Raw genomic sequence first — 56,006 nt, 5'->3', positions numbered from 1 at the left:
CCGGGTAGAGGTCGCGGCCGCGCTCGGTGAGCCGGTACTCGTGCCGCTGCCGCGCGCCCTCCTCCTGGTACGGGACGCGGGCGAGCAGGTCCTGGGCGACCAGGGAGTTGAGCCGGTCGGTGAGCACCGCCTTCGGCGCCCCGAGCGCGCGCTGCAGGTCGGCGAACCGGCGCACGCCGAGGAACGCCTCGCGCAGCACCAGCAGGCTCCACTTCTCCCCCACCACGGCGAGGGTGCCGGCGACCGAGCAGCGCGTCCGGTCGTACCCGTCGGGAGGTGTGTCGGCCGTCACGGGTGCAGCGTAGGTCACGCTGGGTTCGCTTGACGAACCGTGCATCGGCGAGGATGGTTGGAGATGCAGACCCAGCAGGTCGAGACGGCGATCACAGTGACCGACGCCCCACCCGCCCGGGCCCGCCGGTGACGACCGGAAGTGGCCGCCGCCGTGGATCGATCGGCGGCACCCCGCCCGAGGAGAAACCGAGATGACCCGCCTGCGCACCGCCCTGGCCTCCGCTCGCAGCACCCGCGCCCGCCGTCGCGACGAGCGCGAGCTGCAGCGCGCCCTCGCCGCCGCCCCGACCCTCGAGTCGGCGCACGAGATCGCCGCCGTGGCCGCCCGCTTCTGACCGCGGCACCCGCGCCGCCCGCCGGCGCACCCCCGACGACAGCCCCGTGGCCCTCCCGGCCGCGGGGCTGCTCCGTTCCCCGGGTGTGGCCTGCGCTACACCGGCGACGTTAGGGTGGCACTGAGTGCCACCGGGGGTCGGTCCCGGGGACCGACCGGACGGAGACGACATGGCCAACCCCTGGTTCGAGACGGTGGCCGAGGCGCAGCGGCGGGCGGAGCGGCGGCTGCCGAAGGGCGTGTACGGGGCGCTGGTGGCCGGCTCGGAGAAGGGCCTGACCGTCGACGACAACCTGCGCGCCTTCGACGAGCTGGGCTTCGCCCCGCACACCGCCGGCCTGTCCAACAAGCGCGACCTGGCCACCACGGTCATGGGCCAGGACGTCTCGATGCCGGTGCTGATCAGCCCCACCGGCGTGCAGGCGGTGCACCCCGACGGCGAGGTCGCCGTCGCCCGCGCCGCCGCCGCCCGGAACGTGGCGATGGGCCTGTCCTCGATGGCCAGCAAGCCGATGGAGGAGGTCGTCGCCGCCAACCCCAAGACCTTCTTCCAGCTCTACTGGGTCGGCGACCGCGACACCATGGCCGCCAAGGTCGAGCGCGCGAAGCGGGCCGGCGTGGCCGGGCTGATCGCCACCCTGGACTGGTCGTTCTCCTACGGCCGCGACTGGGGCTCCCCGTTCATCCCCGAGAAGATCGACCTCGAGGCCGTCCGCCGCTACGCGCCCCAGGTCGCGCTCAGGCCCCGCTGGCTGTGGCAGTTCGCCAGGACCCGCCGGCTGCCCGACCTCACCGTGCCGAACATGGTCGGCGACCCGGCCGAGACCCCGCCCACGTTCTTCGGCGCCTACGGCGCCTGGATGCAGTCCCCCATGCCGACCTGGGAGGACGTCGCCTGGCTGCGCGAGCTGTGGGGCGACGACCGGCCGTTCATGCTCAAGGGCGTCATGCGCGTCGACGACGCCAAGCGCGCCGTCGACGCCGGCGTCACCGCGATCTCCGTGTCCAACCACGGCGGCAACAACCTCGACGGCACCCCCGCCTCCATCCGCGCGCTGCCCGCGATCGCCGAGGCGGTCGGTGACCAGGTGGAGGTGCTCCTCGACGGAGGCATCCGCCGCGGCTCCGACGTCGCCAAGTCCCTGGCCCTGGGCGCCAAGGCCGTGATGATCGGCCGCGCCTACCTGTGGGGCCTGGCCGCCAACGGGCAGGCCGGGGTGGAGAACGTGCTGGACCTGCTGCGCGACGGCCTGGGCTGCGCGCTGACCGGCCTGGCGCGGGAGTCCGCCGCCGACCTGTCCCGCGACGACCTCGTCGTCCCGCCCGGCTTCGAGCGGCGCCTCGGCGTCGAGGGCGCCGACGCCCCGGTCGAGGCCGTGCCCACCCGCCCCCGCCGCGCCCGCAGCGCCTGACCGCCGGCGGCCGGGGTCCCGCGGAGGGACCCCGGCCGGGGCCGGGGTCAGGCGCCGGCGGCGAGGTCGCGGCGGCGGGTCCAGCGGCGCTGCACCGCCCGCAGCAGCAGCCGCAGCGGCGCGGGCGCGCCGGCGAACAGCCGCGCCCGCTCCTCCGGCGTCCGGCAGGCGTCGACGACCCACGGCAGCACGAAGGCCATGTGCCGCGGGCCGGTGCCCTGGCGGAAGCGGGTCTCCACCCGCGCGAAGTCCCCCGCCGAGACGAACCGGCGCAGGACCGGGAAGACCTCCCGCTCCTCCTCCTCGATGTGCTCGTCGAGCTCGTCGGCGAGCTCGGTGAGCACGGCGGCCAGCGGCCCGGCCTGCGCGGGACCGTCCGCGGCGAACCGGGCGAGCGCGGCCTGCGCGCGGTCGAGCACGCCCTGCAGCGCGGTGTGGTCGTCGGACAGCGGGCCGAGGTCGACGGCGTCCCCTGCCGAGGCGACGATGACCGGCCACAGGACGTCGTCCTCCCGGGAGTGGTGCACGTGCACCTCGTGCAGCACCGCCCCGGCGTGGTGGGCGAGTGCGCGCCGCCGCCCGGGCGGGCACGGCTCGCCGGCGGCGATCCGGGCGGCCGCGTCGGCCACGAGCCGGCAGCCCGACCGCAGCGCGCGGTGCACGAGGGTGAAGCCGAACAGGTCGGGCTCGGGGTCGCCGGGACGGCGCGGGGTGACGGGGAAGGGCAGGGCGGGGGCGGTCGAGGTCATGCCGGGACGGTGACGGCACGCGGTTGGCACCGGCTTGCGGGCCACTGGTCGGGCGCCTCCCGGGGCAGGACGACGCGCGGCGTGACCTGGCCGTGACCGCTTCCGGTGGAACTCCTCACGACCGCTCCGCGATCCGGCGGAACGCGCTTATGCTCGCGCCGCTATGGGGAGCGGGGGTGCCGGAACGGTCGGGTTCCGGGTGCTGGGCGACGTGGGCGCCGTCCGCGACGGCGAGCCCCTCGACCTGGGCGGCCGCCGCCAGCGCTCGGTGGTCGCCCGCCTGCTGGTCGCCGGCGGGCACGTGGTCCCCGCCGAGGTGCTGGTCGCCGACCTGTGGCGCGGCGCCTCCCCCGCCGACGCGCTGGGGACGCTGCAGGCGCACGTCAGCCACCTGCGGCGGGTGCTGGAGCCCGGCCGCGCCCCGCGCACGCCCGCGCGGCTGCTGGTCACCGTGCCGCCGGGCTACGCGCTGCGCCCGGCCGAGGACGCCGTGGACGTGCTCGAGGCGGTGCGGCTGCTCGACGAGGGCGACCGGCTGGCCGCGACCGACCCCGCCGGGGCTCGCAACCGGTACAGCGCCGCGATCGACCTGTGGCGCGGCCCCGCCTACGCCGAGTACCGCGACGAGCCCTGGGCCGGCCCCGAGGCCGCCCGCCTGGACGAGCTGCGGCTGACCGCCGTCGAGCGGCGCGCCGCCGTCGCGCTGGACGCCCCCGGCGGGCGGGACCCGCTCCCGCAGCTGCGCGCGCACGTCGCCGAGCACCCGCTGCGCGAGGAGGGCTGGCGGCTGCTCGCGCTCGGCCTCTACCGGGCCGGGCGGCAGGGCGAGGCGCTCGCCGCCCTGCGCGAGGTGCGGGCCCGGCTGGCCGACGAGCTCGGCGTCGACCCCGGCCCGGAGCTGCGGGCGCTGGAGGAGGCCGTCCTCGCCCAGTCCCCCTCGCTGCTGCCGGCGCGCCGGCCGGCGCCGCCGGTCGGCCGCCCGGCGCCCGCGCCCGTCCCGGCTCCGGCCGCCCCCGCGCCGGACGTGCCCCGGCCGGTCGGCCGCGACGCCGAGCTGGCCGCGCTGGCAGCCGCGGCCGGGCGGGCGGCCGGCGGGCAGGTCGAGGTCGCGCTGCTGGCGGGCGAGGCGGGCGGCGGCAAGACCACGGTGCTCGACCACCTGCGGGCCGAGCACGCGGCCCGCGGCTGGACGACGGTCGCCGTCTGCTGCCCGGAGACCGACGGCGCCCCGCCCGGCTGGCCGTGGGCCGCGGCGCTGCGCGCCCTCGCCGCCGAGGTCCCGCCGGCCGACCCCGCTCCCCTGGCGATGCTGCTCACCGACGACGCGCCGGCCGTGACCGGCGGTGACCCGACCGGCAACCGGTTCCGGCTGCACCAGGCGGTGGCCGGCTGGCTGGCCGCCGTCGCCGCGAGGACGCCGCTGCTGGTGACCGTCGACGACCTGCACCGCGCCGACCGGGAGACGACGGCGCTGCTCCTGGACCTGCTGCCGGCGCTGGCCGGGTCGCCGGTGCTGGTGGTCGCCGCGCACCGCCCCGAGGAGAGCGCCGGCCTGGCCGAGGTCCTCGCCGCGCTGGCCCGCCGCTCCCCCGTGGGCCTCGCGCTGCGCGGCCTCGACGCCGCCGCGGTGGAGGAGCTGGTCGAGGACTGGGCGCTCACCCCGGTCGACGGGCGCACGCGCGCCGCGATCGCCGCCCGCGCCGACGGCAACCCCTTCCACGTCCGCGAGCTGGTCCGGCTGGTGGACACCGGCGAGGACGTCGACGCGGTCCCGGGCACGGTGCGCGACGTCGTCCGGCACCGGCTGGCCGGCCTGCCCGCGCGCACCGGCACGCTGCTGCGCCTGGCCGCCGTCATCGGCCGCGACGTCGACGCCGAGGTGCTGCTCGCCGCGGCGGCCCCGGCCGGCGGCGGCACCGACGAGGACGACGAGTCGCTGGTCGAGGCGCTGGAGACGGCGCTGGTCAGCGGCCTCCTGGTGGAGCCCGGCCCGGGCCGGCTGCGGTTCGTGCACGCGCTGGTCCGGGACACGCTGTACGAGGACCTGTCCTCGCTGCGCCGGACCCGGCTGCACGGCCGGGTGGCCGCGGTCCTGGAGCGGCTGCGGCCCGACGACGTCACCGCCCTGGCGCACCACGCCGCCGCGGCGGGTCCCGGCTCCGCCGCCTCGGCCGCCCGCTGGGCCCGGTCGGCCGCGGAGCTGGCCGAGCGGCACTTCGCCTACGCCGACGCGGCGGTCATGTGGGGGCGGGCGGCCGAGGCCACCGGGAGGACCCGCCCGGACGACGCGGCCGGCCTCGCGCGGCTGCTCGCCGCACAGGCGCACGCCACCGCGCTGGCCGGGGCCATCGGCGAGGCCCGCGCCCTGCGCACCCGCGCGCTGGCCGTGCTGCCGGAGGACGCCCCGGCGGAGCTGACCGCGGCGGTCCTGCTGTCCTCGGACGTGCCGACCCTCTGGAACGCCTGGGTGGACCCGGTCGACGACCGGTTCGTCGCGCGCACCGAGCGCGTGACCACCGCCCTGCGGCCCGGCGACCCGCAGCGCACCCGGCTGCTGGCGATGCTGGCCACCGAGCTCGAGGAGCGGCACGACGATCGGGCCGCCGAGGCCTCCGCCCGGGCGCTGGCCGAGGCCCGGCTCGGCGGGGACCCGCTCGCCCTCGCCCACGCCCTGACCGTCCGGCAGTTCCACGCCGTGCGGGGACGCGACCGCAGCGAGGCCACGGAGCTGGGCACCGAACTGCTCGACCTCGCCCGGCGCGAGGGGTTCGGCGTCTTCGAGGCGGTGGCGCGGCTGGTGCTCCTGCAGGACACCTGCGCCGTGCTCGACCTCGAGGCCGCCGACCGGCACGCCGCGGAGGCCGAGCGCCTGTCCACCGCCTACGGCCTGCCGCTGCTGCGCGGCATCGCCCGCTGCTACGCCGGCCTGCGCGCCGCCGTCGCCGGGCGGGTGGGCGAGGCCCAGGCGGCGTACGACGTGGCCGAGCAGGCCCTGCTCGACGCCGGCTACTACCCCGCGGTGGCCCGGGCGCTGCGGCTGACCACCCAGCTCTCCCTGCGGCTCGCCGACCCCGGCGCCCGGCCGGTCGCCCCCGAGGAGATGGCCGCGCTGGCGCCCATCTCGCCCGAGCTGGCGGTCGAGGCGCAGGCCCTGGCCCTGGTGCTGGCCGGGCGGACGGAGGAGGCGCGGGCGCTGGTCCCGCCGCCCTCCCGGGCGGTGCGGGACCTGTTCGCGCCGTTCGTCCAGTACTGCCGCGGCCTCGTCGGGCTGGCCCTCGGGGACGCGGAGCGGATGGCCGAGGCCGAGGCCGGGCTGCTCCCCTACCGGGACACCGTGTGCGGGACGCACACCGCCCAGATGGCGTTCGGCCCGACGGCGACGGTGCTGGCCCGGCTCGCCGCCGCCCGCGGGGACCGGGCCGCGGCCGAGGCGCACCGGGCGGTCGCCGTCGCCGTCGCCGAGCGCACCGGCAACGCGGCCTGGACCGCGCAGGCCCGCGCGGCGCTGGACTAGCGGCCGGCGACGAGGTCGCGCCGGCGCCGCCAGCCCGGCTCGGCCGCGCGCAGCAGCACCCGCAGCGGCAGCGGCGTCGCGCCGAGCAGCCCGGCGCGCTCGCCCGGGGTGCGGCAGGCGTCGGCGACCCACGGCAGCGCGAACGCCGCGGACCGGGGCCCGGAGCCGCGGGCGCAGACGCCCTCGTAGCGGGCCAGGTCGCGCGCCGACACGCACCGGCGGATCACGGGGAACACCTCGCGCTCCTCCTCCTCGACGTGCTCGTCCAGCGCGTCGGCCAGCTCGGCGAGGACGGCGGCCAGAGGGGCCGCGGCGTCCGGGCCGGCGGCGAACGCGGTCAGCGCCGCGTCGGCGCGGTCCAGCACGGACCGGAGCACGGCGTGGTCCTCGGTGAGCGGCTCGAGGTCGGCGGCGTGCGTCCCGGCGGAGGCGGCGACCACCGGCCACAGGACGGCGTCCTCCCGCCCGGTGTGCGCGCACACCTCCCGCAGCACGCACCGGCCGAAGGCGACGACCGCCCGCCGCCGCTCCGCCGGCCAGACCGCGCCGCCGGCGGCCTCCGCGGCGACGCCGGCCAGCAGCCGGCAGCCGCCGCGCAGCGCGCGGTGCGCCAGCGCCAGGCGGGTCACGTCGGCCTCGGGGTCGCCGGGCCGGCGGGGCGTGACGGGGAACGGCAGCGGTGCGGTCGCGGTCACGGCGCCACCGTCCCCCGGCCCGGTTGCCGGTGACTTGCGTCCGACTACCGCCGCGGCGGAAGCGCCCGGGACCGCCGGGTGTTGCACCGGGCAACGACGACCCGTCCCCAGGAGGACCCCCGTGCGCATCCCGCTGTCCGTGCTCGACCTCGCTCCCGTCGCCCCCGGGGAGACCCACGGCAGCAGCATCGCCGCGAGTGTCGCGCTGGCGCAGCGGGCGGAGGAGGCCGGCTACCGCCGGGTCTGGTACGCCGAGCACCACAACATGCCGGCGATCGCGTCGTCGGCCACCAGCGTGCTGATCGCGCACGTCGGCGCGCACACCTCCACCATCCGGCTCGGCGCCGGCGGCGTCATGCTGCCCAACCACTCGCCGCTCACGATCGCCGAGCAGTTCGGCACGCTCGAGGCGATGTACCCCGGGCGCATCGACCTGGGCCTGGGCCGCGCGCCCGGCTCGGACCAGAACACCACGTACGCCCTGCGCCGCGACCCCGCCTCCGCCGAGCGCTTCCCCCAGGACGTGCTCGAGCTGCAGGGCTACCTGACCGGCGAGTCCCGGGTGCCCGGCGTGCGGGCCGTCCCCGGCCACGGGTCGGAGGTGCCGCTGTACGTCCTCGGCTCGTCGATGTTCGGCGCCGGCCTGGCCGCCGCGCTCGGCCTGCCCTACGCCTTCGCCTCGCACTTCGCCCCCCAGCTGCTCGAGCCCGCGGTGGCCGCCTACCGGCGCGACTTCCGCCCGTCCGCGCAGCTCGACGCCCCGTACGTCATCGCCGGGGTGAACGCCATCGCCGCCGACACCGCCGAGGCGGCGCGGGAGATGCTGCAGGCCACCCGCCGCCGGCTCGCCGTCGGGCTGTTCGGCCAGGGCCGCGACCTCGACGACGACGCCGCCGAGCTGCTGCTGTCCTCGGGCGCGGGCCGGCACGTGGACTCGATGCTCACCCACACCGCCGCCGGCACCCCGGCCGAGGTCCGCGAGCGGCTCACCGAGTTCGCCCGGCTCGCCGACGCCGACGAGCTGATCGTCGCCCACCAGGCGCCCGGCACCGAGGCCCGGCTGCGCTCGGTGACGCTGACCGCCGAGGCGATGGAGTCCGTCGCCGCCGCCTGAGCCGGTCGGGTGGCGGCGACGGCCATCTCCGCCACCCCGGCCACCGGGGCGTCGGGATGAGCGGGGATCGGCGCTCGGGGAGGATGACTCGGTGCACGCCGAGACCGTCATCCTGCTCGTCCTGGCCGCGGTCGCGGTGATCGTGGCGGCCCGCTGGCTGGCCGGCCGCACCGGCATCCCGGCGGCCGCGCTGCTCACCGTGGCCGGGCTGGTGTACGCGCTGCTGCCCGGCCCGAACCTGGGCCTGGACCCGGAGATCGTCCTCAGCGTCCTCATCCCGCCACTGCTCTACAGCGCGGCGCTCGACTCCTCCCTCATCGCCATCCGGGCCAACCTGCGCACCGTCGTCGGGCTGTCGGTGCTGCTCGTGGTGGTCACGGCGCTGGTCATCGGCGTCGGGTTCGCGCTGTGGGTGCCCGGCGCGACGCTCGCCGCCGGGATCGCCCTCGGCGCCGCCGTGGCCCCGCCCGACCCGGTGGCCGCGCTCGCCGTCGGCCGCCGGGTCGGGCTGCCGCCGCGGCTGGTCACCCTCATCCAGGGCGAGGGGCTGCTCAACGACGCGACCGCGCTGACCCTGCTCAGCGTCGCCATCGCGGCCGCGGTGGGCGACGGCTTCTCCACCTGGTCGGCGCTGGGCCAGTTCGCGCTCGCCGCCGCCGGCGGTGTCGCCGCCGGGCTGGCCGTCGCCTACGGCGTCCGGCCGCTGCGCCGGCTCCGCCGGGACCCGCTGTCGTCGAACGCGGTGTCCCTCGCGACGCCGTTCGTCGCCTACCTGCTGGCCGAGTCGGTGCACGTGTCCGGCGTGCTGGCCGTCGTCGTCGCGGGGCTGGTCATCGCGCACAACGCCCCGTACTGGCAGTCGGGCGCCACCCGGCTGCAGACCGACGCGGTGTGGAAGCTGGTCGACTTCCTGCTCGAGGGCGTCGTCTTCCTGCTCATCGGCCAGCAGCTGCCCGCGGTCATCAGCGGCCTCGGCCAGTACGCGCCCTCGACCGTCGTGACCGCCGCCGTGATCACCGTGGGGGCGGTGCTGCTGGTCCGGCCGCTGTGGCTGTGGCTGACCGAGCACGCGCCCCGGGCACTGCACATGCGGCTCAGCGGTGCTCCCGCCGCCGACGAGGACGGCGACCCGGCGACCCCGCCGCGCCAGCTGTCCGGCCGGGAGATCGCCGTGCTGAGCTGGGCCGGCACCCGCGGCGTCATCAGCCTGGCCGCCGTCTTCACCATCCCGCTGGTCACCGACACGGGCGACCCCTTCCCGGACCGCGACCTGCTGCTGTTCTGCGCCTTCCTCGTCGTGCTGGTCACCCTGGTCGGGCAGGGCACCACGTTCGCCCCGCTGGTGCGCCGGCTGCGCCTGCGCGCCGACGCCGCCGACGCCGCCCGGCTGCGCAACCAGGCGCGGACGGCCGCCGTCGAGGCGGGGCTGAACCGGCTCGACGAGCTGCAGGCCGAGCAGCACGACCACGTCGACGACGCCGCCATCGAGTCGATCCGCGCCGCGCTGCGCGCCCGGCTGGACCGCTACCGGCACCGACTGCAGGTGCTCGAGGACGCCGAGGGCGAGGTGCCGATGTCGCCGCAGTACGAGGCGGCGCTGCGGGTGCGCCGGGCGGTGATCGACGCCGAGCGCGAGGAGCTGCTGCGCTGGCGCGACCTCGGCCGGCTGCCCGACGAGGGGCTGCGCACGCTCGAGCGGGAGCTGGACCACCAGGAGCACCTGCTCCCCGCGCGCCCGGCCTAGGGGCGGTACCGCGTCTGGCCGTGCGGCCCGCCGAACAGCAGCACCTTGTCCGGGGGCACCCGGTAGACCCGCGCGCCGCCCCCGGTGGCCCCGCCGGAGGAGCTCAGCTCGACGAACTCGTCCCCGCGCACCGCGAAGTGCCAGTCCTCGCCGTACTTCGCGAACCAGGCGTCGGCCAGCACCTGCAGCTCCCCGGGGTCGGTGACCCGCGCCGCGACCCCCTCGACGACGACGTCGCGCCCGCTGTCCCAGCCGTGCGCGCCGGTGCTGCCGGTGGTCACGGCCACGTGCGGGTTGCCGTCGAGGTTGCGCGCCTTCTGCTCGTCCGCGCCGGTGCAGAAGGCGAACGCGCCGTCGTGCCAGACGCCCACGAGCGGGACGGCGTGCGGCCGGCCGTCCGCGCGGACGGTGGTGATCCAGTACAGCTGGGCGTCGGTGAGCAGCCGCTCGACGTCGGCCCACGGGGGTGCGGTCGCCGTGGCGTCGCCGTACCGGGGGTCGATCTGTCCGGTGGTCATGCCCGTGTAGACCGTCGTGGGGACGGCGGCTCATCGCGGCGCCGCCGCGTCAGCCCCCGGCGCCGTCGGTGCACGCGAAGAGGAAGGCGGGCGGCACGTTCCACGGCGTCACGCGCGTCCGGACGTCGGGGAAGCGGCGGCGCAGCTCGCCGAGCACCAGCGGCGAGTACTGGATCACCACCGCGGTGCCGCGGGGGCGCAGCGCACGGGGCAGCTGGTCGAGCAGCCGGCGGCGCAGGCCCACCTCGAGCGAGGTGAACGGCAGCATCGAGACGACGACGTCGGCTCGCTCGCCGTCGAGGAGGCCGGTGAGGTCCTCCGCGGAGCCGCACACCACCCGCAGCCGGGGGTCGTCGTGGCGCTCGGTGAGCCGGCGGGCCAGCTCCGGGTCGATCTCCAGCGCGAGGAGCCGGGCGTCCGGGCCGAGGCGGGCGAGGATCTCCCGGGTGGCCACCCCGGTCCCGGCACCGAGCTCGACGACCAGGCCGGCGCCCGGGACGTCGGCGAGGTCGAGCAGGGCGCGCACCGCCGTCCGGGACGTCGGCAGCACCGCCCCCACCTGGCGCGGGTTGGTGACGAAGGCGCGCAGCAGCCGCACGCCGTCCGTGAGGGCCTGGGGCACGGGCCTCCCCTCCGCCGCACCCGTGCGGCGCGGCCGCCCCGACCCTGCCACGGATCGCGGCGCCCGACGACCGATCAGGCCGGCCGGTGGGCGTCGAGCCAGGCGACGACGTCGTCGAGGACCTGCTCCTTCTCCGGCTCGTTGTGCGGCTCGTGGAACAGCCCGTCGTAGACCCGGTGCGTGAGGTCGGGCGAGCCCGCGTGCTCGCGGACCACCACGCTGGCCGCCGGCGCCACCAGCCGGTCGGCGCTGCCGTGGACGACCAGCAGCGGGACCCGGAGCCCGGGCAGCCGGCCGGGCATCGCCGCGGCGGTCTGCATGAGCGCCGCGCCGGTGCGGGCGACCATCTTCCCGTTGTGGTTGAGCGGGTCGGCCCGGTAGGCGGCCACCACCTCGGGGTCGCGGCTGACCGTCTCGACGTCGAGGGCGAGCACGCCGAGGCCCGGAGCCAGCCGGGCCAGCACCGGCGCCACCGCCCGCTGCACCGGGGTGGCGGCACTGGTGTCGAGCGCGGGGGCCGAGAGGACCGCACCGACGACCCGCGCGTCCGGCTCGCCGGTCAGGTACTGCAGCGCGATGAGCCCGCCGAGGCTGTGTCCGTAGACGAACAGCGGGACGCCGGGGTGCCGGTCGGCGGCGGCGCGGACGGTCTGCGCCACGCCCTCGACGGTCCCCGCCATGCTCCCGATGTCACCCCGCCGGCCGGGCGACCGGCCGTGGCCGGGGTGGTCGGGCGCGTAGGAGGCGTAGCCGCCGCGGCCGAGCCGATCGGCCACGTGCGCGTAGCGGCCGCCGTGCTCGTGCACGCCGTGCACGAGGACGACGACGCCGGCCGGGCCGGGGACGCTCCAGCCCTGCCAGTACTGCCCCGAGGGCAGCGTGCCCTCCCCGTGCCGCACCGCTGTGGTCACGCGTCCTCCCGATCCGTCGCCCGCGCCCGTCCCGGGCGCCGTCGCGCACCGTAGCCCCCGCGGCCGCGCGGGGGCCGACCGCTAGCGTCCGCCCGGTGACCGCCCGCTCCCGCCGCCTGACGCGCCTCGCCGCGCTCGGCCTCGCCGTCGCCCTCGCCCGCCGCGCCCGCACCGTCGCTGCCGTGCCGCCCGAGCTGCGCCGTCCGGACCTGTGGCTGCCGCTGTCGATCGGCTCGCGGGCCGAGCTGCGGATCGGACGCCGGCTGTTCGGGTCCCGGGTCACCGAGCCGGTGGCCGGGGTGACCGTGACGCGGCACGACGTCCCCGGCGGGCAGGACGTGTTCGTGTACGAGCCGGTGCGGCGCACCGGCGGCGCGCTGCTGTGGGTCCACGGCGGTGACACGGTGATCGGGCAGCCCGAGGGCGACCACGACCTGTGCAGCCGGATGGCCCGCGACCTCGGCGTCGTCGTGGTCAGCGCCCGCTACCGGCTGGCGCCCGAGCACCCGTTCCCCGCGGCGCTCGACGACCTCCTGGCCGCGCTGTGCGAGCTGCACCGGCGGGCCGCGGATCTCGGCGTGGACCCGGCCCGCGTCGCCGTCGGCGGGGCCAGCGCGGGCGGCGGGCTGGCCGCGGCGCTGGCGCAGCGGGCGCACGACGAGGGCGTGCCGGTCGCCTTCCAGCTGCTGGTCTACCCGATGCTCGACGACCGCACGGTGCTGCGCCGGAGCACCGCCGGCCGCGGGAAGCTGGTCTGGACGCCGCGGTCCAACCGCTGGGCGTGGACCGCCTACCTGGGGCACCGGCCGCGGGCCGACGAGCCCCGTCCCCACGCGGCGCCGGCCCGCCGGCTGGACCTCTCCGGCCTGCCGCCGGCGTGGATCGGTGTCGGCGGCCTGGACCTGTTCCACGACGAGGACGTCGCCTACGCCCGGCGCCTGCAGGCGGCCGGCGTGCCGGTGCGGCTGCACGTCGAGCCGGGGATGTACCACGCGGCCGAGCTGGAGCTGCAGACGACGGTCGCGACCATGCGGGCCTTCCAGCAGGCCGCCTTCGACGCCCTCGGCGCCGCGGTCGGCACCGCGTGACGCAGCAGGCCACCACGCCGCACTTCGCGGCGCCCGCGGGGACGTTCACGGCGAGGCGGTCCGACGGCGTCGTGCGGGCCACCGGCATCCGGTACGCCCGGGCGGAGCGGTTCCGCCCGCCGGTGCCCGAGCCGCCCGCGACCGGCGTCGTCGACGCGACGTCGTGGTCGCCCGCGTGCCCGCAGCCGCCGGCGCCGGAGCTCGAGCTGATGGTCACCGACCCGATGGGCGAGCTCGTCGCCGACGAGGACTGCCTGCGGCTGTCGGTGACCGTGCCCGATGACCTCGTCCCCGATGACCTCGTCCCCGATGACCCGGCCCCCGGCGACCGGCTGCCGGTGATGGTGTGGGTGCACGGCGGCTCCTACGTCAGCGGCGCCGGCGACGCCCCCGCCTACGACCCGGCCGCGCTCGTGCGCGAGCAGCGGGTGGTCGTCGTCAGCGTCACCTACCGGCTCGGGCTGCTCGGCTTCCTCGGCGACGGGGACGGGTGGCCGGCGAACCTCGGCCTGCTCGACCTCGTCGAGGCGCTGCGCTGGGTGCGGGCCAACGTCGCGGCCTTCGGCGGCGACCCGGACGCGGTGACGCTGTTCGGCGAGTCCGCCGGCGGCGACGCGATCGCCCACCTCGTGACGGCCGACGGCGCCCGCGGCCTGTTCCGCCGCGCGGTCGTGTCCAGCGCCCCGCTGGGGCTGTCCCGCGGCCGGGCGCGGATGAGCGCCGCGATGGCCGCCGAGGCCCGGTCGCTGGATCCCGCCGCGCCCGTCGAGGAGGTCGTCGACGCGCAGGCGCGGTTGGCCGCGCGCGCCCGGCGGTACGGGCTGGTGGCCGCGATGCCGTTCGGCACCCAGTACGGCCTCCCGCCGCTGCCGGCCGAGGAGGCGGTCGAGGACGCCTGGGCGGAGGCGGCGCCGGAGGTGGACCTGCTGGTCGGCACGAACAGCCGCGAGGTGGCGCTGTTCGCCGCGCTGCTGCCGCCCGCCGCGCGGCTGGCCCGTGTCCCCGTCGTCGGCCGGCCGCTGGTGGAGGCGGTCGTGCGGGTGCTCACCCGCCGCATCTACGCCCGCGACGCCGCCCGGGCCGCCCGCCGGCACCGCGCGGCCGGCGGCCGGGCGGTGCACTACACGCTCGCGTACGGCACCGGCGCGCTGACCGGAGCGCACGCGATCGACCTCCCGCTGCTGTTCCCGCACCGGCACACCTGGGAGGCCTCACCGCTGCTGGCCGGCATCCCGTGGGTCGAGGTCGTCGCGGCCGGCCGGGAGGTCCGCCGGGTGTGGGCGCACTTCGCCCGCACCGGGGACGTGCCCGCCGACCTCCCGTCCTTCCTGTCCGTGGACCGGGGCTGAGCGCTCAGCGCGGCTCGGCGGGGCTGCCCGACGGGCCGGGACCGAGGTCGCGCTGCAGCCAGGTGACGTCGTGCCAGGCGCCGTCCTTCCAGCCGACCCGCCGGTAGGTGCCGACGGGCTCGAAGCCCAGCGCCCGGTGCAGGCCGAGGCTCGCCTCGTTGGGCAGCGCGATCCCGGCCAGCGCGACCCGGTACCCGCGTGCGGCGAGCCGGTCGAGCAGCGCCGTGTACAGCAGCCGGCCCGCGCCGGTGCGCCGCCGGCCGGGCTCGAGGTAGACGCTCACCGTGCACGACCAGCGGTAGGCCTCGCGGGCCATGAAGGGCCCGCCGTACGCATAGCCGCGCACCGCGCCGTCCGCCTCGAGCACCAGCCACGCGTGCCGCTCCTGGGCGTCGGCGATGCGGCGGGCCATCTCCATCGCCGTCGGCGGCTCGGTCTCGAACGACACCGCGGTGCCGGTGACGTAGGGGGCGTAGACGTCCCGGCAGGCGGCGGCGTCGTCCGGGCCGGCGTCGCGGACGGAGGTCACGCCCCCGACGCTACGGCCGCCGGCCCTCAGGCCGGGGCGAGGACCGGCTCCTCGCGCCACAGCACCGGCTCGCCGCGGCGGTCCTGCTTGGAGACGTACATCGCCTGGTCGGCGCGCTTGGTCAGCGCCGCGGCGCCGAGCCCGGGCTCCCCGCAGGCCACGCCCAGGCTGGCCCGCAGCGGCACGGTGCCCGCGGTGATCTCGGCCGGCTCCGACAGCGCCGCCCGGATCCGCGCGCCGAGCGAGGCGGCCGCGACCGGGCCGTCGACCCCGCGGCTGACGACGAGGAACTCGTCGCCGCCGATGCGCCCGACGATGTCGTCCCGGCGCAGCACGCCGGCCAGCCGCGCGGCGGTGGTCACCAGCAGCTCGTCGCCGGCGTCGTGGCCCAGGGTGTCGTTGACCGGCTTGAAGTCGTCGAGGTCGACGAAGACCACCGCCGTCGTCCCGGCGTCCGGCCCGGCCAGCGCGGCCTCCAGGACGGCGATCGTGGAGGCGCGGTTGTGGCAGCCGGTGAGGGCGTCGAAGGTCGCCTTGGCGGTGAGCTCCTCGCGCATGCGGGCGCTGTCGGTGACGTCGGAGACGCACACCAGCGCGCCGGGGGCGCCCTCGCGGTCGCTGAGCGCCACCAGGCTCACCGCGCACACCCGGGCCTCGCCGGCCGGGGTGCGGATGCCGACCTCCACCGCCGCGTCCACGCCGTCGCCGAGCACCTGCGCGAGCGCGGTCTCCAGCGCCGCCCGCCCGGCCTCGTCCGCCCGGGCCGCGACGTCGTCCCAGCCGGTCACCGCGGGCACGCCCAGCAGCACCGGCAGGCGGGAGTTGGTGTGCACGACCTCCCGATCGGAGGTCAGCTGCAGGATGCCCTGCGGCAGCGCCTCGGTCAGCCGCCGCAGCAGCCGCTCCTGCTGCTGCAGGGCCTCGTGCGCGGCCATCTCGTCGGAGACGTCGCTCATCTGCGTCACGACGACGGCGTCGGCGGGGTCGTCGGCCGGCACGTACTGGTTCTCCAGCTCCAGCCACGCCCACGTGCCGTCGGCGCGCCGGTGCCGCAGCCGCACCCGCTGGGCCTCCTGGCGGGAGAGCAGCTCCAGCCAGTTGGCGATCGCCCGCTCCTGGTCGTCGGGGTGGACGAACTCCGAGGAGCGCTGGCCGACCATCTGCGCCGGCGTCCAGCCGAGCATCCGGGTGGTGCGCTCGTCGATCTCGGTGATCACCGCCAGCGACGTCTTGCGGACCGACGCCGTGCGCGGCCGCCGCGACACCTCGAGCCCCGCCAGCGGCGCGGGGCCGCGGTCGCCGGCGGCCGCGTCGAGCACGTCGAGGGCGCCGAGCAGGACGCCGTGCTGCTCGCGGAGGTCGACGAAGGTGAGCGCCAGCGCCACCGCGGGCTCGCGCCGGCCGTGGACGGTGGCCAGGCCGACCCCGTTGGTGCGCGCCCGCTCGAAGGCGGTGACGACGAGCATCGCGTCGGCGGGGACGACGGCGTCGAGGAACGTGGCGCGGTCGGCCGGCGGGGTCATCACCCGCTCCGGCGGGACGCCGAGCGAGGCCGGCATCGGGACGAGTACGCCGTCGGAGGCGATCGCGGCCAGCACGGCGTCGGGCAGCCGGAGCAGGGAGAACAGGACGTCCGCGCGCTCGGCCGGCGTTCTCGGGGTGGCGGTCACGCCCTCCCATCGGCGCAGCCGGGCCGGTCCTTGAGCGGCCGGTGTGGTCAAACTCACCCTCCGGGGTCGGCCCTCGGCGTGTCACCGCACCGGGTGGCAGCATGGTCATCCACGGGGCCCGCCGGTCGAGATGCCGGACGGCGGTGCACGCCGACTCCGGGCTCGCCCGGCTGGAGGTGTCGCGGTGCAGTCTGCGGCCAGTTCCACGACCACGACGAGGACCACGACGACGACTTCCCTGCACGCCCGTCTCGACCTCGCGGGCTGGCTGCTCGGCGCCGTCCGCGGCTGGCACGCCCGCGACGACGCCGGCCCGGCGGCGCGCGCGGTCGCCGACGACCTGGCCGCCGTCCTCCCCGAGGGGTGTGGCGTCGCGGTCACCCTGCTCGGCCCCGGGCGCTCCCCCGCGGCCCCGGTCGGCAGCGCCGGCCCGGCCGCCGGGCTCGACGCCGCCCAGCTCCGCCTGTCCGAGGGCCCGCTGTGCGCCGCGCTCGCCGGGACGCCGGCGGGCAGCGCCGACCTCGGCCGGGACCTGCGCTGGCCCGCGCTCGCCGAGCGGGCCGCCGCCGCCGGCGTGCAGCGCGCCACCTGCCTGCCGCTGGACACCGGCAGCGAGGTCGTCGGGGCGCTCTCGGTGTACGTGCCCGGCCCCGGGCCGGGGCCCGACCGCGCGGCGCTCACCCCGGTGGCCGGGCACGCCGCGCTGGCGCTGCGCACCGTGCGGCGGACCGCGCACCTGACCGTCGCGCTGGACAGCCGGGACGTCATCGGCCAGGCCAAGGGCGTGCTCATGGAGCGCTACCGGATCACCGCCGACGCCGCCTTCGGCATCCTCGTCCGCGCCTCGCGGGACACCGGCCGCACGGTGCGCGACGTCGCCGTGCTGGTCACCGAGACCGGGGAGGCCCCGGCCGTCGTGTCCGCGGACGGCCTGCGGTGACCGGCGGCGCGCACGACTTCGTCGTCCTCGACAGCGAGGAGGCGCACGCGCAGGTCGTCGGCGACTTCGTCGCGGACGGGGTACGCCGTGGCGAGTGCGTCCTGGTCACCGCCCTCGGCGGCCGCGAGGAGCGGCTGTGGGCCCGGCTGCGCCGCGCGGGCGTCGTCGGCGAGAGCTGGGAGCCGACCGCCACGACGGCGGTCCGGCTGGTGCCGCCGGACCCGGCCGAGCTGCCCGCGGCGGTCACCGGGGCGCTGTCCGAGGGGTGGCCCGCCGTCCGGTTCACCGGCGCGATCACCACCCCCGGCGTCAACGCGTTCGAGGCCGTCGTCGGCGAGCTGACCGCCCGGCACCCGCTCACCGTGCTGTGCCCCTACTTCCGCGACCTGCTCGAGCCCGGCCAGCACGCCGACCTCACCGCGCTGCACCGCGCACAGGTCGACGCCACCGCGGAGTACGACGACGGCGTCTTCCGGCTGACCCGGCGCGGCGACCGGCTGCACCTCGCGGGCGAGCTGGACTCGGCCAACGCCGACGCGCTGCGCGCGGTGCTGCAGGCGACGCTGGCCGGGGGCGGCGCGTGGGACCTCAGCGACCTGCGCTTCCTCGACGTGGGCGCGGCCGACTCCCTCGTCGCGGCGGCCGCCGGCCCGCCCGGGCTGACCGTCGTCGGCGCCTCGCGGCTGACCGCCCGGCTGGTCCGCCTGCTGGCCGACCGCTACCCCGATCGCGCGGTGGAGCTGGTGGACGCGACCTCCGAGGGCGCCGGCCGGTGACGGGACCGGACGCCGCACCGGTGCACCGGTGCGCGTTCCACGCGGGACGGGCGGAGGCCGGCGTGATCGCCGCGGACCTGTGCCGCCGCGCGCTGGCGGCCGGGCGGCCCGTGGTCGCCCACGTCGACGACGAGCTCCGGCGGGAGGTGGTGGCGCGGCTGCCCGCCGCCGGAGTCGCGTTCGCGCCGCACCGCGGCCTGGCCGAGCGGTCGCTGGGGTCGCTGCTCGACGACTGGGCCGCGCGGCGGCCGCCCGGCGGGGACGGCCCGGTGACCGTGCTGTGCCAGGAGGCGTTCCCCCTCCTGCCCGACGCCGGGCTGTGGCGGCGCGCCGAGCACGCCACGACCGCGGCGGTCGCCGCACACGGGCTCGCGGTCACCTGCCTGGTCGACACCGCCGGGGGGCCGGCCGAGCGGCTCGCGGTCGCCCGCGCCACGCACCCGGTGCTGTGGTGGGACGGCGCCGACGTCCCCAACCCGGACCTGCGGCCGCCGGCCGGCCCGCCGCCGGGCGACGGCGTCCTCCTCGCCGACCGCCTGGTCGACCCGTCCGCGGGCATGGCCAACCGCCGCTGGTGGGACGCGTGCCTGGCCGCGGCCGGTCTGGCGCGCACGCGCCGCGAGGAGCTCGTGCTCGCGCTGCACGAGGCGGTCGGCACCGCGGCCGTCCTCGACGGCGTCCGGGGTGGCGGGCGGGGCGGTGTCCGGGTCCGCATCACCCGGCACGGCGGCACGCTGACCGCGGAGGTGGGCGTCCGCTCCGGCTGCCCGCCACTGGAGGCGCACGCGGTGCCCGCGGACCACCGGCTGCTCATGCTGTGGCTGGCGGGGAAGGTCTCCCCCGCGGTGTCGCTGGGTGTGCGGCCGGACGGGACCGGCAGCCGCATCGTGGTGTGCGCGCTGGACCCCGACACCGCCTGACCGCTCGTCGGCGTGTCGCGCACCCCGCCGCGGCGGGTCTCGTTGGTCACCGGGGTGGTGGACCGATGACCGACAGCGGGGTGTACGAGGGGGCGGTGGACCCACGCCGGCCCGAGCAGGCGCGGGCGTGGGTGCGCGCGGCCGCCGCGGCGCGCGGGTGGCCGCCGGACGTCGTCGACGAGGTGCTGCTGCTCCTGTCGGAGGTGCTGGTCGCCGACGCGGCGGCCCCCGGTCCGCGGCCGGTGCGGCTGCTCGAGGGCGGGCCCGGCCTGGAGGTGCGGCCGGCCGGTCGGCTGCCCGGGGACGCCGCTCGGCTCGCCCTCGCCGCCTCGGTGGCGACCGCCGTGCGGGTCGAGGCCGGCGACGGGGGCTGGGTGCGCCTGACGGCGGTCCCCGCCGGCCCGGCCCCGGCCTGAGCCGGGGCCGGGCGCGGCCTCAGGACGGGAGCAGCCGCCCCAGGACGCCCCGGACCGTGGAGCCCACCCGGTAGGACTGCACCAGCCAGGCGTTGCAGGTGATCACCGCGCCCGCCAGGGCCGGGACGGCGGCCTGGGTGAACCGCTGCCGGGCCTGCCACTTCCGGATCTCGGGCGGGGTCCCGGCCGAGGGCAGTGTCGCGTCCTTCACCTCGAGCCCGCCCTCGGAGGCGGCCTGCTCGGCCAGTTGCCCGATCCTCCGGCCGGTGTAGGCGGCGTACGCGGTGGCGCCGGCGCCCGCGACGGTGAGCGCGGCCTTGAGCGCACCCACCGTCCCGTAGCCCTGCTGGAGCGCCAGCCGCTGGGTGTTCGACCGGGTCAGCTGCAGCCCCGTCACGAGGGTGGCCGCGATCCCGCCCCACTGCGCGGGCGCGAACCGGCCCCAGGCGGAACTCGCCACCCGGACCTTGTCGATGCCGGCGGTCAGGTCGCTGCCGGACTTGTTCACGCCGGCGATGCCCATCACCGAGCCGCCGAACCACAGGGCGGTGCCGAGGTCGTGCACCGCCTGGGTGAGGTACCGGTTGTCCGTCGTCGTCACGGGTGCTCCCGTCCGGGTGCCGCGCACCCTCTGGACGTCCGCCGGGGTCCCCGCTGCTGAGGTGAGACGGACGTCCGGGTCGGCTACCCGCGCCACGCCGGGGTCACTCCGACGCGCTGGCCGTGTCCCCCTGCGCCTGCTCGCTGCTGGGGGGCCCGATCCACACCGTCTTGGCGTTGGTGAACTCGTACATGCCGAGCTCGGTGAGCTCGCGGCCGTAGCCGCTCTGCTTGACCCCGCCGAAGGGCAGCTCGGGGTAGCTGGTGACCATCCCGTTGACGAACGCCATGCCGCTCTCAACGTCGCGGATGAAGGTGGCCCGCTCCTGCTCGTCCTCGCTCCACAGGTTGGCGCCGAGGCCGTAGGGGTGGCTGTTGGCGATCTCGATGGCCTCCTCGAGGCCGTCGACGGTCCACAGCGCGGCCACCGGGCCGAAGACCTCCTCGGCGTAGAGGTCCATCTCCGGCGTGATGCCGGTGAGCAGCGTCGGCTCGTAGAACCAGCCGGGGCGGTCGGGGCGCTTGCCGCCGACGACGACGGTCGCGCCCTTGTCGACGGCGTCCTGCACGTACCGCTCGACGTCCTCGCGGCCGGACTCGGTGGCCAGCGGGCCGACCTGGGTGCCGTCCTCCATCGGGTCGCCGACGACGAGCGCGCCCATCTTCTCGCCGAACAGCCGGGTGAACTCCTCGGCGACGTCGGCGTGCACGAAGAACCGCTTGGCCGCGATGCAGCTCTGCCCGTTGTTCTGGCAGCGGGCGGTGACCGCGACCTCGGCGGCGCGGTCGAGGTCGGCCGAGGGCATGACGATGAACGGGTCGCTGCCGCCGAGCTCGAGCACCGTCTTCTTGAGCACGTCCCCGGCGATCGCGGCCACCGACTGCCCGGCGGGGGCGCTGCCGGTGAGGGTGGCGGCGGCGACGCGGTCGTCGCGCAGGACCTGCTCGATGGACGAGGAGCCGATCAGCAGGGTCTGGAAGACGTCGGCGGGGAAGCCGGCCTTGCGGAACAGCTCCTCCATGTACAGCGCGGTCTGCGGCACGTTGCTGGCGTGCTTGAGCAGCCCGACGTTGCCGGCCATGAGCGCCGGGGCGGCGAAGCGCATCGCCTGCCAGAGCGGGAAGTTCCACGGCATGATCGCCAGCACGACGCCGATCGGCTGGTGCACCAGGTACGCCTGCTCCGCCCCGACGGCGCCGGCGTCGGCGGGCTCCGGCTCGAGCATCGCCGGGCCGTGCTCGGCGTAGTACCGCAGCGCCTTGGCGCACTTGGCGACCTCCGCCTTCGCCGCGGCCAGCGTCTTGCCCATCTCGGTGACCATGAGCTCGGCGACCTGGTCGGCGTCGCCGTCGAGGACGTCGGCGGCCGCGCGCAGCCAGCCCGCCCGCTCCTCGGGGGCGGTCAGCCGGTAGCTGCGGAAGGCGGCCGCGGCGCGGCCGATCTTCTCGTCGAGGGCCTCGTCCGACAGCGGCTCATAGGTCTTGAGCGTCTCGCCGGTGGCCGGGTTGGTAGTGGCGATGGCCATGTCGGTCCCTCCCTCGTCGGCGCGCGGGGCTGCACGCCGTCCCGGGCAGAGCCCCTACCCGTCCCCGCCCCGCTCACGCTCACCCGACCGGGAGCCCGGCCAGCCCGGCGACCAGGCCCAGCACCGCGCAGACCCCGAGGGTGCGCAGCACCGACCACCGGACGCGGAAGAGCAGCACCGCCGCCACCGCGGCGATCGCCAGCGGGACCCACCGCAGCGTGCCCGGGTCCGGCACTTCGAGCGCCAGCGGCCCGGCGTCGACCTCGTGGGTGCCGGAGAACAGCGTGTGGACGGCGAAGTAGACGCCCAGGTTCGCGATGACCCCGACGACGGCGGCGGTGATGCCGGTGAGCGCGGCCGACAGCGACCGGTTGCCGCGCAGCCGCTCCATGTAGGGGGCGCCGAGCAGCACGAACAGGAAGCTGGGGACGAAGGTCACCCAGGTGACCAGCAGCGAGGCGACGACGGCCGCCACCCACGGGTCCAGGTCCCCGGACGCCCGGTACGCGCCGAGGAACGCGACGAACTGGACCACCATGATCAGCGGCCCGGGTGTGGTCTCGGCCAGCGCCAGCCCGCGCACCATCTCGCGCGGGGTCAGCCAGCCGTAGACCTCGACCGCCTGCTGGGCGACGTAGGCCAGCACCGCGTAGGCGCCGCCGAAGGTGACCACCGCGGCGCCGGAGAAGAACAGGCCCTGCTGGGTGAGGACGCTGCCCCCGCCGGTCAGCACGGCGACCGCCGCGACGGGCAGCCCCCAGACGAGCAGCCCGGTGACGAGCACCCGCACGGTGCGCCGCGCGCTGGGGGCCTCGTGGTGCAGGACGTCGTCCGAGACGACCGGCGGCGGTCCGGCGTCGGGCCCCTCGGCTGCCTTCTCCTGCGGCAGCGCCGACGGCCGCCACCGGCCCAGGGCCCAGCCGGCGACCCCGGCGAGCGCGACCACCGCGGGGAACGGCACGCCGAACAGGGCGAGCGCGAGGAACGCCGCGACCGCCAGGACGACCAGGGCGCGGCTGTCGAGCGCCTTCTTCCCCACGCGGACGACGGCCTGGACGACGATCGCCAGCACCGCCGCCGCCAGGCCGGTGAACAGGGCGGTGATCGCGGTGGTGTCGCCGAAGGCGACGTAGACCGCCGACAGCGCCAGCAGCGCGAGCACGCCGGGCAGCACGAACAGGCCGCCCGCGACCAGGCCGCCGCGGGTGCCGTGCAGCAGCCACCCGACGTAGGTGGCCAGCTGCTGGGCCTCGGGGCCGGGCAGCAGGGTGCAGTAGTTGAGGGCGTGCAGGAACCGGCGCTGGCCGATCCAGCGGCGCTCGTCGACCAGTTCCCGCTGCATGACCGCGATCTGGCCGGCCGGACCGCCGAAGGTCTGCAGCGACACGAGGAACCAGGCGCGCACCGCCTCGCGGAAGGACGGGTACGCCGTGGCGGGGGCCGCCGTCGGCCCGGCGGGGGTCGGCTCGGTCATCGCGGGCTCCGTCGGGTCAGGCCGGTTCACGGCCGAGCAGCAGGCGGCGTCGGGTGTACTCGTAGAGGCCGTCGAACAGCGGGCCGGAGACGGCGAGGGTCCGCTCGTCGTCGCCGGTCATCGACAGCCCGCGCAGCAGGACGTCGAGACCCGGTGCCTCGGGGGCGTCGAAGCGGCCGTCGTCCAGGTCGGCCTCGTGCACGATCTCGCCGATCCGCTCGAGCACGGGGTCGTCGAGGCCGTGGACCCGCAGGATCGTCTCGAACGAGCAGTCGCCGCCGACGTGGCCCAGCGCGACGCCGCGCATGTCGAACGGCGTGGCGTCGGCCGGGACGTCGGCGGGGTCGGCGACGAAGACGAACTCGGCGCCCGGGTCGACGAACCGGCGGATCAGCCAGGCGCAGGCGGCGCGGTCGACGTGGATCCCGGCGCGGGTCGCCCACCTCACGACCGGATCCCCCGCCCGGCCGCCACCGGCTCGCCGGCCGCGGTCGCCAGGGCCCGCAGCGCGGCGCCGGCGGCGTCCCGCTCGGGCGGGGGGAAGAAGTCCCGCCGCCCGACGGCCCGCCACTCCTGCCGCAGCCGCCGCAGCGCCCGGGTGCGCTCGGCCGGCGGTTCCCCGAGCGCCGCGGTGCACTGGGCGGCCAGCTGGCGGTACTCCTCCGCCCGGGCCGCCGCCATGCCGGCCGCGAGCTCGCGCTCCTGTGCGGCGGTCGCCGGGTGGGCGGTCCAGATGCCGGCGCTGCCGCCGGCGGCCAGGACGTCGTCGGCGAGCCACTCGAGCGCCTCCCGGGTGCGGGCGTCGGCCGGCAGGGCCACCACCCCGTCGGCCAGCTGCGCGACACCGAGTCGGCGCAGCCGCCGCCACAGCGTCGTCCGCGGACCCGAGGGCTCTCGCGGGAGGCGGTAGGACAGCAGCACCCACTCGCCGGTCCCCGTCACAGCACTGATGCAACCACGGTTGCACTCCTGCGTCCAGCATCAGGCCGCAGGGGCGAGCAGGGGCCGGCGGATGGTGATCTCGGTGCCGTCCGGACGGTAGGTGCGCCATCGGCCGTCCGGTTGTCGATCCGCGCCACCACGTGCGGCTCGTGCCCGCGCAGCAGCGGCAGCGACCCGGCGGCCAGGGTGTTGTCGGCGACCTGCACCAGCGCATCGCCGAGCCGCTGGGCGCGGGTGCGGTCGTCCCCGGCGGGCCGGTCGGCCTGCACGTGCGCCTCCAGGGCGGTCTGCAGCCTCTCCCCACCGACCGCGTCCAGGTGCCCGCGGATGGTCAGCGAGCCGTCGGCGTGCCTGGCCAGGGTCAGCGACCGCCCCTCGGTCGGGTCCGGCTCGGGACCGTCGGGGTCGAGGTCGTTGCAGTAGTGCTGCACCACCTGGACCAGATCGGCGTGCTCGCGCTCGATCGCGACGCCGGTGAGCACCGCGTCGATCACCGCCAGGTCCACGCCCTGCTCGAGAGCCGAGGCCAGCCGCTCGGGGGTCACGGCGCGGGCGGCCACGGCGACCTGCTCGGCCGACACCAGCCCCGCCTCGTGCGCCTCCGCCAGCGCGGGCAGGTGCTCCAGGGCGTGGCCGTTGCGCACCAGCCGAGCGGCCTCCGCCGTGGACAGCCGGCAGTGCCCGCGCAGCCACGAGGTCATCGACCTCTGCCCGTCGTGCCCGGGCGCCTGCTGGTTCTCCGCGGACCGCACCGCGCGGGCCAGCCGGGCGTCGACCCGGTTGCGCTCGGCGACCAGCGCGGCGACGTCGTCGAGGACGTCCCCGCTGCCCAGCTCCTCCGAACACATGATCGAAGCCTGGCCGATGGAACCCCCCGGCGCGAGCCGAATCTGCAGGGCAGACGCCTGTCCACAGTCCTCGCCGACCCCTTGCGCGGCGGTCGCCGGGCACCTCCGCGATGACTCCCGCGGGGCACACCGGTCACCCCTGCATGACCCTCGTCATCGGCGACATCACCGTCTCCCTCGACGGCTTCGTCAGCGGCTCCGCCGACGGCGTCGAGGCCCTCCACGCCTGGGCGCTGAGCAGCGACCACCCCGTGGACCGCGGCGTCCTGGAGCGGCACGCGGCCGCGAGCGGCGCCGTCGTCATGGGCCGGCGCACCTTCGACGAGGTCGACCGGGGGTGGACCGACGGGATGGGCTACGGCGCCGCCGTCGACGCCCGGCCGCCGTTCTTCGTCGTCACCGGCAGCCCGCCCCGGGAGTACCGGCTCGCGGCCACCCACGACTTCACCTTCGTGACCGCGGGCCCGCAGGCGGCCGTGGAGCAGGCGAGGGAGACCGCCGGCGACCGCGACGTCTTCGTCATGGGCGGCGGCGCGCTGGTCGGCTCCTGCCTCCGCGACGGGCTGCTCGACGAGCTCCGCCTGCACGTGGCGCCCGAGCTGCTCGGCGCGGGCACCCCGCTGTTCGCCGGCGCCGGCCGGCACCGGCTGGAGCAGGCCGCCGTCGAGGTCTCGCCGGTGTGCACGCACGTGACCTACCGCGTGCTCGGCTGACTCAGGGACGGCGGGAGCGGAAGTCACCGCGGCCGGTGTCGCGGCGCCAGTCGTCGAAGGACTCGCCGGTGAGCTCCTCGAGCAGCGCGACGTCGGGCAGCAGCGGCGCCAGGACCTCGCGCCGCACCTCCACCGGCATCGGCGGCCGCGGTGCCCTCTGCGCGTGCAGCGCGGCGAGCAGCGGCCGGGACACCAGCCGCCACACCTGCGGCGGGGCGTACGCCCCGAGCGCCGCACCGGCCCGCGCGACCCGCGACAGCGCCCGGTAGCGGGCGGTGTCGGCCACGAACGGCTTCACGTTCTCCGGGGCCACCGTGTGCGCCACACCCGGCTCGACGCCGAGGAAGGCGCTGACCCGGTCCAGCGTCTCGCGCGGGGAGTCGACCAGCTGCCGGTACCGCAGCAGGAGCACCTGCTCGCGCGGCAGGACGGAGTACAGGTCGCGCAGCTGCTCGCCGTAGCGGCCGAGCCGGCGGTAGTGCCAGAACGGCGCCCAGCCGGCGGCGACGCGGGACTCCTCGCGCTCGACGGCGGTGGCGAAGTCGGCCTCGGGCTCCAGCCCGTCGGCGCGCAGGTGCACCCAGTTCGACCAGGCGCGGTCCACCGGGTCCCGCACGATCGCGACGACGCGGACCCCCGGGACGTCGGCGGCCAGCCGGCGGTGCGCGGCCCGGTCGTACAGGTAGAACGGCGTGCTCTCCCCGCGCACCGTGCCGGGCGGGGCGCCGTCGAACAGCCGCAGGTAGTCCCCCCGGCGCCAGACCCACTCGCGGGCGCTGTGCGCGTCGCCCGGGCCGCGCTGGCCGCTGCGCGCGGGCGGGCCGCCGTCGGTCAGGTAGTACTTCGGCTCCTTGACCGGCGACAGGTAGAGCCCCGGGTGGGTGGCCAGCGCGGCGTGCAGCGCCGTCGTCCCCGCCTTCGGCGCCCCGGCCAGCACGAACTGGGGCAGCCGGTCGGCGTCGGTGCTCATCGGTCCCCTCCCTGCCCCGGGCGTCCCGCGGTGTACACACGGAGAGGCCCGCCCCCTCCCCCGAACGGAGCCGCCGCGTGACCGCGTCCGCGCCCCGCCCTCCGGCGCCCGACCGCTTCTGGTCCGACGCCCAGGTCGTCGTCGAGCCCGAGGACCCGCGCCCGGGCTCGTGGGCCGGTGCCCCGTCGGCCCAGCTCGTCGACGGCACGTGGTGGCTGGCGTACCGGCTGCGCCGCCCGGTCGGCGAGGGCCGCGGCTTCGGCAACGTGGTGGCCCGCTCCGACGACGGCGTGCGCTTCGAGCCGGTCGTCGCGATCGGCAAGGACCGCTTCGGCGCCGAGTCGCTGGAGCGCCCGGCGCTGGTACACACCCCTGAGGGCCGCTGGCGGCTCTACGTCAGCTGCGCCACGCCGGGCAGCAAGCACTGGCGGGTCGACCTGCTGGAGGCGGACACCGTGGAGGGTCTGGCCACCGCCGAGCCGCGCACGGTGCTGCCCGGCGACGCCACCACGGCACCCAAGGACCCGGTGGTCCGCCGGGACGGCGACCGGTGGCACCTGTGGGCGTCGGTGCACCCGCTCGACGACCCCGGCGCCACCGACCGCATGACCACCGAGCACGCCACCAGCCCCGACGGCGTGACCTGGACCTGGCGCGGCACCGCCCTCGCCGGGACCGCGGGCAGCTGGGACGCCCGCGGCGTGCGGTTCACCGCGGTGGTGCTCGACGGCCCGCGCACCTGGGCGCTCTACGACGGCCGGGCCACCGCCGAGGAGAACTGGGAGGAGCGCACGGGTCTGGCCGAGCACGACGGCGAGCTCGGCTTCCGCGCCGCCGCGGGCGGGCCCCACCTGCAGAGCCCGCACACGCCGCACGGGCTGCGCTACGCCGACGTCGTCGCGCTGCCGGGCGGCGGGGCGCGGTGGTTCTACGAGGCCACCCGCGCCGACGGCGCGCACGAGCTGCGCACCGTCGTCCTCCCCGCCTGACCGGTCCGTCCGCGACCTCGACACGCGGTAATCCCTACCAGACCGATGGACTTGACAGGCTTTGGCGGGCGGGGTCGGATGGTCGGCGTGGCACCCGCCCTGACGCTCACCCGCCGGTCCGCCGTGGACCTGGTGCGGGTGGCCAGCGCGCTGTGTCCGGCCGCCTGAGCGCCGACACCCACCTCCCTCCGCGCCGCCCCGACGGGACCGGCGCGCCCTGCTCAGGAGCCCCGCATGACCTCGCTGCTGTCCCCTGCCGCCCAGTCCGCCCGCACTGCCGCCCGCACGACCTCCGCGGCCGCCCTGGCCGCGGCGCTGCTCGCCGTCGCCGACGAGTGGCTGCCCCGCGTCGAGTACCGCGAGGGCAGCCGCTGGACCGGCCTGCTCCCTCCCGGCGACGCCGCCGACCTGGTCGACCCCGCGCTGCACGCCGACCTCACCGACGCCCAGGTGTGGCTGCTGACCTGGTTGCCCGGCCAGGGCACCCCGCTGCACGACCACGGGGGCTCGGCCGGCGCGTTCGCCGTCGTCGGCGGCGTGCTCACCGAGGACGTCGTCGGCGGGCGCCCCGGCGCAGTGCGCGAGGCGCCCACCGAGCTGTGGGCCGGCCGGGTGCGGCCGTTCGGGCCCCACCACGTGCACCGGGTGACCAACCGCGGGACAGTGCCCGCCGTGAGCGTGCACGCGTACACCCCGCGCCTGTCCCTGATGACCAGCTACCGCCTGGAGGCAGGCACCCTGCTGCGCACCGGCACCGAGAAGGCGGGCGTCGACTGGTGACCGGCCGTCCGCCCGGCGCCAGGAGCGTCGACCAGCTGCTGGAGGAGGCGCGCTCGCGGATCACGCGGGTGACGCCGGAGGAGGCCGTGCGGCGGGTCGCCGACGGCGCGGTGCTCGTCGACATCCGCCCGCAGTCGCAGCGCGAGGCCGACGGCGAGGTGCCCGGCGCGCTCGTCGTCGAGCGCAACCACCTGGAGTGGCGGTTCGACCCGGAGAGCGACGCCCGGCTGCCGCAGGCCACCGGGTACGACGTCGACGTCGTCGTGCTGTGCCAGGAGGGCTACACCTCCAGCCTGGCCGCCGACGCGCTGCGCTCGCTCGGCCTGGCGCGGGCGAGCGACGTCGTCGGCGGGCACCGCGCGTGGGTGGCCGCCGGGCTGCCGACCACCGGCGGGACGGCCGCGTAGACCGGTCCGGGGACGGCGGCGCGCGACGGAGGCCACCGCCGTCCCCGGACCACCGGGGTCAGGTCTTGCTCTTCCCCTGGGCGCTGGAGTGCTCGTGCCGGTCGTCGCCCTTCCGGACGTGACTCGTCTGCTTGGAGGCGCCGGTGGTCGCGCCCGCCTCGCTGGGTGAGAGCCCCTCCTTCTTCGCCTCGCGGGCGGCGGCGCGCTGGGCGTCGGGATCGGTCTTCTTGCTCATGGGGGCGGCGGTACCCGGCTCCCCGTCCGCCACGCCGGACAGCACCCGGAAGGTCCGCTCCGCCATGAGGTCGGCACCGAGGTCCCGCTCCGCCCGCGCCCGGGCCCGTGCGCCGAGGTCGGCCCGCAGCGCCGGGTCGGTGAGCAGGCCGCGCAGCGCCGCGGCCAGCGCGCCGGCGTCCCCGACCGGCACGACGGCGACGTCGTCCCGCAGCGCGCGCCGCACCCGGCCGACGTCGGTGCTCACGCACGGCAGCCCCTCGGCCATCGCCTCCAGCAGCACCAGCGGTCCCGCCTCCACCCGGGAGGACACGACGAACAGGTCCAGGCCGGCGAGGAAGGCGCGGTGGTCGTCCACCCAGCCCGGGAACGTGACCGGCAGGCCCTCGGCCGCGGCGCGCAGGGCCTCGCCGTCGCGGCCGGCGCCGCCGACCACCGCCTCGAACGGCACGTCGAGCCGGCGCAGCGCGGCGAGCAGGACGTCGAAGCCCTTCTGCGCGGTCAGCCGGCCGAACGCGCCGATCCGCGGCACCGCGTTGCCGGCCGGGCCGGCGGGGTCCGGCGGGACGTCGACGCCGTGGGGCACGACGTGCGCCCGCGCCGGGTCGACGCCGAGGTCGGCCACCACCTGCAGGCGGCCCTCCTCCGAGGGGCTGACCACCGCGCCCATCCGCCGGTAGAGGGCGGACAGCACGGCGCGCTCCTCCCCGCCGCGGGTGTCGCCGACCAGGTGCAGCACCCCGGCGGTGGGCGCCACCCGCTGCGCGGCGGCCACCGCGGCGGCGTTGGAGGCGGGGTCGACGAGGTTGACCACCACGACGTCGGGGCGCTGGGCGGCCAGCGCCGCCCGGGTGCGCGGCGCCGCGGCGGTGTGCCGGGTCAGCGGGACGACGGCGCGCTCGACGTCGAGGTGCGCGAAGCCGGCCGCTACCGGCTCGGCGCACACCAGCGACGCCGTCCAGCCGTTGTCGGCCGCGCGGCGCAGGTGGTGGGACAGCCACACCTCCGCCCCGCCCCACCCGCTGGAGTCGGCGACGAAGGAGACCCTCACGAGGCGGCCAGCTCGAGCGCGGCACCGGCCACCGCGGACGGCGAGACGGTGGACGCGCAGCGGAACTCGATGGGGCAGGCCAGGTGCGGGCACGGCGCGCACGCCACCGCCGGGGTCAGCGCGCGGTGCCGGGGACCGGGGTGCGCCCACCGGACCGGGTCGCCGGGCAGGAACACGGTGACGCTGCGGGCGCCGACCGCCGCGGCCAGGTGCGCGGAGCCGGTGTCGTTGCCGACCAGCACCGCGCTGTCGCGCAGCAGCGCGGCCAGCCCGCCGAGGCTGGTGGCGCCGGTGAGGTCGACCGCGGGGGCGCGCATCGCCGCGGCCACCCGGGCCGAGATCTCCCGCTCGCCGGCCACCCCGGTGACGACGACGTCGAGCCCCTCGGCGGCCAGCGCGTCCCCGACCGCGGCGTAGCGCTCGACCGGCCAGCGGCGGGTGGGCGCCGACGCCCCCGGGTGCAGGACGGCGTAGCGCCCGGGCTCCAGCCCCGCGGCGGCGAGGGTGGCGGCGTGCTCGGCCTCGTCGTCGGCGGTGACCGGGAAGCCCATGCGGGCGTCCCCGCCGGCCGGCAGCCCGAGGTGCTCGAGCAGCGCGACGTGCCGCGCGGCCTCGTGCAGGTGCAGCGGGTAGCGCAGGTGCAGCGCCTCCGTCCCCGGCGGCGGGTCCCAGCCCGTGGGCGCGAACCCGCCGGTCAGCCGGGCGCCGAGGGCGGCGGTCACCCGGTTGGCCGCCGGCCGGTCGCCGTAGGCCTGCAGCGCGAGGTCGAACCGGTGCTCCCGCGCCGCGGCGGTGAACGCCGCCCACCCCGCGCGGTCGACCGGGCCGTCGGGGACGCCGGGAACGCCGGGGAACGGCAGCAGCGCGACCGGGACGCCGAGGCGCTCGACCACCGGCGCCATGCGGCCGAAGGTCACCAGCGTGACCTCGACGTCGGGCCGGGCGGCGCGCAACCGGCGGAGCGCGGGGACGGTGCACAGCAGGTCGCCCAGGCCCACCCGCAGCCGGACCAGGGCCAGGCGTCGGACGGCGGGGTCGGCGAGGGGCGGGGTCACCAGCGCCCACTGCCCCGGCGACGCAACTCCATAACGCCCAACCGACGGGTGCCGCCGCTTCGTGGTGCACTACGAGTCCTGCCCCCGACGCCGGAGGTCCCTGCGTGTCCCGTCCCGCTGCCGACCTGCACGTGCTGCGCCTGTGCAGCGTGTTCGAACCGCCGGCGGCCCGGCCGGCCACGGCGCCGGGGGCGCTGCCCGGGGAGCTGGACGCCCGCACGGCGCGGTTCGACCCGATCGGCGGGATGCAGAACCACACGGCCACGCTCACCCGCTGCCTCGACGCCGCCGGCGTCGCGCAGACGGTGGTGACCGCGCGGCTGGCCGGCCCGCGCGGGACGACGTCGCTGGGGCGCGGCGCCCGGGTGTCCCGCACCGGGCTGCGGGTGCCGCGGCTGCGGCAGCTGTGGGCGCTGTGCGGGCTGTCGGCGGTGCTGCGCGCCGGCCGCCGGGCGCCGGTTGACGTGGTGCACGCCCACCAGGGCGAGGACCTCGCCACGCTCCCGCTGGCCCGGCTGGCCGCGCGGGTGCACCGGGTCCCGCTGGTGGTCACCGTGCACTGCAGCGTCGGGCACACGCTCACCGGTCGCGGGCCGCGGGTGCGGCTGCTGCGGGCGCTGGGCGGCTGGATCGAGCGCAGCACGTTCCGCCGCGCCGACGCCGTCGTCGTCCTCACCGGGCGGACCGCGGCGGCCCTGCGCGCGGACGGCGTGCCGGCCGACCGGCTGTCCACCATCCCCTCCGGCTTCGACCCGGCGCTGTTCCGCGGCGGCACCCCCGACGTCTTCCCCGGCGTGGCGCGGCCGCGGATCGGCTACGTCGGCCGGCTGGCGCCGCAGAAGGACCCCGCCACGCTGGTGCGCGCGTTCGGCCGGATGCGGGAGCAGGCGTCGCTGGTCGTCGTCGGCGACGGGCCGGACCGGGCGCTGGTGCACCGGCTGGCCGCCGAGAGCCCGGCCGCCGACCGGATCACGCTGGCCGGGTTCGTCGAGCACGCCCGGGTGCCCGGGGTGCTGGCCTCCCTCGACGCGCTGGTGCTGCCCTCGGCCTACGAGGAGATGGGCTCGGTGCTCACCGAGGCGATGGCCGCGGGCCTGCCGGTGGTCGCCAGCGACGTCGGCGGGATCCCCGAGGTGGTCCAGGACGGGCGGACCGGGCTGCTCGTGCCGCCCGGCGACGTCGGCGCGCTGGCCGCCGCGCTGGACCGGGTGGCCGGCGACGAGGTGCTGCGCGCGCGGCTGGCCGCCGGCGCCCGGGCCCGCTCGGCCGGGTACGGGTGGCCGGCGCTGTTGGCGAGGGTGGCCGCGGTCTACGGCCGGGTGCTCGGCGTCGACGCCGACCTCGAGCCTGCCGCGTGACCCCGCGGGTCGCCGTCCTGGTCCCGGTGTACGACCAGGCGGCGTTCCTGCCCCGGGCGCTGGAGTCGCTGCTCGCCCAGGAGGAGACGGCGTGGGAGGCGGTGGTCGTCGACGACGGGTCCCGCGAGCCGGTCGCCGTCCCCGCCGACCCCCGGCTGCGGCTGGTGCGCACCGAGGACAACCGTGGTCTGGGCGCGGCGCTCAACCGGGCGCTGGACGAGACCACCGCACCCGTCGTCGCCTACCTGCCGGCCGACGACGTCTGGTCCCCCGCGCACGCCGCCACCCTGCTCGACGCCCTGGCCGACGATGGCGTGGTGCTGGCCCGCGCCGACCTCGACGAGCCGGCCGACACCCCCTACGCGCAGCTGGTGCAGGTCGCCCACCGGCGCACCGGCGACCGCTGGACCGAGCGCGCCGAGCTGGAGAGCGACGACCTCGACCGGCTGATGTGGTCGCGGGTGGCCGCCCGCGGGACGACGACCGGCACCGGCCGGGTCACCTGCGCGTGGACGCGGCACCCCGGGCAGCGGTCGCGGGCGATCCGCGAGTCCTCCGACGGCGGCCTCAACGTGTTCCGCAGCCGCTACCGGGTGGCCGGGCCGCTGCGGTTCGCCTCCACCGACGGCGGGGAGACCGACGAGGTCGCCCGGTACGCGCGGTTCCGGGAGCGCGCGTACCCGCCGTCGCCGGACGGGCTGCGGGTACTCGTGGTGGGCGAGCTGGCGTTCAACCCCGAGCGGGTGCTGGCGCTGGCCGAGCGCGGCCACTCCCTCACCGGCCTGTGGACCGCCGACGGCCTCGGCGACTCCACCGTCGGGCCGCTGCCGTTCGGGCACGTGCCCGACCTCGACCGCGACCGCTGGCGGGACGGGGTGCGCGCGCTCGCCCCCGACGTCGTGTGGGCGCAGCTGAACTGGCGGGCGGTGCCGTTCGCGCACGCGGTGCGGCAGGCGTTCCCGCACCTGCCGTTCGTGTGGCACTTCAAGGAGGCGCCGCAGCGCAGCGTCGTGCGCGGGGAGTGGCCGCTGCTGGCCGACCTGGTCTGCGGCGCCGACGCCTGCCTGTTCGCCACCGAGGAGGAGCGCGACTGGTTCGCCCTCGCGCTCTCCGGCCGGGTCGACCCCGCACGGCTCGGCGTCCTCGACGGCGACCTGCCCAAGCGCGACTGGCTCGACGCCCCGTTCTCGCCCCGGCTCTCCGACGCCGACGGGCAGCCGCACGCCGTCCTCGCCGGCCGGCCCTCGGGGCTGGACCTGGACTGGGTGCTGGCGCTGGCCGACCGCGGCGTGCACACCCACCTGTACGGGCAGGTCCGGGCGCCGGGGGCGAAGGGGTCGTGGACCGGCTGGCTGGACGAGGCGCTGGCCCGCGCGCCGGGGTTCGTGCACGTGCACCCCGCCGTCGGGCCGGAGGACTGGGTGCGGGAGCTGTCCCGGTACGACGCCGGCTGGCTGCACCGCTTCGACTCGGCCAACGGCGGCGACCTGCGGCGGGCCGGCTGGGACGACCTCAACTCCCCCGCCCGGCTGCCGGTGCTGCTGGCCGCGGGGCTGCCGCTGCTGCAGCAGGCCAACCCCGGCTCCCTGGTCGCGGTGGAGCGAGTGCTGCGCGCCGACGGGACGGGGCTCTTGTACCGCTGCGCCGACGACGTCGCCGCGGCCCTGCACGCCGAGCTCGGGACGCGGGCGGGACACGCCGCCGCCGTGGCCGCGCGGGAGCGGCACGTCTTCGACGCGCACGCCGACCGCCTCGTGGACCTCTTCCGCTCGATCGCCCGCTGACCGAGGGCCGTCGTAGCGCTGTCGGCCCCCGGAACCGTCGGACCCCGCTCCTACCGTCGGCGCCGTGACGGGCGAGCTGCGCTGGGCGGTCACCGACGGGCCGGACGGCACCGCGGCCGTCGAGCTGCCCCGCGACGACGACGACGCGTGGCGCCTCGAGCAGCAGGCCCGCGGCGGCTTCTGGTGCGCGCGCGAGGCCGGCGGCTGCGGCGGCCGGCTGGAGGTCGAACACGGGCCGCGGCCCGCCTTCCGGCACGTGGGGTCCGCGGCGTGCGGGTTCGCCCGGCGCGGCGCCGCGGCCGGCCCCGCCTACGACGCGCTGCGCTACCGCCGCCCCCTGGTCGCGTGGCTCACCGGCCAGGGGCACGAGGCCCGGGTGGTGCGGGCGCCCGACCCCGGCGGCCACCCCGGCCTGCACGTCGTCGTCCCCGGTGCGGGCGTCCTCGAGGTCCAGCTCGCCCCGCTGGCCGACGACGCCTGGCGGGAGCGGGACGACCTGCTGCGGCGCGCGGACGGGCGGGTCACCTGGCTGCACGGCCCGGACGCCGAGGTGGCCGCGGCCGCCGAGGCGCGGGTGCGCGGCGCCGCGCTCGTGGTACGCCGGCACGACCGCAGCCTGATGGTCGGCGTCCGGGACGCCGACGCGGCGGTCCGCTGGGTGCGGCTGGCCGCCTGCCGGCTGACCGCCGACGGGCTGGACGTGCCCGGCCTCGCGGACGCCCGCGCCCGGCACGCGCGGCGCACCGCCGAGCGGGAGGCGGCCGCCCGGCGGGCCGGCCGGGCCGCGCGCCGCGCGCAGCCGCACGGCGCGGCGCCGTGGCTGCCCGGGTTCGAGCAGCTGCCCCTCCCCGCCGCGGGCCGGGAGACGGCGGGCCGGGACGCGCCGGGCCGGGAGACGGCGGGCCGGGACGCGCCGGCCCGGGAGGCCGCCGTCTAGGACGTCTCGGCCCGGGGCGGCTCCTCCGGCTCCCGGTCGGCGCGGTCGCGGCCCGGGAGGCGCAGCACGGGCAGGTGCAGGTGCGGCAGGTGCCGCGGCAGCGGGACGTGCGCGTGCGGCAGCCGGGCCACCAGGGCCGCCGGCAGCCGCACGTGCGGCAGGTGCAGGACGCCGCGGCGCGGCTCCTCGGGCGGCTGCGGCCGCGACCGGCCGAGGGCCGCCCTCCAGGCGCTGCGCGCCGCCGCCGCACGCGCCCGCGCGGCGGCCTGGGCCGCGCGGTGGTCCCGCTCCCAGCGGGCGGTGTTGCTCCGGGCCATCGCGGTGACCAGCGCGGTCAGCACGACGAACCCGACGACGCTGGCGACAGCCCAGCCCATGGCGGCCCTCCTCTGGACCGCGCCGCACAGCCCGGGAGCCCGGCGTCCGCGGCGGGTGACCGCAGGATCCCGCCGCTCCCGTTCCGCGACAAGTCGGTCCGCGCGACCCGCCGCGCGACGCGCCGACGACGAGCGCGCACGCCCCGCCGACGCGGGGCCTCCCGGCCCGCCCCCGAGACCCTGGGAGGAACACCGTGAAGGCAGTCGTGTGGCACGGCGTCGGTGATCGACCCCACGACCGTGCTCACCCAGGCCGGGGACATGCCCTCGGTGCTCGACGCGTACGAGACCTTCGACCGGCGCGAGAGCGGCTGGACCAAGGTCGCGCTGGACCCGAGCACCTGGGTCCGGGTGGGTCGTGCTCTGCCCCGCGGGACGGGGCAGAGCACGAGTCCGCGCGGGACCACCTGCTGGCACCCTCGCCGCGTGGCCTCCGCGGCGGGATGGGCAGTGACGACGGCCGGCGCCCTGCTCGTCCTGCTCGTGCTGCGGGACATCGTGCACACGCTGTGGCACCCCAGCGGCCGCCGCGGGCTGAGCCGGCGGCTCATGCAGGCGGTCTGGCAGGCCGGCCGCGGAGCGCGGCACCGGTCCGCGGCCGGATTCCTCGGCGGGCCGATGGCGATGGTCGTCGTCGTCCTGGTCTGGATCGCGCTGCTGGTGACCGGCTGGACCCTCGTCTACTGGCCGCACCTGCCGCACGGCTTCGTCTACGGCAGCGGGCTGGAGTCCGGCCGCAGCGGCGTGCTCGACGCCGTCTACCTGTCCCTGGTCACCCTGGCGACGCTCGGCTTCGGCGACATCGTCCCCGAGAGCCCGTGGCTGCGGATCGCCGTCCCGGTGCAGGCCCTCGTCGGCTTCGTCCTGCTGACCGCGGCGGTGACCTGGGTGCTCCAGGTGTACCCGGCGCTGAGCCGGCGGCGGGCGCTGGCGCTGCGGCTGTCCCTGCTCGGGCGGGCGGCGCTGCCCGCGGCGGACGTCGACGCAGGCCTGGTGCGGGAGGTCGCCGTCGACCTGGCGCAGGTGCGGGTCGACGTCACCCAGCACGCCGAGACGCACTACTTCCGCGACGTCGACCCCGAGACGGCGCTGCCGCTGCAACTGCCGGTCGCGCTGGCGCTGGCGGAGGCGGCCGGCCGCTCGGCCGACCCGCAGGTCCGCGCGGCCGCCGCGCTGCTGGGCCTCGCGCTCGAGGACCTCACCGGCGAGCTCGACCGGCAGTTCCTCCACCGCGGCGGGGACGTGCGGGCCCGGGTCGCCGCCTACGCCGACGACCACGGCCACCCGCCCGACGGGGCAGGCCCGGTTCGGCCGGGTGACGGGGGGTAACCCCGCCGCGGGTCGAGCCGCGGCCCCGCTGCCCCGGCTCCCCGGAGGTCCCGCAGACGTGTCCGACACGCCCACCCCCGAGCTGCAGACCATGCCGCTCGGCCTGTACGACCTGGTCACCTACGCGATCGCCGGCGCGGGCCTGGCCCTGGTCGCCTACTTCCTCTACTCGTGGACCAGCCGCGGCGAGGTGGGCACCCGCTACCGCCCCGCCGTCCTCGCCGGCCTGTGCATCGCGGGCGTCGCGGCGCTGTCGTACCTGGTGCTGTTCCTCAAGTGGGACACCGGCTTCGACCTGCAGGACGGCGTCTACGTCCCGAACGCCGAGGCCCGGGCGACCCTGTACCCGCGCTACGTCGACTGGACGGTGACCGTCCCGCTGCTGACCGCGGAGCTGCTGGCCGTCTGCTCGCTCACCGGCTCCCGGGCGCGCACCCTGCGGTTCACCACGATGGGTGCGGCCTCCCTGATGATCCTCACCGGCTTCCTGGGCAGCCAGGTCCTGGCCCAGGGCCGCGACGTCGGCACCCTGGTGCTGTGGGGCTGCGTCAGCACCGTTTTCTACGCCTACCTGTACGTCGCGCTGGCCGGTGCCGTCCGCTCCTCGACGGGGTCGATGAGCGTCGAGGCGGCGACCAGCCTGCGCAACGCGGCGGTCCTGCTGCTGGCCACCTTCGGCGTCTACCCGCTGGTTTACGCGGTCCCGGTGTTCGTCGACGTCACGCCGGCCTGGTTCGCCGGCATGCAGGTGGCCTACTCGGCCGCCGACGTGCTGGCCAAGGTGGGCTTCGGCGTGCTGGTCCACAAGGTGGCCAAGCTGCGCACCGCCGAGGACGTCGCCGCCGGCGTCGACACCCACCCCGAGTCGGTGTGGGTGAGCAGCGTGCACCAGAGCGAGGCCGTGCTGCCGAGCACGCAGGCCGAGCACCGCACCGCCCGGTTCGAGGACAACACCGTCGACGACGCCCCGGCGTTCGCCACGCACCCGCAGTACCCGCACGAGCACCACGAGGTCGAGCACCTGCCCGAGCGGGACCCCGGCAGCCGGCTCCCCGCCGGCCGGTACGCGGCCACCTGGGCGGACGACCGGACCTGACCGTGCCGTCCCCCGCCGGTCCGCTCGCGGTCCCCGCACGCGCCGCCACCGTCGTCTCCCTGGCGGCGGTCGCGACGGTGGTGGCCGTGGAGGTCGCCGTGGGCTGGGGGGACCTGGCCGGGCTGCCGCTGGTGGCCGGCCTGCTGCTGGGCCTCCCGCACGGGGCGGTCGACCACCTGGCGCCCGGCTCCCCGGGCCGGCCGCTGCGCCCGGCGCTGCTCGCCCTCGGCTACGCCGCCGTCGCCGTCGCCGGGTGGCTGCTGTTCCGGGCGGCACCGGGCCCGGCGCTGCTGGTCTTCGTGCTGGTGTCGACCTGGCACTTCGGCACCGGGGAGACCGCCTTCGCCGACCAGCGCGCGGGCCGCCCGGTGCAGCGGCAGGCGACGGCGTCGGCGGTGCTGGGCGCGCTGGTCCTGCTCGTCCCCCTGGTGCGCGGTGCGCCCGAGGCCGCGCCGGTCGTGGCCGCGGTCGTGCCCGGGAGCAGCGGTGTCCTGCCGGCCGCCATCGGGACGACGGTGCTGGTCACGGTGCTCCCGGCGGCCGCCGCGCTGGCCGCCGAGCGGCTGCTCTCCGGCCGGTGGCTGGAGGCCGCCGAGGTCGCGGTCCTGCTGGTGCTCGTCCTCACCGTCCCGCCGTTGGCCGCGTTCGGCGTGTGGTTCGGCTGCTGGCACGCCGTCCGCCACGTCGCCCGCCTCGTCGCCGCGGACCCGGCCAACGCCGGCGACCTGGCCCGCGGGCGGCTCGGCGCGCCGCTGCGCCGGTTCGCCGTCGCGGGGGCGCTGCCCACCCTCGCGGTGCTCGCCGCCCTAGCGCTGCTGTGGCCGGCCGCGGGAGGCTGGCGCGGGTCCCTGGCCACCGCCCTGCCGGTCCTCGCGGCGCTCACGCTCCCGCACGCGCTCGCCGTCGCCCGGCTCGACCGCGCGGCACGCGGGGACCTCCCGCCCGGGACGGTGCCCGCCGCCCCGGCCCGACGGAGGGAACGGAGACCGACGTGACCGTCGCCGCCCAGATGCTCGACACCTACCCGGCCGACCTCGGCGGCATCGACCGCGAGCGGCTGGCCGCCTGCCTCGAGGCGTGCGTCGAGTGCGCGCAGGCGTGCACCGCGTGCGCCGACGCCTGCCTGTCCGAGGAGATGGTCGCCGAGCTGCGGAAGTGCATCCGCACGAACCTGGACTGCGCCGACGTCTGCGAGGCGACCGGGCGGGTGCTGTCCCGGCACACCGGTTACGACGCGAACCTCACCCGCACCGTCCTCGAGGCGTGCGCCGCGGCCTGCCGCGCCTGCGGCGACGAGTGCGCCTCGCACGCGGAGATGCACGAGCACTGCCGGGTCTGCGCGGAGTCCTGCCGGCGGTGCGAGCAGGCCTGCCGCGACCTGGTGGCCACCCTCGGCTGACCGGACCGGGGCGCATGGCAGCGTGTGCGCCCGTGGTGAACGTCCTCTCGATCCAGTCGCACGTCGCCTACGGGCACGTCGGCAACTCCTCCGCCGTCTTCCCGCTGCAGCGCCTCGGCGTCGAGGTGTGGCCGGTGCACACCGTCCAGTTCTCCAACCACACCGGCTACGGCGCGTGGACCGGGCGGGTGTTCGACGGCCAGGCGATCGAGGAGGTCGTCGACGGCATCGCCGACCGCGGCGTGCTCGGCACCGCCGACGCCGTCCTGTCGGGCTACCTCGGCTCGGCCGACATCGGCCACGCCGTGGTCGGCACGGTCGGGCGGGTCCGCGCGGCCAACCCCGATGCCGTGTACGCCTGCGACCCGGTCATCGGCGACGTCGGCCGCGGCGTGTTCGTGCGGCCGGGCATCGAGGAGTTCATGCGCGAGGTCGCCGTCCCCGCGGCCGACGTCGTCACCCCCAACCACTACGAGCTCGACCTGCTCGCGCGGACGACGACCCGCACCCTCGCCGAGGTGCAGGACGCCGTCGCGGCGGTGCAGGCGCTGGGCCCGCGGGTGGTCCTGACGACGTCGCTGGTCGCCGACGACACCCCGGACGACGCCGTCGACCTGCTCGCCTCCGAGGGCGGCCGGCACTTCCGCGTGCGCACGCCGCGGCTGTCGGTGGCGGTCAACGGCGCCGGCGACGCGATCGCGGCGCTGTTCCTCGCGCACTGGCTGGACACCCGCTCGGCCGGCGAGGCGCTCGGCCGGGCCGCGGCCAGCGTCTGGGGCCTGCTGCGGCGCACCGAGGAGGCCGGCTCGCGGGAGATCCTGCTGGTCGCCGCCCAGGACGAGTTCGTCTCCCCGTCGCGCACGTTCCCCGTCGACGAGGTCTGAGGGCGGCCGTTCCCCCGCCTCACCCAGCGGGCGGGCCCGTACCGACCCAGCATGGTCGGGTGGACCTGTTCCGGACGAAGTCGGTGGAGGCCGTCCGCGCGGACGCCGGGGACGACGAGGGGGCGCCCAGCCGCAGCGGGCACCTGCGCCGGCGGTTGTCCGCCCGGCACCTGGTCGGCTTCGGCATCGGCATCGTGATCGGCACCGGGATCTTCACGCTCACCGGCGTGACGGCGAAGAACAGCGCCGGCCCGGCGGTGGTGGTCTCGTTCGCCGTCGCCGGCGTGGTCGCCCTGCTGGCGGCGGTCTGCTACGCCGAGCTCGCCTCGGCCGTGCCGACGGCGGGCAGCGCGTACACGTACACCTACGCCACGGTCGGCGAGGTCGTCGCCTGGATCATCGGCTGGGACCTGTTCCTCGAGTTCGCCCTCGGCGCGGCCGTGGTCGCCCGCGGCTGGTCGGGCTACGTCGGCAACCTGCTGGACCTGCCGCCGTCGATGTTCGGCGAGACCGCCACGGTGAACGTGGGCGCCGCGTTCATCGTCGTCGTCCTGACGCTCGTGGCGGTGCTGGGCATCCGCGAGTCGGCGCGGATCACCGGCGTGCTCGTCGTCGTCAAGGTCGCCGTCTGCCTGTTCGTGATCCTGGCCGGCGTCTGGTTCGTGCGGGGCGCCAACCTCACCCCGTTCGTGCCGCCGTCGCAGCCGGCCGAGGGCGGCAGCGGGCTGGCGCGGCCGCTCATCGAGGTGCTCGCCGGCCTGGAGCCGGTCGCGTTCGGCGTCGGCGGGGTGCTCACCGCGGCGGCCGTCGTCTTCTTCGCCTACACCGGCTTCGAGGCGGTGGCCAACCTGTCGGAGGAGACCCGGCGCCCGGCGCGGGACGTGCCGCTCGGCCTGCTCGGCACCCTGGGGCTGGCCACGGCGCTCTACGTCGGCGTCGCGTTCGTCGTCGTCGGGATGGTCGAGTACACCGACATCGACGAGGGCGCGCCGATCGCCGACGCGTTCGACCAGGTGGGGCTGGGCTGGGCGTCGTCGCTGGTGTCGATCGCCGCGGTGGCCGGGCTGACCTCGGTGATCCTCGTCGACCTGATCACCATCGGCCGCATCGGGTTCGCCATGGGCCGCGACGGGCTGCTGCCGCCGTCGGTGGCCCGGGTCAGCCCGCGCACCGGCGTCCCGGCGCGGGTCACGCTGCTGTTCGCCGTCCTGGTGCTGGTGCTGGCGACGTTCGTGCCGCTCGGGACGCTGGCCGACCTGGTGAGCATCGGGACGCTGTTCGCCTTCCTGCTGGTGGCGGTCGCGGTGCCGGTGCTGCGCCGCACCCGCCCGCGGCTCGAGCGGCCCTTCCGGGTGCCGTTCTCCCCCGTGCTGCCGGTCCTCGCCGCGCTGGCCTGCCTCTACCTGATGCTCAACCTGAGCATCGAGACGTGGCTGCGGTTCCTGGCCTGGCTCGCGCTCGGGCTGCTGGTGTACGCCGCCTACGGCTACCGGCACTCCCGGGTGCGCGCGGCGGCCCGCGAGCGCGCCGCGGAGCGGGCGTGAGAGGCGGACGGCGCCGTGCCGGACACCGGTGCAGGGTGCCTCGCGGACGAGGACGATGGGCCCATGAGCGCTGAGGACCCCGGGCGCCAGGCGGCGGCGCGCGCGGAGACCGCCGCCCGGCGCACCCGCGAGCTGGCCGAGCGGCTGGTCCGCCTGACCTCGGGCCAGCTGCCGTCCGAGGACGACGTCCGGGCGGCGCAGGAGGCGGCCGAGGACTCCGTCGAGCACGCGGAGGCGGCCCACCGCCGCGCCGCCGCGCGGCACGAGCACACGGCCCGGGTGCACGAGCGCGCGGCCCGGGTGCACGAGACCGCCGCCGAGCAGGGGGTCGGCGACCCCGAGGAGCACCGGCGCCAGGCGGCCCGGCACCGCGACGAGGCGGCGGAGGACCGGCGGCTGGCGGCCGAGGACACGGCCGAGGCGCACGAGGAGGCGACCCCGTGAACGAGACCGGGCGGGCGTCCCCCGTGGGTGCGCGGCACGTTGTGGACGACCTCGCCGACCTCGACGTGGTCCACGAGGAGCTCCGGGTCGCCGAGGAGGAGCTGCGGGCCCAGCAGGAGGAGATCACCCGGCTCGTGCAGCGCTACGAGGGCGAGCGCCGGTGGCACGAGCACGTCGCGGCGGTCCTGCCCGTCGGCCTGTTCGTCACCGACGGCACGGGCAAGCTCGTCGAGGTCAACCCGGCGCTCGCGGCGGTCCTCGGCGTCTCGCTGCCCCGGCTGGCCGGCAAGCCCCTGACCGTGTACCTCGACCCGCACGACGTCTCGGCCTTCCGCACCGCGCTGCGGGCGCTCGGCAGGGGCGGGACGACCGAGTACCGCGGTCCGGTCACCGTCCGGGGGCGGGACGGCGCGACGACCGCGGGACAGCTGTTCGGGGCGACGGAGGTGATCGACCCGGACGCGCTGCGGGCGCGGATCCGCTGGGTGCTGGTCACCGAGAGCAGCGGCATCCCGCTCGACGGCCCGGAGGCCCCCGGCGGGGAGCCGTCCGCCGGTCACGGGACCGGCGACGGCGCGCCGGTCACCGTGGCCGAGGCGCTCACCCAGCTGACCCGGCTGACCGGCGCCTCCGTGGACCGCCAGCACCTGCTCGGCCGGATGGCCGCGCTCACCGCCAGCGCCGTCCCCGCGGCGAGCTGGGTGAGCGTCACGATCGGCTCCCCCACGTCCCCGCGGGCGGTCGGCAGCGACTCCGTGGCCGCCCAGGACGCCGACGGGCGGCAGATGCGCGCGGAGGAGGGGCCGTGCTGGGACGCCGCCGCGCGGGGCGAGGTCGTCGTCGCGGGTGACCTGCGCACCGACCAGCGCTGGCCGGCACTGGCCCGGCTGGCCGCGGCCGGACCGGTCCGCAGCGTCCTCGCGGTGCCGCTGGCGCTGTCGGGCGAGCCGGCCGGCGTGCTCAACGTGTACTCCCCGGACGCCGACGCGTTCGGCGTCGCCGACCGGCGCATCGCCGAGCTGGTGGCCGTCGCCGTGGCCGCCGTCCTGCAGGAGGTCGGCGAGCGGGAGGCGCTGCGCCGGCTCACGTCCAACCTGGAGCAGGCGCTGTCCTCGCGGGCGGTCATCGACCAGGCCAAGGGCGTGCTCATGGGGCGGCTGGGCGTCGACGCCGACGACGCCTTCGCCCGCCTGGTCACCCTGAGCAACCGGCTCAACGTCAAGGTCCGCGACCTCGCCCAGCTGGTCGTGCAGGGCCACGTCGACGAGGTCATCGCCGCCACCCACTGACCGGGTGACGAGCCGGGACGGGGTCCTCCGCTACTCCGCCGGGTCCATGAGCACGACGGCGCCGCCGCGCTGGCCCGGGGAGGGCGCGAAGGCGCTGACGGTCACCCGGACCCGCACCGGCCGGCCGCGGCGGTTGACCGCCCGCAGCTCGACGGTCTCGTGCGCCGGGCCGTCCCCGGCCACCTGGCGGCGCAGCAGCGGGTGCAGCTCGGAGACCGGCAGGCCGATGTCCAGGTTGAGCAGGTACTGCCCGGCCACCTCGTCCTGCCGCATGCCCCAGAGGTCCTCGGCCGCGGCGTTCCAGGCCAGCACCCGCAGGTCCTGGTCGACGACGACGACCCCGGCGCGGAAGCTCGAGAGCACCCCCGTCATGAACTGGTTGAGCGTGGCGACCTCGTCGGTGCTGGCGCGCAGCTCCTCGTTGGTCGTGTGGAGCTCGTCGTTCATCGACTGGAGCTCCTCGTTCATCGTCTCCAGTTCCTCGTTGGTCGACTGGAGCTCCTCGTTGGTGGTCTCCAGCTCCTCGACCGTGGACTGCAGCTCCTCGTTGGTGGTCTCCAGCTCCTCGTTGGTCGACTGCAGCTCCTCGTAGGCGGTCTCCAGCTGCCGGTTGGCGAACTCCAGCTCCCGCTGCAGCCGCCGGTAGCGGGTGACGTCCTCGAAGACGACCGTGCTGCCGAGCGGGCTGCCGTCCTCGCGGGACAGTGGCACCACCTGGACGTCGAAGACCAGCGCCTCGGCCCGGGGCTGGTGGCGCTCGACGCCGCGCAGCCACACCGTCCGGCGGCTGCTGACCGCCTCGGCGATCGCGCTGCGCAGCTCGACCGGCCGGTAGGAGACCTCCAGGTCCTGGAACGGCCGGCCGACGTCGCGCTCGTCGACCCGGAACAGCCGCTCGGCCTGCTGGTTCACCATCACCAGCCGCCCGTCGGCGTCGAGGACGAGCTGGGCGTCGGGCGAGGCGAGCATCGCCTGGCGGCGCAGCCGGGAGAGGTCGCCGAGGCCGCCGTCGAGGTCGCCACGCGGCAGGGCCGGGACCACGCGGCGCTCGGGCGCCGCCGCGCCGTCCCGCTTGCGGAAGAAGCGGCGGGTGAGGTCGACCGGCACGAACAGCTGGGTGTGCGAGAGCAGCATCTCGGCCTTGCCGAGGAACAGCAGCCCGTGCGGGGCGAGCGCGAAGTGCAGCCGGCCGAGGATGCGGTTCTGCGTCTCCGCGTTGAAGTACATGAGGGTGTTGCGGCACAGCAGCAGGTCGACGTGCGAGATGGGCGCGTCCTGCACCAGGTCGTTGCGGCCGAAGATGACCGAACGCCGCAGGTCCTTGCGGAAGGCGAAGCGGGTGCCCTCCTGGGTGAAGTACCGCTCCACCTGCTCGGGGCCCAGGCCGGTCATCTCGCGCTCGGTGAACAGCGCCTGGCGGCCCTGGGCCAGCGCCTCCTCGTCGACGTCGGTGGCGTAGATCTTCACCCGCTCGCGGAACTCGTCCACGCCGAGCGCCTCGGCCAGCAGGATCGCCAGGCTGTAGGCCTCCTGGCCCGACGCCGAGCCGGCGCTCCACACCCGGATGACCGGCCCGGCCGCGGCCAGCAGGTCCGGGAGCAGCCGGTCGCGCAGGTGTTCCCACGCGGGGCGGTCGCGGAAGAAGCTCGTGACGTTGATGAGGATCGTGTTGAACAGCGGCGCGAACTCGTCGGGGTGGACCTCGAGGAAGTCCTGGTACTCGGTGACCGAGGCGATGCCGACCTCCGCCATGCGCCGGCGCACGCGGCGGACCAGGCTCGGCCGCTTGTAGCCGGTGAAGTCGAAGCCGCGCCGCTCGCGCAGGTAGACCAGCAGCGACTCGAAGTCGGGGTCCAGGCCCGCGGCGGCGTCGCTGAAGACGTCGGCCTCGGCGTCGTCGGCGTCCTCCAGCACGGCGCCGTCGGTGTCCGGGTCGTCGAGGTCGGGGTCGTCCAGGGCGGGGTCGTCCAGTGCCGGGTCGTCCAGGGCGGGGTCGTCCGTGGCCGGATCGTCCGTGGCCGGCCGCCGGCCGGTCCCCTCGCCGGGCGCCCGGCCGTCGGCGGTGCGCCGCTGCTCCTCGGCCACGGGTCAGGCCCCCGTCACGCTGTCGGTCGGGTCGCCGAGGACGTCGTCGGTGGGGTCCGGGACGCCCTCACCGTTGAGCGCCCCCTGCTCGAGCAGCCGCCGCAGCAGGCCGGCGGCGCGCAGCGCCTCGTCGTGCCGGCGGCGGAAGGCCAGCGCGCTGTGCCGGTGGCCGCCCGCCTCCGCGCGCATGCCCATCCGCAGGCTGAGCGAGGCCCGCTCCTCCAGGCCACGCAGCGCCATCCACAGCGCGCCCTCCAGCGCCTGCGCCTGCTCGGCGGCCAGCGCCTCGGGCGACCAGGCGTGCCCGACCCGACAGCGGAAGCGCTCCATGCCGCCCTCGGTGATCGAGAACAGGGAGCCGTGGCAGGTCGGGCAGCCGAAACCGGCCGGCGTCCCGGGGCGGTCGTCCTGGTCCATCGCGTCGCCGTCGAGCTGGGCCATCTCCGTCTCCGTGGTCATCAGGTCCGTCGGGGGTGGCGCGGCGGCGTCGTCGACCTCCTCGCGCAGCAGCCGCTCGAGCAGCGCGGGCATGCCGGAGACGGGCACGACGCAGTCCGCGCCGCCGACCTGCAGAGCGTGCAGCGGCATGCTCGCGTAGAGGGCGTCCTCGGGGTCCTGCGCGACGACGACGCCGCCCCGCGCCCGGATCGCGATCGTCCCGGCGGTGCCGTCGTCGAGCGCGCCGGACAGGACCACGCCCACCACCCCCGGCCCGTGCACGCGCGCGGCCGAGCGGAACAGCACGTCGATCGCGGGACGGTGGCCGTTCTCCCGCGGCCCCCGGGACAGCAGGAGGTGGCCGTCCACGACCATCAGGTGCCGGTCGGGCACGGCGACGGTGACGGTCCCCGGCCGCAGCGCCATCCCGTCGATGGCCGCGTGCACGGGCAGCGCCGACACGCGGGCGAGGACGGCGGGCAGGGCGCTGCGGCCGCTGGAGGGCATGTGCAGCACCACCAGCACCGGGGCGGGCAGGTGCCGCGGGAGGCCGGCGAGCAGCTCGCGCAACGCCTCGACGCCCCCGGCCGAGGCGCCGACGACCACCAGGTCGCGGTGCATCCTGACCGCCTCCTCCCGAGCTCCGTGCGCCGCCCGGTGCGGGCCGGTACGGAACGGCGTCAGGGAGACCGTAGTTGCCTCCCGGCCGGCTGACCGCACGGCGTGCGCGGGTCGCCCGCGAGGATGTGGCCGTGGACCTCAACGCGGACCTCGGGGAGTCCTTCGGTGCGTGGACCCTCGGCGACGACGCCGCGATGCTGCAGGTGGTGACCAGCGCGAACGTCGCCTGCGGCTTCCACGCCGGGGACCCGCTGACGCTGCGGCGGGTGTGCGCGCAGGCCGCGGACGCCGGCGTCGCGATCGGGGCGCAGGTGTCCTACCGGGACCTCGCCGGCTTCGGCCGCCGGTTCCTCGACGCCGCGCCCGACGAGCTGGCCGCCGACGTGCTCTACCAGCTCGGCGCGCTCGACGGCCTGGCGCGGGCGGCGGGCACGCGGGTGCGGTACGTCAAGCCGCACGGGGCGCTCTACAACGCGATCGTCACCCACCAGGAGCAGGCCGCGGCCGTGGTCTCCGCCGTCGCGGCCTACGACCGGTCGCTGCCCGTGCTCGGGCTGCCGGGCTCGGCGTTCCTGCGGCTGGCGGGCGAGGCGGGGCTGCCCACGGTGGCCGAGGCGTTCGCCGACCGCGCCTACACCCCGGACGGCACGCTGGTCCCCCGCCGGCAGCCGGGTGCGGTGCTCACCGACGCCGGCGAGATCGCCCGGCGGTGCGTCGCGATGGCCGCCGGGGAGCCGGTGACCGACGTCGGCGGCGGCCCGCTGGTGCTGACGCCGGACTCGATCTGCGTGCACGGCGACACCCCCGGCGCGGTGGCGATCGCCCGGGCGGTGCGGTCGGCGCTCACCGGCGCCGGCGTCGCGCTGGCGCCGTTCACCTGATGCGCGTCCTGCCGAGCGGGTCGGCCGCGCTGCTGGTCGAGCTCGACGACCTCGACGCCGTCCTCGGCTTCTCCGCCGCGCTGCGCGACCGGGCGCTGCCGGGCGTCGTCGACGTCGTCCCGGCCGCGCGGACGGTGCTGGTGGTGGCCGACGGGGACCTCGCGGACGTGCGGGCCGCCCTGGAGCGGCTGCCGTGGCGGCCCGGCCGGGCGGGCACCGGCGAGCGGGTCGAGCTGCCGGTGCACTACGACGGCGCCGACCTCGCCGACGTCGCGGAGCTGCTCGGCACCGACCCCGACGGCGTCGTCGCGGCGCACAGCGGGCGGGAGTGGACGGTGGCCTTCTGCGGGTTCTCCCCCGGCTTCGGCTACTGCGTCCCGTCCCTGGAGGCCGGAGCCGACCCGTGGGACGTGCCGCGGCTGGCCACCCCGCGGACGCGGGTGCCGGCCGGGTCGGTGGGCCTGGCCGGCGGGTTCACCGGGGTCTACCCGAGCGCGTCGCCGGGCGGGTGGCGGCTGGTCGGGCGCACCGACGTCGCGGTGTTCGACCTGTCCCGCGACCCGGCCGCGCTGCTGCGCCCGGGCGTGCGGGTGCGGTTCGTGCCGTGCTGACCGTCCTGTCCCCCGGCCCGCTGACCACGGTGCAGGACCTCGGCCGGCCGGGGCTCGGCGGGATCGGCGTGGGCCGGTCGGGGGCGGCCGACCGCGCCGCGGCCGCGCTGGCCGGCCGCCTGGTGGGCAACGACCCCGCGGCCGCGGTGCTGGAGGTGACCCTCGGCGGGCTGGCGGTGCGCGCCGGGGCCGACCTGCTCGTCGTCACCACGGGCGCGCGGTGCCCGGGGTCCCCGGTGCACGCGGCGCCGGGCCTGCTGCGCGCCGGGGCGACGCTGGCACTCGGGACGCCGGCCGCGGGGCTGCGCACCTACCTCGCCGTCCGCGGCGGGATCGCCGTGCCGCCGGTGCTGGGCTCTCGGTCCACCGACGTGCTCTCCGGCCTCGGGCCGGCGCCGCTGCGCGCCGGGGACGTCCTGCCGGTCGGGGACACCGCCGGCCCGGTGCCCGGCGTCGACGTCGCGCCGGTCGCCGACCCGCCCGCCGGGGAGGTGACGGTGCGGCTGCTGCCCGGCCCGCGCGCCGACTGGCTGACGGGTGCGGCGCTGGACGCGCTCGGGTCGGCCGCGTGGACGGTCAGCGCGGAGAGCAACCGGGTGGGGCTGCGGCTGGCCGGCCCGCGGCTGGACCGCGCGGTCGGGGGTGAGCTGGCCAGCGAGGGGCTGGTCCGCGGCGCGGTGCAGGTGCCACCGTCGGGCCGGCCGGTGCTGTTCCTCGCGGACGCGCCGGTGACCGGCGGCTACCCGGTGGCCGGCTACGTCGCCGACGACGACGTCGACCGCTGCGCGCAGCTGCGCCCCGGGCAGGTGCTGCGGTTCCGGCGCTAGGCGCGGAGGAGGGTGAGGTCGAAGGTGAGCGTGCGGAAGGGGTTGGCCAGCCCGACCTCCGCCGCGCGCTCCGGGTCGTCGACCTCGGGCACCTCCCGGACCAGGCTCTCCTTGACCCCGAAGACGGCGTCGGAGTCCAGGTAGGGCGAATCGGCGACGAACACGTGCGTGGTCACCGGCCGGTAGCCCTCCGCGGCGACGATGACGTGCAGGTGCGCCGGGCGGTTGGGGTGCCGGCCCGTCGCGGCCAGCAGCTGCCCGACCGGGCCGTCGTCGGGGATCGGGTAGTAGCGCGGCACCACCGAGCGGAACCAGAAGCAGCCGTCGTCGTCGGCGGTGAACAGGCCACGCAGGTTGCCCGGCGGCTGCACGTCCGGCTGCTGGACGTCGTAGAAGCCGTCCGCGTTGGCCTGCCAGACGTCGACGGCGGCGCCGGCCAGCGGCTCGCCGTCCGGGCCGGTGACCCGACCCGACACCAGGCACGGGGTGCCCTTGCCGTCGAGGGCGATGTCGTCGCCGAGCTGCCGGGGCGGGGACTCCACCACGTGGAAGGGCCCGAGCACGGTCGACTCGGTCGACGTGCCGCCCGAGCGGTGGTTGATCGTCTCCACCAGCATCGAGACCCCGAGGACGTCGGAGAGCAGGACGAACTCCTGCCGGACGTCGTCGCTCGTGTGCCCGGTGCGGGTGAGGAAGTCGATCGCGAACGCCCACTCCTCCTCGGTGAGCTCGACGTCCTTGACGAAGGCGTGCAGGTGGCGGACCAGGGAGGTCAGCACCTGCCGCAGCCGCGGGTCGGGCGTGCCGGCGAAGCTCGCCGCGACGACGTCGGCCGAGCGCTCCTCGCTGAACAGCTCGTGCATGCCGGCCACTCTCCCGGGGCCGTGCACCTCCGCGGAAGTGCACGACCCCGGGTGCTCAGAACGGGTAGGCGGGCAGGTCGCCGCGCACGGTCACCCACTGGGTCTCGGTGAACGCCTCGATGTTGGCCTGCGGGCCGCCGTGCCGGGAGCCGGTGCCCGAGGCGCCGACGCCACCGAACGGGGCGACCGCCTCGTCGTTGACCGTCTGGTCGTTGATGTGGACCAGGCCGGACGGGATGCGCTCGGCGAGCTCGAGGCCGGCGTAGACGTCGCGGGTAAGGATGCCCAGGCTCAGGCCGTACTCGGTGCCGGCGGCGAGCCCGGCGACCTCGTCGAGGCCGGAGAACGGCGTCACCGGGGCGACCGGGCCGAAGATCTCCTCCTGGTAGGCCGAGTGGTCGATCGCGACGCCGCCGAGGACGGTCGGCCGGTAGAACAGCCCCTCGTAGGTGCCGCCGGTGCGCACGGTGGCGCCCTTGTCGACGCTGGCGGTGACCAGCCCGTGGACACGGTCGCGCTGGCCGGCGTCGATGAGCGGGCCGAGCGCGACCTGCTCGCGGAACGGGTCCCCGACCGGCAGCTTCTCGACCTTCTCGGTGAGGACGGCGGTGTACTCCTCGGCGATCGACTCGTGCACCAGGTGGCGGCTGGTGGCCATGCAGATCTGGCCCTGGTGGCTGAACGTGCCCCAGGCGCCGACGCTCGCGGCCGCGGTCACGTCGACGTCGGGCAGCACGACCAGCGCGGAGTTGCCGCCGAGCTCGAGGTGCGCCCGCTTGAGGTGCTGGCCGGCGAGCGCGCCCACGATCCGGCCGGCCTTCGTCGAGCCGGTGAAGGCGATGACCCGCACCTGCGGGGCGGTCACCAGCGCCTCGCCGACGTCGGCCCCGCCGGGCAGGACCTGGAAGACGCCGGCCGGCAGCCCGGCCTCCTCGAAGACGCGGGCGAAGACGGCGCCGCCGGAGATCGCGGTGCGCGGGTCGGGCTTGAGGACGACGGCGTTGCCGAGCGCGAGCGCCGGGGCGATCGCGCGGATCGCGAGGATGGTCGGCACGTTGAACGGCGCGATGACGCCGACGACGCCGGCCGGGACGCGGCGGGCGAAGCTCAGCCGCGGGGCGCCGGTGCGCAGCAGCTCCCCGTAGGGGTGGCTGGGGAGCGCGGACGCCTCGTAGCACTCCTGGGCGCTGGTGTGGACCTGGAAGTCGCCGAACGGCTGGATGGCGCCGGACTCGCGGGCCAGCCAGCCCTTGATCTCGTCGGCGTTGTCCTCCAGCACCTGGCCGGCCCGGCGCAGCACCCGCGCGCGCTCCTCGAACGGTGCGGCGGCCCACGCGCGCTGAGCCTCTGCTGCCCGCTCGGCTGCCGCGTGGACGTCCTCGGGAGTCGCCCTCCCGACCGGCGCGATGACGTCGCCGGTGGCCGGCTCCACCGCGTCGTACGTGCCGCCGGACCCGTCGGTCCAGTCTCCGGTCCACACCTTGCCCTGCCACGCGCCGTCGTCCAGGAGTGCCACGTCGTCCCTCTCTTCGTCCCGCTGCTGGTCCCGCTGTTCCCCGTGCGCCTGCGATCCTCGCGGAGGTGTCTGCTGACCACCGCGCAAGGGGTCGGCAAGGTCTGCGCACAGGCTCCTGACCTGGGGATCCGCATCGCTGGAGGGCGTCGGGTCGGCTGGACTTCGATCATGCGTTCGGGTGGGCTGGGCGGCGGTGACGTCCTCGACGACGTCGCCGCGCTGGTCGCCGAGCGCAACCGGATCGACGCCCGCCTGGCCCGGGCGGTGCGGGCCGCGGAGCTGTCCCAGGCACCGGAGCGCGACGGGCTGAGGTCGATGACCTCGTGGCTGCGCGGGCACTGCCGGCTCTCGGCCGCCGAGGCGTCGCGGCTGGTGCGCAACGGCCGGGCGCTGGAGCACCTGCCGGCGCTGGCCGAGGCGCACGCCGCCGGTCTCGTGTCCGCCGAGCAGGTCGCCGTGGCCGCTCGCGCGGTGACCCCCGAGCGCCTGGTGGCCGCCGCGGACGCCGGAGTGGACCTGGCCGTGATCGACGCCGTGTTGACCCGGGTGGCGGTGGAGCAGGACCACGCCGCGCTGGTACAGGTGGTGCAGCACTACTGCACCGACCTCGACCCCGACGGTCCCGAGCCGGACCCCACCGAGGGCCGGTCGCTGACCTTGTCCCGGCACGCCGACGGCAGCCTGTCCCTCCGCGGGCACCTCGATGCGGTGGGCGGGGAGCGGCTGCAGACCGCCCTCGAGGCGCACGTGCAGGCCGACCGGCCCGCCGGCGACGAGCGCACCCGCGCCCAGCGCCTCGGCGACGCCCTGGTGCAGTTGTGCGACAACACCCTCGCCGCGGGCGCGGCGCCGGTGCTGCGCGGCACCCGGCCCCAGGTGATCGCCACGATCGCGCTGGAGGCCCTGGCCACCGGCCACGGCAGCGGGCAGCTCGGATCCGGGGCGGTGATCTCCGCGGCGAAGGCCCGCTGGCTGGCGTGTGACGGCAGCATCGCCCGGGTGGTGTTCGGCCCCGACGGCACCCCGCTCGACCTCGGCCGCGACAAGCGGCTGGCCGACCGCCACCTGCGCCGGGCCGTCGAGCTGCGCGACGGCGGGTGCGTGTTCACCGGCTGCGACGCCCCGACCTGGTGGGCCGACGTCCACCACCTCATCCACTGGATCGACGGCGGCGAGACCTCACTCGAGAACTCGGCTCTCCTCTGCGAGCGCCACCACACGAAGGTCCACCACGGCTTCCGCGTCGAACGACGACCCAGCGGAAGCTGGCGCACCTACCGACCCGACGGCACCGAGATCACCACCCCGGCGCCGCTGCTCGCCCCCGCGGCCTGACCGCGCCCCGGGGGAGCCCCGGCGCGCCCTCCCGCCGTCAGGTCTCGGACCAGACGCCGAGCTGGTTCCCGCTCGGGTCGGTGAAGTGGAACCGGCGCCCGCCGGGGAACGCGTACGGGCCGTCGACGACGCGGCCGCCGGCGCTCGTCACGGCGTCCACGGAGGCGTCCAGGTCGGCGGAGTAGAGCAGCACGAGCGGGCCGCCGGGACGGACCTCGTCGTCCAGGCGCAGGCCGCCCACCTCGGCCGCCGGGTCGCCCGGGTCCTGGATGCCGGCGTAGCCGGGGCCGTAGTCGGTGAACCCCCAGCCGAAGGCGTCGGCGTAGAACCGCCGGGCCCGGTCGAGGTCGGTCACGGCGAGCTCGACGTAGTCGATGGCGTGGTGCCGGTGCTGGGACGAGGAGTCGGCCATGCGCGGCAGACTGCACCCGGGCAGTGACGGGACCGGGCGCCCACCGGGAGGCGGGCGGCGACCGGGGCGCTCCTCCCCGTGACGACTCACCGCGCCCGTCGAACGCGTCCGCGGCACGTCCCCGAAGGGCCCGGGGCCGCCCCGATCCCTACCTACCGTTCTGCTCGTGAGGGCCGTAGGAGTGCAGGCGGGAGGGGCGTACCTGGACGGGATCCGGAGCCGGCTGCTGCTCGCGGTCCTCGTCGGCCTGGGTGCCGCGCTGTTCCACTACTGGCTGGACGACGAGGTGACCGCGACGGTCCTCGTCGGGCTCGTCACCGTCGCGGCGATCGCCCTGACGCCCAGCCCCGCGGAGCCCGCCGGACGGGACTGAGCCGGGTCAGCCGGCGCGCATCTCCTGGAGGATCGGGCCGGCGACCTTGAAGGCGTGGTTGGCGGCCGGGACGCCGGCGTAGACGGCGGCGTGCTGGATGACCTCGGCGATCTGGTCCTCGGTCAGGCCGTTGTGCACCGCGGCGCGCACGTGCAGCGCGAACTCGTCCCAGTGCCGCAGCGCGATGCAGATCGACAGCGTGGCGATGCTGCGCTCGCGCCGCTCGAGGCCCGGCCGCTGCCAGACGTCCCCCCACGCCACCCGGGTGATGAAGTCCTGGAACCCGGCGGTGAACGGCGTCGTGTTCGCCACCGCCCGGTCCACCCACGCGTCGCCGAGCACCTCGCGCCGGGTGCGCATCCCGGCCTCGCGGCGGGCCTCGTCGGTGGAGAGGCCGTCCGGGTCGGGTCCGGTCACAGGTGCCCCCCGGCGGCGTCGAGGTGACCGAGCAGCGCGCCGGTGACCTCCAGCGGCTGCTCCAGGTTGGGCAGGTGCGCGCCCGGGCTCACCGACAGCAGCGTGGCGCCGGCGATCCCGTCGGCGATCGCCTGCTGGTGCGGCGGCGGCAGCGCCGGGTCCTCCGCGCCGGACACCACCAGCGTCGGCGCGGTGATCCGGGCGAGGTCCTCGCGGGCGTCGAAGTGCCCGACCGCCTCGCAGCAGTTGGCGTACCCCTCGTCGTCGGCGCCGGCGATCATCGCCTCCAGCCGTGCCACCAGGTCCGGGTGCTGCGCGGCGTAGGCCGGGGTCAGCCAGCGGCCCACGATCGCCGGCGCCAGCGGCGCGGTCCCGCCGGAGCGGGCCTGCACCGCCCGGTCGAGGAAGCCCTGCGGCTCCGGCTTCGCCGAGGTGCACAGCAGCGCCAGCCGGCCCACCCGCGAGGGCTCGCGCGCGGCCAGCCGCATCGCCGTCATCCCGCCCAGCGACAGCCCGGCCACGTGCGCCCGGCGCACTCCCAGCCGGTCCAGCAGCGCGACGACGTCGTCGACCAGGTCGTCGACCGTGTACGGCCCGGCCGGCGCGGGTGACTCCCCGTGCCCGCGGGTGTCGTAGGTGACGACGCGGTAGCGCTCGGCCAGCGCCGGCACCTGCGGGTCCCACATCCCCCGGGTGGCGCCCAGCGAGTTGGACAGGACGACGACCGGCGCGTCGGCCGGCCCGTCCTCGGTGTAACTGACCTCGACCGCGCTCACGGTGCCCCTTCCACCAGCTGCTCGTGCTCGGCCAGCGCGGCGTCCACCTGCGCGACCGCCTCCCCCAGGTCCGGCACGGCCGCGGCGAGGACCGCGTCGGTGTCGACGTCGTGCCGGATGGCCACCAGCTCGGCCAGCGTCCGGCCGGTCTCCCGCGCGTGCCGCACCGCCTCCGCGGCCGCGTCGTGCGCCGCGGCCCGGCCCAGCGACGGCGTCAGCGCCTCCGCCAGCGCGCCGGCCAGCGCCCCCTCGTCGGCCGCCGACACCGTCGCCGCCATCCGGTCGACGTCGGGCCGCAGCCCGCGCAGGCTCTCCGCCAGCCACGCCGCGGCCGACCCCACGGTGACCAGCAGGTCGGTCAGCGTCGGCCACTCGCTGTGCCACGCGCCGGCGGCCCGCTCGTGCTCCTGCTCCATCGCCGCCAGCAGCGTCGCCACCAGCCCCGGCGCGCGCCGCGCGCAGGCCCGCGCCGAGATCGCCGCCACCGGGTTCCGCTTGTGCGGCATCGCCGACGACCCGCCCCGGCCCTCGCCGCCCTCCGCGACCTCGGCCACCTCCGACTGGGCCAGCAGCACCACGTCGACGGCGACCGTCGCCACCACGCCCGCGGTCGCGCCCAGCGCGCCGGCCAGGTCGGCCACCGGCAGCCGCGTGGTGAACCAGGGGACGGCGGGCGCGACCAGCCCCAGCTCCTCCGCCAGCGCCGCCCGCACCGCGACCCCGGCGCCCCGCGACGCCGCCAGCGTCCCGACCGCGCCGCCGTACTGCACCGGCAGCGAGGCGACCACCTCGGCCAGCCGCAGCCGCGCGCCGTCGAGGCCGGCGAGCCATCCGGCGGCCTTGAGCCCGAACGTCGTCGGCAGCGCCTGCTGCATCAGCGTGCGGCCGACGACCACGTCGTCGCGGTGCTCCCGCGCCAGCGCCGCGCACCGGTCGGCCGCCGCCGCGAGGTCGGCGTCCAGCGCCGCCACCGCCCGCCGGGCCAGCAGCAGCAGCGCGGTGTCCAGGACGTCCTGGCTGGTGGCGCCCACGTGCACGGCGACGGCGTCGCGCTCCCCCACCGCGGCCTGCAGCGCCCGCACCAGCGGCGGCACCGGGTTGCCGGCGTCCGCGGCGTGCGCGACGACGGTCGCGAGGTCCAGTCGCGAGGGGTCGGCGCAGGCGGCGGTCACCGCGTCGGCCGCCGTCGCCGGCACCAGGCCCGCCGAGGCGGCGGCGCGGGCGAG

The 56,006-nt window shown here is 77.3% G+C and carries 58 protein-coding genes (2 of these 58 cut by a window edge); 32 read left to right on the top strand and 26 right to left on the bottom strand.

All coding sequences use genetic code 11. The features are described from left to right. Positions 1-292 carry the 5' portion of a winged helix-turn-helix transcriptional regulator gene (locus ACI798_RS05965; RefSeq protein ID WP_456939473.1) on the bottom strand. It extends 209 nt beyond the left edge of the window, so the window shows 292 of its 501 coding nt (coding positions 1-292); the start codon lies at positions 290-292; the stop codon falls past the left edge of the window. A 193-nt stretch (positions 293-485) separates the two neighbouring features. Between ACI798_RS05965 and ACI798_RS05960 the strand changes: the two genes are divergently transcribed. Continuing rightward, on the top strand, positions 486-629 hold the full coding sequence (locus ACI798_RS05960) for a hypothetical protein (RefSeq protein ID WP_456939474.1): 144 nt from the start codon (positions 486-488) through the stop codon (positions 627-629). A 169-nt stretch (positions 630-798) separates the two neighbouring features. Continuing rightward, entirely contained in the window at positions 799-2,040 is a 1,242-nt protein-coding gene (gene mftD, locus ACI798_RS05955) for a pre-mycofactocin synthase MftD (RefSeq protein WP_457047474.1), read from the top strand. A gap of 47 nt (positions 2,041-2,087) precedes the next feature. Here the strand turns inward: mftD and ACI798_RS05950 are convergent, their stop codons facing one another. Further along, a complete protein-coding gene (locus ACI798_RS05950; RefSeq protein WP_457047473.1) occupies positions 2,088-2,789 on the bottom strand; it encodes a hemerythrin domain-containing protein in 702 nt (233 codons plus the stop codon). Positions 2,790-2,952: 163 nt separating this feature from the next. Between ACI798_RS05950 and ACI798_RS05945 the strand changes: the two genes are divergently transcribed. Beyond that, the gene (locus tag ACI798_RS05945) at positions 2,953-6,303 is read left to right on the top strand and encodes a BTAD domain-containing putative transcriptional regulator (protein ID WP_457047472.1); all 3,351 of its coding nucleotides are present in this window, start codon (positions 2,953-2,955) and stop codon (positions 6,301-6,303) included. On the opposite strand, the gene ACI798_RS05940 is transcribed toward ACI798_RS05945, so the two are convergent. Continuing rightward, positions 6,300-6,998 (bottom strand): hemerythrin domain-containing protein, encoded by a 699-nt coding sequence (locus ACI798_RS05940; RefSeq protein ID WP_456939478.1) that lies wholly within the window; start codon positions 6,996-6,998, stop codon positions 6,300-6,302. The two genes, ACI798_RS05945 and ACI798_RS05940, sit on opposite strands and share 4 nt — an antisense overlap. Before the next feature lie 121 nt (positions 6,999-7,119). Between ACI798_RS05940 and ACI798_RS05935 the strand changes: the two genes are divergently transcribed. Both ACI798_RS05935 and ACI798_RS05930 read left to right on the top strand, forming a co-directional pair. Continuing rightward, a complete protein-coding gene (locus ACI798_RS05935; RefSeq protein ID WP_457047471.1) occupies positions 7,120-8,112 on the top strand; it encodes an LLM class flavin-dependent oxidoreductase in 993 nt (330 codons plus the stop codon). A 91-nt stretch (positions 8,113-8,203) separates the two neighbouring features. Further along, entirely contained in the window at positions 8,204-9,856 is a 1,653-nt protein-coding gene (locus ACI798_RS05930) for a Na+/H+ antiporter (protein ID WP_457047470.1), read from the top strand. Here ACI798_RS05930 and ACI798_RS05925 read toward each other — a convergent pair. From ACI798_RS05925 to ACI798_RS05915, 3 genes are all read right to left on the bottom strand, one after another. After that, positions 9,853-10,374 carry a pyridoxamine 5'-phosphate oxidase family protein gene (locus ACI798_RS05925; protein WP_456939481.1) on the bottom strand — a complete coding sequence of 174 codons (522 nt, stop codon included), beginning with the start codon at positions 10,372-10,374 and terminating at the stop codon, positions 9,853-9,855. The two genes, ACI798_RS05930 and ACI798_RS05925, sit on opposite strands and share 4 nt — an antisense overlap. A 49-nt stretch (positions 10,375-10,423) precedes the next feature. After that, entirely contained in the window at positions 10,424-10,996 is a 573-nt protein-coding gene (locus ACI798_RS05920; RefSeq protein ID WP_456939482.1) for a class I SAM-dependent methyltransferase, read from the bottom strand. 74 nt (positions 10,997-11,070) lie between these two features. Then, on the bottom strand, positions 11,071-11,907 hold the full coding sequence (locus ACI798_RS05915; RefSeq protein WP_457047469.1) for an alpha/beta hydrolase: 837 nt from the start codon (positions 11,905-11,907) through the stop codon (positions 11,071-11,073). A gap of 95 nt (positions 11,908-12,002) precedes the next feature. On the opposite strand from ACI798_RS05915, the gene ACI798_RS05910 reads away from it, so the two are divergent. Beyond that, complete coding sequence (locus ACI798_RS05910; RefSeq protein ID WP_457047468.1) at positions 12,003-12,995, top strand: alpha/beta hydrolase; 993 nt, start codon at positions 12,003-12,005, stop codon at positions 12,993-12,995. After that, positions 12,992-14,344 carry a carboxylesterase family protein gene (locus ACI798_RS05905; protein WP_457047467.1) on the top strand — a complete coding sequence of 451 codons (1,353 nt, stop codon included), beginning with the start codon at positions 12,992-12,994 and terminating at the stop codon, positions 14,342-14,344. The genes ACI798_RS05910 and ACI798_RS05905 overlap by 4 nt, the downstream gene beginning before the upstream one ends. Positions 14,345-14,348: 4 nt before the next feature. Here ACI798_RS05905 and ACI798_RS05900 read toward each other — a convergent pair whose 3' ends face one another. Continuing rightward, positions 14,349-14,873, bottom strand: a complete 525-nt coding sequence (locus ACI798_RS05900) for an N-acetyltransferase family protein (RefSeq protein WP_457047466.1) — start codon at positions 14,871-14,873, stop codon at positions 14,349-14,351. A 26-nt stretch (positions 14,874-14,899) separates the two neighbouring features. Next, the gene (locus tag ACI798_RS05895; protein ID WP_457047465.1) at positions 14,900-16,543 is read right to left on the bottom strand and encodes a diguanylate cyclase; all 1,644 of its coding nucleotides are present in this window, start codon (positions 16,541-16,543) and stop codon (positions 14,900-14,902) included. A gap of 184 nt (positions 16,544-16,727) precedes the next feature. Between ACI798_RS05895 and ACI798_RS05890 the strand changes: the two genes are divergently transcribed. The 4 genes from ACI798_RS05890 (at position 16,728) to ACI798_RS05875 (ending at position 19,595) form a co-directional block, all read left to right on the top strand. After that, on the top strand, positions 16,728-17,483 hold the full coding sequence (locus ACI798_RS05890) for an ANTAR domain-containing protein (protein ID WP_457047464.1): 756 nt from the start codon (positions 16,728-16,730) through the stop codon (positions 17,481-17,483). Further along, positions 17,480-18,259 (top strand): MEDS domain-containing protein, encoded by a 780-nt coding sequence (locus ACI798_RS05885; protein WP_457047463.1) that lies wholly within the window; start codon positions 17,480-17,482, stop codon positions 18,257-18,259. The genes ACI798_RS05890 and ACI798_RS05885 overlap by 4 nt, the downstream gene beginning before the upstream one ends. Before the next feature lie 62 nt (positions 18,260-18,321). Next, positions 18,322-19,179, top strand: coding sequence for a hypothetical protein (locus ACI798_RS05880; protein ID WP_457047462.1), 858 nt, complete (start codon positions 18,322-18,324; stop codon positions 19,177-19,179). A 65-nt stretch (positions 19,180-19,244) separates the two neighbouring features. Next, positions 19,245-19,595 (top strand): hypothetical protein, encoded by a 351-nt coding sequence (locus ACI798_RS05875; RefSeq protein ID WP_456939491.1) that lies wholly within the window; start codon positions 19,245-19,247, stop codon positions 19,593-19,595. 19 nt (positions 19,596-19,614) lie between these two features. Here the strand turns inward: ACI798_RS05875 and ACI798_RS05870 are convergent, their stop codons facing one another. The 6 genes from ACI798_RS05870 to ACI798_RS05845 all read right to left on the bottom strand — a co-directional run bounded on the left by ACI798_RS05870 (position 19,615) and on the right by ACI798_RS05845 (position 24,985). Next, positions 19,615-20,196 (bottom strand): hypothetical protein, encoded by a 582-nt coding sequence (locus tag ACI798_RS05870; protein ID WP_456939492.1) that lies wholly within the window; start codon positions 20,194-20,196, stop codon positions 19,615-19,617. A gap of 103 nt (positions 20,197-20,299) precedes the next feature. Then, positions 20,300-21,721, bottom strand: a complete 1,422-nt coding sequence (locus ACI798_RS05865) for an NADP-dependent succinic semialdehyde dehydrogenase (RefSeq protein ID WP_456939493.1) — start codon at positions 21,719-21,721, stop codon at positions 20,300-20,302. A 79-nt stretch (positions 21,722-21,800) separates the two neighbouring features. After that, positions 21,801-23,195, bottom strand: a complete 1,395-nt coding sequence (gene chrA / locus ACI798_RS05860; RefSeq protein ID WP_456939494.1) for a chromate efflux transporter — start codon at positions 23,193-23,195, stop codon at positions 21,801-21,803. A gap of 16 nt (positions 23,196-23,211) precedes the next feature. Next, positions 23,212-23,643, bottom strand: coding sequence for a chromate resistance protein ChrB domain-containing protein (locus tag ACI798_RS05855; RefSeq protein WP_456939495.1), 432 nt, complete (start codon positions 23,641-23,643; stop codon positions 23,212-23,214). Next, entirely contained in the window at positions 23,640-24,137 is a 498-nt protein-coding gene (locus ACI798_RS05850) for a Chromate resistance protein ChrB (protein ID WP_457047461.1), read from the bottom strand. Before ACI798_RS05850 ends, ACI798_RS05855 begins: the two co-directional genes overlap by 4 nt. Next, entirely contained in the window at positions 24,134-24,985 is an 852-nt protein-coding gene (locus ACI798_RS05845; RefSeq protein WP_457047460.1) for a DUF222 domain-containing protein, read from the bottom strand. The genes ACI798_RS05850 and ACI798_RS05845 overlap by 4 nt, the downstream gene beginning before the upstream one ends. Before the next feature lie 143 nt (positions 24,986-25,128). Here ACI798_RS05845 and ACI798_RS05840 point away from each other — a divergent pair, with 143 nt between their 5' ends. Continuing rightward, positions 25,129-25,698: a dihydrofolate reductase family protein gene (locus ACI798_RS05840; RefSeq protein ID WP_457047459.1), complete on the top strand. Its 570-nt coding sequence runs from the start codon at positions 25,129-25,131 to the stop codon at positions 25,696-25,698. 1 nt (position 25,699) lies between these two features. On the opposite strand, the gene ACI798_RS05835 is transcribed toward ACI798_RS05840, so the two are convergent. Continuing rightward, positions 25,700-26,668, bottom strand: a complete 969-nt coding sequence (locus tag ACI798_RS05835; RefSeq protein WP_457047458.1) for a sulfotransferase family protein — start codon at positions 26,666-26,668, stop codon at positions 25,700-25,702. A gap of 77 nt (positions 26,669-26,745) precedes the next feature. Between ACI798_RS05835 and ACI798_RS05830 the strand changes: the two genes are divergently transcribed. From ACI798_RS05830 to ACI798_RS05815, 4 genes are all read left to right on the top strand, one after another. Further along, complete coding sequence (locus ACI798_RS05830) at positions 26,746-27,657, top strand: hypothetical protein (RefSeq protein ID WP_457047457.1); 912 nt, start codon at positions 26,746-26,748, stop codon at positions 27,655-27,657. A gap of 45 nt (positions 27,658-27,702) precedes the next feature. Next, the gene (locus tag ACI798_RS05825; protein ID WP_457047456.1) at positions 27,703-27,825 is read left to right on the top strand and encodes a putative leader peptide; all 123 of its coding nucleotides are present in this window, start codon (positions 27,703-27,705) and stop codon (positions 27,823-27,825) included. A gap of 66 nt (positions 27,826-27,891) precedes the next feature. Then, on the top strand, positions 27,892-28,437 hold the full coding sequence (locus ACI798_RS05820) for a cysteine dioxygenase (protein ID WP_456939502.1): 546 nt from the start codon (positions 27,892-27,894) through the stop codon (positions 28,435-28,437). After that, positions 28,434-28,844, top strand: a complete 411-nt coding sequence (locus tag ACI798_RS05815) for a rhodanese-like domain-containing protein (protein ID WP_456939503.1) — start codon at positions 28,434-28,436, stop codon at positions 28,842-28,844. The genes ACI798_RS05820 and ACI798_RS05815 overlap by 4 nt, the downstream gene beginning before the upstream one ends. A 58-nt stretch (positions 28,845-28,902) precedes the next feature. On the opposite strand, the gene ACI798_RS05810 is transcribed toward ACI798_RS05815, so the two are convergent. Both ACI798_RS05810 and ACI798_RS05805 read right to left on the bottom strand, forming a co-directional pair. Further along, positions 28,903-30,129, bottom strand: a complete 1,227-nt coding sequence (locus ACI798_RS05810; RefSeq protein ID WP_457047455.1) for a glycosyltransferase — start codon at positions 30,127-30,129, stop codon at positions 28,903-28,905. Continuing rightward, entirely contained in the window at positions 30,126-31,184 is a 1,059-nt protein-coding gene (locus tag ACI798_RS05805) for a glycosyltransferase family 9 protein (protein ID WP_456939505.1), read from the bottom strand. Before ACI798_RS05805 ends, ACI798_RS05810 begins: the two co-directional genes overlap by 4 nt. Before the next feature lie 104 nt (positions 31,185-31,288). Here ACI798_RS05805 and ACI798_RS05800 point away from each other — a divergent pair, with 104 nt between their 5' ends. From ACI798_RS05800 to ACI798_RS05790, 3 genes are all read left to right on the top strand, one after another. Then, entirely contained in the window at positions 31,289-32,542 is a 1,254-nt protein-coding gene (locus ACI798_RS05800) for a glycosyltransferase (RefSeq protein WP_457047454.1), read from the top strand. Continuing rightward, the gene (locus ACI798_RS05795) at positions 32,539-34,326 is read left to right on the top strand and encodes a glycosyltransferase family 2 protein (protein WP_457047453.1); all 1,788 of its coding nucleotides are present in this window, start codon (positions 32,539-32,541) and stop codon (positions 34,324-34,326) included. The genes ACI798_RS05800 and ACI798_RS05795 overlap by 4 nt, the downstream gene beginning before the upstream one ends. A 64-nt stretch (positions 34,327-34,390) precedes the next feature. Beyond that, a complete protein-coding gene (locus ACI798_RS05790) occupies positions 34,391-35,263 on the top strand; it encodes a hypothetical protein (RefSeq protein WP_457047452.1) in 873 nt (290 codons plus the stop codon). Here ACI798_RS05790 and ACI798_RS05785 read toward each other — a convergent pair. Further along, complete coding sequence (locus ACI798_RS05785; protein WP_456939509.1) at positions 35,260-35,640, bottom strand: hypothetical protein; 381 nt, start codon at positions 35,638-35,640, stop codon at positions 35,260-35,262. The two genes, ACI798_RS05790 and ACI798_RS05785, sit on opposite strands and share 4 nt — an antisense overlap. A gap of 222 nt (positions 35,641-35,862) precedes the next feature. On the opposite strand from ACI798_RS05785, the gene ACI798_RS05780 reads away from it, so the two are divergent. The 8 genes from ACI798_RS05780 (at position 35,863) to ACI798_RS05745 (ending at position 43,625) form a co-directional block, all read left to right on the top strand. After that, positions 35,863-36,969, top strand: a complete 1,107-nt coding sequence (locus ACI798_RS05780) for an ion channel (RefSeq protein ID WP_457047451.1) — start codon at positions 35,863-35,865, stop codon at positions 36,967-36,969. 58 nt (positions 36,970-37,027) lie between these two features. Beyond that, positions 37,028-38,065, top strand: coding sequence for a bacteriorhodopsin (locus ACI798_RS05775; RefSeq protein ID WP_457047450.1), 1,038 nt, complete (start codon positions 37,028-37,030; stop codon positions 38,063-38,065). Between the two features lie 2 nt (positions 38,066-38,067). Continuing rightward, on the top strand, positions 38,068-39,060 hold the full coding sequence (locus ACI798_RS05770) for a Brp/Blh family beta-carotene 15,15'-dioxygenase (RefSeq protein WP_457047449.1): 993 nt from the start codon (positions 38,068-38,070) through the stop codon (positions 39,058-39,060). Next, a complete protein-coding gene (locus tag ACI798_RS05765) occupies positions 39,057-39,464 on the top strand; it encodes a four-helix bundle copper-binding protein (protein WP_456939513.1) in 408 nt (135 codons plus the stop codon). Before ACI798_RS05770 ends, ACI798_RS05765 begins: the two co-directional genes overlap by 4 nt. Positions 39,465-39,496: 32 nt before the next feature. Further along, positions 39,497-40,348: a pyridoxal kinase PdxY gene (gene pdxY / locus ACI798_RS05760; RefSeq protein WP_456939514.1), complete on the top strand. Its 852-nt coding sequence runs from the start codon at positions 39,497-39,499 to the stop codon at positions 40,346-40,348. A gap of 59 nt (positions 40,349-40,407) precedes the next feature. After that, positions 40,408-41,892, top strand: coding sequence for an amino acid permease (locus ACI798_RS05755; RefSeq protein ID WP_456939515.1), 1,485 nt, complete (start codon positions 40,408-40,410; stop codon positions 41,890-41,892). Between the two features lie 63 nt (positions 41,893-41,955). Further along, positions 41,956-42,336 carry a hypothetical protein gene (locus ACI798_RS05750; RefSeq protein WP_456939516.1) on the top strand — a complete coding sequence of 127 codons (381 nt, stop codon included), beginning with the start codon at positions 41,956-41,958 and terminating at the stop codon, positions 42,334-42,336. Further along, complete coding sequence (locus tag ACI798_RS05745; protein WP_456939517.1) at positions 42,333-43,625, top strand: ANTAR domain-containing protein; 1,293 nt, start codon at positions 42,333-42,335, stop codon at positions 43,623-43,625. The genes ACI798_RS05750 and ACI798_RS05745 overlap by 4 nt, the downstream gene beginning before the upstream one ends. A gap of 30 nt (positions 43,626-43,655) precedes the next feature. On the opposite strand, the gene ACI798_RS05740 is transcribed toward ACI798_RS05745, so the two are convergent. Both ACI798_RS05740 and ACI798_RS05735 read right to left on the bottom strand, forming a co-directional pair. After that, on the bottom strand, positions 43,656-45,710 hold the full coding sequence (locus ACI798_RS05740; protein WP_457047448.1) for a CheR family methyltransferase: 2,055 nt from the start codon (positions 45,708-45,710) through the stop codon (positions 43,656-43,658). Positions 45,711-45,713: 3 nt separating this feature from the next. After that, positions 45,714-46,769, bottom strand: coding sequence for a chemotaxis protein CheB (locus ACI798_RS05735; RefSeq protein ID WP_457047447.1), 1,056 nt, complete (start codon positions 46,767-46,769; stop codon positions 45,714-45,716). A gap of 131 nt (positions 46,770-46,900) precedes the next feature. On the opposite strand from ACI798_RS05735, the gene ACI798_RS05730 reads away from it, so the two are divergent. Genes ACI798_RS05730 through ACI798_RS05720 form a run of 3 tightly spaced genes read left to right on the top strand, consistent with a single transcriptional unit; the run spans position 46,901 to position 49,088 of the window. Next, a complete protein-coding gene (locus tag ACI798_RS05730) occupies positions 46,901-47,650 on the top strand; it encodes a LamB/YcsF family protein (protein WP_457047446.1) in 750 nt (249 codons plus the stop codon). Then, positions 47,650-48,261 carry a 5-oxoprolinase subunit B family protein gene (locus ACI798_RS05725; protein ID WP_456939521.1) on the top strand — a complete coding sequence of 204 codons (612 nt, stop codon included), beginning with the start codon at positions 47,650-47,652 and terminating at the stop codon, positions 48,259-48,261. The genes ACI798_RS05730 and ACI798_RS05725 overlap by 1 nt, the downstream gene beginning before the upstream one ends. Continuing rightward, on the top strand, positions 48,255-49,088 hold the full coding sequence (locus ACI798_RS05720) for a 5-oxoprolinase subunit C family protein (RefSeq protein WP_457047445.1): 834 nt from the start codon (positions 48,255-48,257) through the stop codon (positions 49,086-49,088). The genes ACI798_RS05725 and ACI798_RS05720 overlap by 7 nt, the downstream gene beginning before the upstream one ends. Here the strand turns inward: ACI798_RS05720 and ACI798_RS05715 are convergent. Both ACI798_RS05715 and ACI798_RS05710 read right to left on the bottom strand, forming a co-directional pair. Next, a complete protein-coding gene (locus ACI798_RS05715; protein ID WP_456939523.1) occupies positions 49,085-49,951 on the bottom strand; it encodes an intradiol ring-cleavage dioxygenase in 867 nt (288 codons plus the stop codon). The genes ACI798_RS05720 and ACI798_RS05715 overlap by 4 nt on opposite strands. A 55-nt stretch (positions 49,952-50,006) precedes the next feature. Then, a complete protein-coding gene (locus ACI798_RS05710; protein ID WP_457047444.1) occupies positions 50,007-51,467 on the bottom strand; it encodes a benzaldehyde dehydrogenase in 1,461 nt (486 codons plus the stop codon). A gap of 168 nt (positions 51,468-51,635) precedes the next feature. Between ACI798_RS05710 and ACI798_RS05705 the strand changes: the two genes are divergently transcribed. After that, entirely contained in the window at positions 51,636-52,802 is a 1,167-nt protein-coding gene (locus ACI798_RS05705; RefSeq protein WP_457047443.1) for a DUF222 domain-containing protein, read from the top strand. Between the two features lie 37 nt (positions 52,803-52,839). On the opposite strand, the gene ACI798_RS05700 is transcribed toward ACI798_RS05705, so the two are convergent. After that, positions 52,840-53,214: a VOC family protein gene (locus ACI798_RS05700; protein WP_457047442.1), complete on the bottom strand. Its 375-nt coding sequence runs from the start codon at positions 53,212-53,214 to the stop codon at positions 52,840-52,842. A 166-nt stretch (positions 53,215-53,380) separates the two neighbouring features. Between ACI798_RS05700 and ACI798_RS05695 the strand changes: the two genes are divergently transcribed. After that, positions 53,381-53,587, top strand: coding sequence for a hypothetical protein (locus ACI798_RS05695; RefSeq protein ID WP_456934869.1), 207 nt, complete (start codon positions 53,381-53,383; stop codon positions 53,585-53,587). Positions 53,588-53,593: 6 nt separating this feature from the next. On the opposite strand, the gene pcaC is transcribed toward ACI798_RS05695, so the two are convergent. The 3 genes in view from pcaC to pcaB are tightly spaced (each overlapping or abutting the next) and all read right to left on the bottom strand, a layout consistent with a single transcriptional unit that may run on beyond the window. Then, positions 53,594-54,004 (bottom strand): 4-carboxymuconolactone decarboxylase, encoded by a 411-nt coding sequence (pcaC, locus tag ACI798_RS05690; protein WP_456939528.1) that lies wholly within the window; start codon positions 54,002-54,004, stop codon positions 53,594-53,596. Next, entirely contained in the window at positions 54,001-54,780 is a 780-nt protein-coding gene (gene pcaD / locus ACI798_RS05685; RefSeq protein WP_456939529.1) for a 3-oxoadipate enol-lactonase, read from the bottom strand. Before pcaD ends, pcaC begins: the two co-directional genes overlap by 4 nt. Beyond that, a protein-coding gene (gene pcaB / locus ACI798_RS05680; protein WP_456939530.1) for a 3-carboxy-cis,cis-muconate cycloisomerase crosses the window boundary here: on the bottom strand, positions 54,777-56,006 show its 3' portion. It continues 99 nt past the right edge of the window; 1,230 of the gene's 1,329 nt are visible here — the last part of the coding sequence; the start codon falls outside the window, past its right edge; the stop codon is at positions 54,777-54,779. The genes pcaD and pcaB overlap by 4 nt, the downstream gene beginning before the upstream one ends.

This window comes from Geodermatophilus sp. SYSU D01045 (assembly GCF_054050295.1).
The sequence above is the reverse complement of the archived record's forward strand: the minus strand, read 5'-3'. Positions and strand labels throughout refer to the sequence as shown.

What these genes read in the sequence shown, in the direction of transcription:
- ACI798_RS05960 (WP_456939474.1), top strand. Translation starts at nt 486, where the DNA reads ATGACCCGCCTGCGCACCGCCCTGGCCTCCGCTCGCAGCACCCGCGCC.
- mftD (WP_457047474.1), top strand. Translation starts at nt 799, where the DNA reads ATGGCCAACCCCTGGTTCGAGACGGTGGCCGAGGCGCAGCGGCGGGCG.
- ACI798_RS05950 (WP_457047473.1), bottom strand. Translation starts at nt 2,789, where the DNA reads ATGACCTCGACCGCCCCCGCCCTGCCCTTCCCCGTCACCCCGCGCCGT.
- ACI798_RS05945 (WP_457047472.1), top strand. Translation starts at nt 2,953, where the DNA reads ATGGGGAGCGGGGGTGCCGGAACGGTCGGGTTCCGGGTGCTGGGCGAC.
- ACI798_RS05925 (WP_456939481.1), bottom strand. Translation starts at nt 10,374, where the DNA reads ATGACCACCGGACAGATCGACCCCCGGTACGGCGACGCCACGGCGACC.
- ACI798_RS05875 (WP_456939491.1), top strand. Translation starts at nt 19,245, where the DNA reads ATGACCGACAGCGGGGTGTACGAGGGGGCGGTGGACCCACGCCGGCCC.
- ACI798_RS05865 (WP_456939493.1), bottom strand. Translation starts at nt 21,721, where the DNA reads ATGGCCATCGCCACTACCAACCCGGCCACCGGCGAGACGCTCAAGACC.
- chrA (WP_456939494.1), bottom strand. Translation starts at nt 23,195, where the DNA reads ATGACCGAGCCGACCCCCGCCGGGCCGACGGCGGCCCCCGCCACGGCG.
- ACI798_RS05845 (WP_457047460.1), bottom strand. Translation starts at nt 24,985, where the DNA reads ATGTGTTCGGAGGAGCTGGGCAGCGGGGACGTCCTCGACGACGTCGCC.
- ACI798_RS05840 (WP_457047459.1), top strand. Translation starts at nt 25,129, where the DNA reads ATGACCCTCGTCATCGGCGACATCACCGTCTCCCTCGACGGCTTCGTC.
- ACI798_RS05835 (WP_457047458.1), bottom strand. Translation starts at nt 26,668, where the DNA reads ATGAGCACCGACGCCGACCGGCTGCCCCAGTTCGTGCTGGCCGGGGCG.
- ACI798_RS05825 (WP_457047456.1), top strand. Translation starts at nt 27,703, where the DNA reads ATGGACTTGACAGGCTTTGGCGGGCGGGGTCGGATGGTCGGCGTGGCA.
- ACI798_RS05820 (WP_456939502.1), top strand. Translation starts at nt 27,892, where the DNA reads ATGACCTCGCTGCTGTCCCCTGCCGCCCAGTCCGCCCGCACTGCCGCC.
- ACI798_RS05785 (WP_456939509.1), bottom strand. Translation starts at nt 35,640, where the DNA reads ATGGGCTGGGCTGTCGCCAGCGTCGTCGGGTTCGTCGTGCTGACCGCG.
- ACI798_RS05750 (WP_456939516.1), top strand. Translation starts at nt 41,956, where the DNA reads ATGAGCGCTGAGGACCCCGGGCGCCAGGCGGCGGCGCGCGCGGAGACC.
- ACI798_RS05735 (WP_457047447.1), bottom strand. Translation starts at nt 46,769, where the DNA reads ATGCACCGCGACCTGGTGGTCGTCGGCGCCTCGGCCGGGGGCGTCGAG.
- ACI798_RS05725 (WP_456939521.1), top strand. Translation starts at nt 47,650, where the DNA reads ATGCGCGTCCTGCCGAGCGGGTCGGCCGCGCTGCTGGTCGAGCTCGAC.
- ACI798_RS05715 (WP_456939523.1), bottom strand. Translation starts at nt 49,951, where the DNA reads ATGCACGAGCTGTTCAGCGAGGAGCGCTCGGCCGACGTCGTCGCGGCG.
- ACI798_RS05705 (WP_457047443.1), top strand. Translation starts at nt 51,636, where the DNA reads ATGCGTTCGGGTGGGCTGGGCGGCGGTGACGTCCTCGACGACGTCGCC.
- ACI798_RS05700 (WP_457047442.1), bottom strand. Translation starts at nt 53,214, where the DNA reads ATGGCCGACTCCTCGTCCCAGCACCGGCACCACGCCATCGACTACGTC.